This window comes from Methylomagnum ishizawai (genome assembly GCF_900155475.1).
Lineage (GTDB): Bacteria > Pseudomonadota > Gammaproteobacteria > Methylococcales > Methylococcaceae > Methylomagnum > Methylomagnum ishizawai_A.
In genome coordinates, this window is the sequence record NZ_FXAM01000002.1 from 288,358 (window position 1) to 346,028 (window position 57,671).

The 57,671-nt window shown below is 69.3% G+C and carries 6 protein-coding genes (2 of these 6 only partly in view); all 6 read left to right on the forward strand.

The features are described 5' to 3' along the window. Positions 1 to 6,087: the 3' portion of an SDR family NAD(P)-dependent oxidoreductase gene (locus tag B9N93_RS21770; RefSeq protein WP_085216527.1), read on the forward strand. The gene continues 3,282 nt to the left of window position 1, outside the view; the window shows 6,087 of its 9,369 coding nt (coding positions 3,283–9,369); its start codon lies off the left edge, out of view; its stop codon occupies positions 6,085 to 6,087. After that, positions 6,084 to 20,555, forward strand: a complete 14,472-nt coding sequence (locus tag B9N93_RS25030; RefSeq protein WP_125469161.1) for an SDR family NAD(P)-dependent oxidoreductase — start codon at positions 6,084 to 6,086, stop codon at positions 20,553 to 20,555. Before B9N93_RS21770 ends, B9N93_RS25030 begins: the two co-directional genes overlap by 4 nt. After that, complete coding sequence (locus B9N93_RS21835) at positions 20,552 to 24,031, forward strand: MupA/Atu3671 family FMN-dependent luciferase-like monooxygenase (RefSeq protein ID WP_125469162.1); 3,480 nt, start codon at positions 20,552 to 20,554, stop codon at positions 24,029 to 24,031. Before B9N93_RS25030 ends, B9N93_RS21835 begins: the two co-directional genes overlap by 4 nt. Next, complete coding sequence (locus B9N93_RS25035) at positions 24,028 to 39,498, forward strand: SDR family NAD(P)-dependent oxidoreductase (protein WP_125469163.1); 15,471 nt, start codon at positions 24,028 to 24,030, stop codon at positions 39,496 to 39,498. The genes B9N93_RS21835 and B9N93_RS25035 overlap by 4 nt, the downstream gene beginning before the upstream one ends. After that, entirely contained in the window at positions 39,485 to 40,315 is an 831-nt protein-coding gene (locus B9N93_RS21905) for an SDR family oxidoreductase (protein WP_217807382.1), read from the forward strand. Before B9N93_RS25035 ends, B9N93_RS21905 begins: the two co-directional genes overlap by 14 nt. A 118-nt stretch (positions 40,316 to 40,433) precedes the next feature. Further along, positions 40,434 to 57,671 carry the 5' portion of an SDR family NAD(P)-dependent oxidoreductase gene (locus B9N93_RS25040; RefSeq protein WP_125469164.1) on the forward strand. The gene runs 2,475 nt beyond the window's last position, so only the first 17,238 of its 19,713 coding nucleotides appear in the window; its start codon is at positions 40,434 to 40,436; its stop codon lies beyond the right edge, outside the window.

Sequence of the window (57,671 nt, forward strand, 5' to 3'; positions counted from 1 at the left end):
GCCGCCGGACGGCCTTATCCGCGCCGAGCCGGGCTGTCGGGTTTCGGCGCGGGCGGGGCCAATGTCCATGTGGTGTTGGAGGAAGCACCCGCCACGCCGCCCCCCGCGCCGTCCCGTTCTGTCCGCCAGCCGATAGTGCTGTCCGCCGCCGACGCCGAGGCTTGGGAGCGCCTGCGTGGACGCTTGCTCCACGCGCTCGCCACCGATTCCGGGCTTGCCGCCGATGCCGCCGGTCTGGCCGATTTTGCTTATACCCTGGCCGTGGGCCGGGAAGCTTTGGCGGTGCGGGCCGGTTTCGTCGCCCACGACCGTGCTTCTTTGCGGGAGGGCTTGGCGCGGCTCGTGCCCGGCGGACCCGGCCCGGAATTAAGCGCGGGCGCGGCGGAACGCTGGCTCGCGGATTGGCTGCGCGGCGGGCGGATCGACGCTGGATTCTGGGCGGAAGAACGGCGACGGCGGATCACTCTGCCCGGTTATCCCTTCCACGGCCCCAAGCTCTGGTTGGACTTGGGGGCCGAAGCCGCCCCGCCCGCCGTTCCCCGCAGTCCGTGGGTGGCCGAGGGTGCGGCGGACGGCAAGCGCTTGTGGCATTTCCACATCGACGCCGCACTGCCCTTGCTGGATCAACACCGGGTCGAGGGACGGCCCTATTTGCCGGGTGTGGTTTCCGCGACCCTGGCCATGGCCGCCGCCGCTGCCGGTGGTTTGCCGGTTGTGGGCGTGGCCGGGGTGATTTGGAAAAAGCCGGTGGAACCGGGCGATGCTGGCTTGGATTTGGCCCTGGAATTCACGCCCGGCAAAACCGGCTACAAATTCCGGCTCGCGCCCGCCGCGGGCGGCGATACCTGGGTGGAAGGCCGCTTGCTCGGTCCCGAGAGCTTGCCCGCACCGGACGGCGTGGCGGTGCCCGCGTTGGAAGACCTGCCGGGGGGCGAGATTCTCGATCAAGAACAAGTCCGCCGCCGTCTGGTCGCGGCGGGTTTGAGCCATGGACCGGTGTTGCGGGCCATCCACCGCTTACGCCTGGAGGGGACTCGGGTGCTGGCGGAACTGGTGCGTCCGGCGGAAGCCCGGCGCGATCTGGACGGGTGGAATCCCTGCCCGGCCTTGCTGGACAGCGCTTTCCAGGCCGCGTGCATGGCGCTGTTGGCCGATCCCGAGCCGGTCCTGCCGCTGCCCTTGGGCATCGAACGCTTATGGCTGTTGCAACCGCATTGGCCGGAACGGCTCAGGCTGGAAGCCCGCTTGGTGGAGCGTAGCCCAGGCTTCGCCCGGATTGATCTGACCCTCGGCGACGAAAGCGGCAAGCCGGTGTGCCGGATGCAGGGTTTGACCGCCCGCTTGCTGCCCGGCAAGGTCCAGGCCGGCCCCGTGCCCTTGTTCGTGCCGCGTTGGCGCAAGGCGGTCGATGCCGGTCCCGCCGTGTTGCCCGCCGAGGGGTCGGTGGCGGTGATCGCGCCCCCGCCGCAAGGGCCGTTGCTGGCCGGTCTCCGCGCCGTTTTGGCAGGGCGCGAATCCGCCGTGTACACGCTGCCGGAATTCTTGGCGCTGGCCGAGGAGTGCCGCCCCGAAACCTTGATCTATGTCCATCCCACCGAAACCGAACCTTCCCAACCCCCCTACGTCCTGTCCCTGCTGGAACTCTTGGCCGCGCTGAACGCCTCGCCGCGTCCGGCCCGTTTGATCCTGCTGACCACGCAAGTCCACGCCACCCGGCCCGGCGAAGTCAATTTGCCCTGGGCTGCCGCCGCGCTGGGTCTGGCACGCACCGCCGCGCGGGAAAACGCCCGGCTCCAAGTCGCCTGCGTGGATGTGGACGATCCCGCCACCTTGGGCGCGGCCTTGGCGGGCGCGGTCGATCCCTTGGGTTTACCCCTGGCTTGGCGCGGGGGGGAACGTTGGGTCCAGCGGCTCGACGCCCTGCCGGTCCCGCCCGCGTCCGGCGTGGCTCCGGTCGGGGCGGGCGACCATATCTTGGTGGTCGGCGGCGCGGGTGGTCTCGGTTTGGCCCTGGCCGAACGCTGGGGCGGACGCCATGGCGCACGTTTCACCTTGGTGGGACGCCGCCCGGCCAGCGAGGCCATGGCCGGGAAATCCCTGACCCATCCCCCGCTTTATCTCAGCGCGGATGTCACCGATCCCGCCGCCCTGGCTGCGGCCATCGCCGCCGCCGAGGCCCGGCACGGACCTATCATCGGGGCGATCCATGCGGCTTTGATCATGGCCGACCGCGCCATCCGCAATATGGGCCGGGAGGATTTCCTGCCAGCCTTCGAGGTCAAGCGCTTGGGCTTGCATTATCTCTACGAACAACTCAAAGACCGGCCCTTGCGCTGGCTGGCGGTGTTTTCGTCGGTCAATGCCTTCGTCGCCAACGCCGGGCAATCCAATTACGTCGCGGGCTGCGCGGTGAAGGACGCCTTGGGCCTGCGCTTGGCTGGACAGGCCCGGTTCCCGGTGCGGATCGTCAATTGGGGGTATTGGGGCGAAGTGGGCCGGGTTGCGACCGAGGATTACCGCCAGCGCATGGCCCGGATTGGCGTGCATTCGATAGGCGTGGCGGAAGGCTTGGACGCCCTGGAAACCATCCTCGCGGGCGATTTACCCCAGGTGTTGGCGATCCGCGCCGAGCCCGCGGTGTTGGCGCAATTGGGCTATGCCGCCCCGGTGGAACCCGCGCCTAGTGTGGAACCGACCCCCACCCCGGAACCCGCGCCCGGCGATTTGTTCGCCGCCGCTTGCCGGGAAGCCCTGGCCGTGGCCGAAACCGACCGCGCCGCCTTGGCCGGGGCCACGGGCGATTACCGGGAATTGGATCTCTTGTCGGTGCAAGCCCTCGCCGCGTGGTGGCGGGAGCAGGGTTTGCCGACCCGCGCCCCATCCGCGACCTTGGCCCAAGCTTTGGGGCTGGCCCAGGATCACCGCCGCCAATTCGCCGCCCTGCTCGATATGCTGGTCCGGCATGGCTTCCTGGCCCAATACGGCGACGCGGTGGCGGCGGGGGTGCAGTCGGTGCCGCCCGCCGCCGATATCGCCGCCCGCCGCGCCGCTTTTTTGCAACGCGCCCCGCATTTCGCCGCCCATTTCCGGCTGCTCGATGCCTGCCTGGAACGCTACACCAGTACCCTGCGCGGCGAAACCGCGCCCACCGAGGTGCTGTTCCCGGATATGTCCATGTCCCTGGTCGAAGGCATGTACCGCGGCAACCGTATGGTGGACCATTTCAACGCCAAGCTCGCCGCCGCTGCCGCCGCCGCGCAACGATGGCACGGCCTGGGCTCGCCGTTCCGGGTGCTGGAATTCGGTTCCGGGACCGGCGGAACCAGCCAGCGGGTGTTGCCCGCGCTGGGACCGGGGGCGGCGTATGACTACACGGATATTTCGTCTGGTTTCCTGATCCACGGCAGGCGGCAGTTCAAGGCGGCTTATCCGTTCATGGATTTCAAGCTGTTCAACCTGGAAAACCCGCCCGATCCGGCGGATTTCAAGGCGTCCAGCTACGATCTCGCCTTCGGGGCCAATGTCATCCACGCCACCCGCGACCTGTCGCGTTCCTTGGGTCATATCGGCGGCTTGATCCGGCCCGGTGGCTTGCTGATGTTGTACGAGATGGTCGCCAACCATGAATTTGTCACCATCACTTTCGGCTTGTTGCCGGGCTGGTGGTTGGCGGAAGACCCACGCTTGCCGCACGGTCCTTTGCTCGATCCGGCGGCGTGGCGGCGGGTGTTGACCGCGAATGGTTTCGACGAGGTCGGTATTTTCGGCCAGCCCGAAGCCCAGGACGAAAGCCAGGCCACCCACGCCTTGATCGTGGCCCGCCGCGCCGATCCCGACCGGCCCGCCGCCGGGCCGGAAACCCGCGAGCGGCGCGGTTTGTTGCGGGGCCGCTTGCGGCGCGAAACCCGGCCCGCCGCCCCCGCCGCCGACAGTGCCGCGCTGGAATCCCAAGTCCTGGCCTGCGTCGCCGCCACCTTGGAAATCCCCATGGACCGGATCGATCCCCAACGCAGCTTGGCCGATTACGGGGCCGATTCGATCCTGGGGGTGCAATTGGTGCGGGATTTGAACCGCCGCTTCGGGGTGGAATTGAAGCCGACGGCCTTGTTCAGCCATCCTTCGGTGCGGGCCGTGGCCCAGTATTTGGCGGCGCAGCATGGGGTGCGGGCCGATGCCCCGGCTGGGGACGCTGGCCCATCCATCCCCGAGTCCATGCCGGAAGCCCCGCCCGCACCACCCCGCCCGGAAGACGCCGAAGCCATCGCGGTCATCGGCATGGCGGGCCGGTTTCCGGGGGCGGCGAACGTGGACGAATTCGAGCGGCTGTTGTTGGCGGGTGGCTGCGGGGTTGGCCCGGTCCCGCTGGAACGCTGGGACCATGGCTTGATCTATGATCCCAAGCCTTTGCGGCCCGGCCATAGCGTCTGCCCGGAAGGCGGTTTTATCGCCGATGCCTTCGGGTTCGATCCCGTATTCTTCGGGTTGTCGCCCGCCGAGGCCACCGCCATGGACCCGCAGCAACGGCTGTTCCTGATGACCGCGTGGCATGCCCTGGAAGATGCCGGATTGGCCCCCGCCGCGCTGAAGAACAGCGCTTGCGGCGTTTATGCCGGCAATGTGGCGGGGGATTACGGCCAGTTGCTGGAAACCGCCGGACAGGGTCGCGATGCCCATGGTTTCATGGGGTCCGCCGCGTCCATGCTGCCGGCCCGTATCGCCTACCATCTCGACCTGAAAGGCCCGGCCTTGTCCATCGACACGGCGTGTTCGTCCTCGCTGGTCGCCATCGCCGAGGCTTGCGAAGCCCTGCGCGGGGGGCGTTGCGATTTGGCCTTGGCGGGCGGGGTGGCGGCGATGTTCACGCCGGGCTTCTATGTGGTGGCTTCCAATGCCGGGATGCTGTCGCCTACGGGCCGCTGCCATACCCTGGACGCCGCCGCCGATGGTTTCGTCCCTGGCGAGGCGGTGGCGGTGTTGGCGCTCAAGCGCCTGGACCGGGCCCAGGCCGATGGCGACCGCGTGTTGGGGGTTATCCGGGGGTGGGGTGTGAACCAGGACGGGGCGTCCAATGGCATCACCGCGCCCAGCGCCCCGGCCCAAACCGCTTTGATCCAAGGAGTTCACCGGCGCTTCGCCATCGATCCCGCCGCCATCGATTATGTGGAATTGCACGGCACGGGCACCCGGCTGGGCGATCCGGTGGAAATCGAAGGGCTGGCCGGGGCGTTCGGCGCGACGGGTTCGGTGTGCGGCATCGGTTCGGTGAAATCCAATACCGGCCATACCTTGGCGGCGGCGGGCGCGGTGGGCCTCGTCAAGCTGCTGTTGGCCCTGCGTAGCGGCATCCTGCCGCCCACCCTGCATTTCCAGCGGCTCAATCCGGCGATTAGCCTGGAAGGTACGCCTTTCCGTCCCGTCACCGCGCCCACGCCGTGGCCGCGGAGGCCGGATCGGCCCCGGCGGGCGGCGGTGTCGGCCTTCGGTTTCGCCGGAACCAATGCCCATGTGGTGGTGGAAGAAGCCCCGCCCGCGTCGATCCGGGCCGTGCCGCCCGGACCCTGGCCATTCCCGCTGTCCGCCCGCACGCCCGCCGCGCTCCGGCAACGGGCGGTGGAATTGGCGGATTGGCTACGCGCCCATCCCGAGACCGATCCGGCGGCTTTGGCCGCGACCCTGGCGACGGGGCGGATGCACTTCAAGGTACGGGTGGTGTTGGTCGCCGACCGGCTGGATAAGGTGCTGGCTTGGCTGGACGGGGTGGCGGCGGGTACCGGACAGGTCCGGGCCGACCCTGCGGGCGCGTGGCGGGATTGGGTGGAGGATTATCTGGTGGGGGCCGATTTGCCGCCGGATCGGCTCTGGCCGGGCATAAGGCCGGTGCCTGTGTCCCTGCCCGGTTATCCTTTCGAGCGCCGGGTGTACCGCCCTGGCTGGCCGCCCCAAGGTGCCGCTGGTTTGAATCAGGGCGGTGCGCCTGCCATGGTCGATCCCGCCCCGCTCGATCCGTCCGACCCCGCGTCGATCCTGGCCGCCGTCACCGGCCACCTCGACCGCCTCGCCGCCCATGGCACGGAGACCCCCGCATGAATTCCGCGCATTCGCACTCGGACCCTTCCGCCTTGCTCGATCCTTGGTGCCGCGCCCTGTTGGCGCGGGGGGTCCGCGCGGCGGGACTCGATTCCCGCGTCCTCCCGGATGCCGAGACCCTGGCGGCGGCGTTCGGGGCCGTGCCCCGGTTCCGCCGTTGGTTGGAAGCATCTGCGGATTTGCTGCGTGAGCCGGTCGGCACCGATCCCGACGCCCTGCGCGACGACCTGCTCCGGCGGGAACCGGCGCTGGCCGCCCATGTCGCCCTGGCCGAAGCCTGCGCCGCCGCGCTGCCGGAAATCCTGGCGGGGAAGCTGGCGGCGACCGATGTGCTATTTCCGGGCGGGGCACCGAACCGGGTCGAGCCGATTTACCGCGACAATCCCTGGGCCGATTATTTCAACCGCCTGACCGCCGAGGCTTGCCTACAGGCCGTGGCGGCACGGTTGGCGCGGTGGCCCGGCCAGGTACCGCGCATCCTGGAAATCGGCGCGGGCACCGGGGGCACCACCGGCTTCGTCCTGGACCGGCTGGAGCGCCATCGTGGCACCTTCGAATATGTCTACAGCGATATCTCGCCCGGCTTCGTCCAGCAGGGGCGGAAACTGTTCGGCGGGCGCGGCCACCGTATGGAATTCCTGCGGCTGGATATCGAGCAAGCGGCCACGCCGCCCCTGGAACCCGCCCAAATCATCATCGCCACCAACGTCCTCCATGCCACCCGGCGCATCGACCGGACCTTGGCGAATGTTCGGGCCTTGCTCGCCGACGACGGCTTGTTGCTGCTCAATGAACTGACCCGCACCGATGCCTTCGCCGCCTTGACTTTCGGTTTGCTGGATGGCTGGTGGTGTTTCGAGGACGCGGAACAGCGCTTGCCGCATGGGCCGGTGTTGTCGGCGGCGGGGTGGCGGGCGGCTTTGGCCAGGAACGGCTTCGGAACACCGGCGGTGTATGGCTGGAATGGCCGGGAAGACGGCTTCCAATGCTTGTTCGTTACCACCGCTGCGGCTTATACGCGCCGCGCTCAGGAGCCACAAATACGGATCGAAGCCCGGAATCCCATCGCCACGCCCGGCCTGGAAACCGGGACGGACGCGGCGGCGCTGCGGCGGCGGGTACGGGAAGTGCTGGCCCGCCGCTTGGGATTCGCCCCGGACGATATCGGTTGGGAGCATCCTTTCGCCGAATTGGGGGTGGATTCCATCGTGGCTCCGCAGTTCGCCGCCGATCTGGCCGACGCCTTGGGAACCGGGGTGGATGCCATGGATATCTATAACCACGGCACGGTGGCCGCGCTGGCCGGGGCGCTGGCGGAACGCTTGCCACGGTCGTCCACTACGGAAACCAGGGTGGTTTCCGCCGCATCCGGGCCGCCCGGTGACGCCATCGCGGTGATTGGCTTGGCTTGCCGGTTCGCGGGTGCGCCGGATGCCGACGCCTTCTGGGACTTGCTGGCCGAAGGCCGCGATGCCACCGCTCCGGTTGGCACCGCCCGCTGGGCCGACCCCGGCCTGCAACTGACGGCGGGGCTTCTGCCCGAAGCCGAGTGTTTCGACCCGGATTTCTTCCGCCTATCCCATGCCGAAGCCGAGGTGATGGACCCCCAGCAACGGGTATTCCTGGAAGAATGCTGGCACGCCCTGGAAGATGCCGGTTTGGGATCGGCCCAGTTGGAGGGCCGCGCTTGCGGGGTGTTCGTCGGGGTCGCGGCCCAACACCATCCGGCCAACCAAGGCGAGGCCCGTGCCGCCCTGGGCAATTCCAACGCCATCCTCGCGGCCCGCATCGCCTATCACCTGAACCTGAAAGGCCCGGCAGTGCCGGTGGATACTGCGTGTTCCTCGTCCTTGGTCGCCATCCATCTGGCGGCGCAGGCGCTACGCAACGGCGATTGCGAACTGGCCTTGGCGGGCGGGGTCTCGGTGTTGTTGTGCAATTCCGCCCTGCCCCGGTTTTTGGTGGAGGCCGGGATGGTTTCGCCCACCGGGCAATGCCGGGCTTTCGATGCCGGAGCGGATGGTTTCGTGCCCGGCGAGGGCGTGGGCGTGGTGGTGTTGCGGCGACTGGATCAAGCCTTGGCCCATGGCGACCGCATTTTGGGCGTGATCCGGGCCACCGGCATCAACCAGGATGGCCGGACCAGCGGCATCACCGCGCCCAGCGGTCCCGCCCAGACCGCTTTATTGCGGCGGGTCTGGGCGCAGGCCGGCATCGAACCCGCCAGTTTGTCGCTGATCGAGGCCCATGGCACCGGCACGCCTTTGGGCGATCCCATCGAGGCGCAGGCCTTGGCGGCGGCGTTCGGGGCGCGGGCGGGGAATACCCGCCTTGCCCTGGGTTCGGTGAAGCCCAATATCGGCCACACCCTGACGGCGGCAGGGGTTGCCAGCGTCATCAAGGTGTTGTTGGCCCTGCGCGAACGGACCCTGCCGCCCAGCCTGCATTTCCACACGCCCAACCCCCGCTTGAACCTGGAGCAATCGCCGTTCTATGTGCCCCAACAGGCTGAAGCCTGGCGGGCGGCGGAACCCCGGCGGGCGGCGGTCAGCAGTTTCGGTTTTTCCGGCACCAATGCCCACGCCGTGATCGAGGAAGCGCCGCCCACCACTGCGCCCGTCACGATGGCGGGCGATGCGCTATTGCTGTTGTCCGCCGCCGACCAGCCCGCCTTGGTCCGCTTGGCGCGGCGGCTGGCGGCGTGGCTGGCGGCGCATCCCGACACCGCATTGGCCGATCTGTGCCGCAGCTTGAATGCGGGACGGGCTTTCCTGGCCGAACGGGCGGCGTTCCGGGTGGATGCCCTGGCGGTGTTCCGGCGTGGCCTCTTGGCCCTGGCCGAAGGCCGCGCCGATCCGGCCTTGATCCATGTTGGCGGTTTGCTCGGGGAAGCGGGCGCGGTCTGGCGCATCGCTCCCGGCGACGATTTAACCCGCTTGGGGGCGCATTTCGTCGCGGGCGGGCTGGCGGATTGGGAACGCTTGGGTGTTGGTGGGCGGGTGTTGTCCCTGCCGGGCTATCCATTCGCACGGGATCGTTTTCCTTTGCCGGGAGATGCGGCCACGGACGGACATGGTGCCGCCCTGGACGCCCTCGTGCCCGGCGGCGATCCGGCCTTCGCCGATCATGTATGGGATGGCCGGGCGATTGTCCCGGCCACCGCCTTGCTTTGGCTTGCCGCCCAGGCTTTGGGCGGGCGGGCTTGCCTGATCGAGGCGGTGCGCTGGCATCGACCCTTGACGGCGGATGGCCGGGAAGCCCGCTTCGTCCTCCAAGCCGATGGCCGGGTCGTGCTGGAAAGCGCCGAGGGCCGCCATGCCGAAGCCCGCGCCCGTCCGGCCCGGACCGAGGAGAGGCCGCAGTTGGCGCTACCCGCCGCTCTGCCGGAAACCTGGAACCATGCGGCGGTTTACCAGCGGTTCGCGGCGTTGGGGTTTGCCTATGGGCCATTGTTCCGGGTGGTCCAAGGGATCGCCACGACCCCTGGCCGGGCGGGGTCGCGCCTCGCGTGGCCGGATGGTGTGCCAGCCAGCCGCCATCCCGCAATCGGGCTGCTCGATGGGATGATCCAATCGGCTTTGGGATTGCTGGATTCGGGGGAACAGCCTGTCACTGTGGTGCCCATCGGCTTGGGGCGGGCCTGGATCGATCCCGCCGCCCTGGCCGCGCCGCTGCGGGTCGAGGTCCGCGCCGTCGGCGATGCCGCCGCGTCCGGCGAGCGCCATTTGGATGTGGTGGCCTGGAATGCCGCCGGGGAAGTCGCGGCCCGCTTGGAAGGCTTGGCCGTCCGGGTGTCGGAGGCCGGAGACCCTATACAGCCCTTGCTATACCGTCCCGCTTGGCGGCGGGCCGAACTGGCGGCGGGATTCCAGCCCTTGCGGGAGGTCACGGTTTTGCTGTTCGACCACAGCGCCACCACTCCACCGGCGCTGTCCGGCCAGACTTGCATTTTGGTCACGCCCGGCCCGGCTTTCCGCGCCTTGGCTGACCACCGCTACGAACTACCGCCCGGTGATCCCGCCGCCTTGTCGGCATTGGCCCAAGCCTTGGCCGGGCGGGGATTGCATCCCGATGTCTGGCTGAACCTCTGGCCCCGCACCCAGGCCGATGACGATGCCGCAACCCGTTTGGCGCTGGGACCTTTGACCTTGCTGCACGGGCTGCGGTCTTGGCTGCCACGGCGCGATGCCTCCCGTACCTTGCGGGTGGTACAGGTCGGCCCCGCCGCCAAGGACGCCGATCCGGCTCAGGCCGCGACCGCCGGTCTGTTCCATGCGCTGGCCGGGGAAGAACCCCGCTTCATGGGCAACACCTTGGCTTTACCGGAAGGCGTTGATCCTTGGCCCATACTGCTGGCCGAACTGGCGGAGGCTGAAGGTGCCGGGGAAATCCTTCTGGATGCCGAGGGCCACCGCCATGTCCGCGCCTACGTCCCCGTGCCGGAATCCGGCGGCGTGGCAGACCCGCTTGCCCATGCGGTCTGCCTGATTACGGGCGGCTTGGGCGGTTTGGGTTTGGCCTTGGCCGCGCATCTCTGGCGTACCCGGCGGGCGAAACTCGCCTTGCTGGGCCGCACCCCGCCCCAGGAGCGGGCCGCGCAAGTCCTCGCGGCGCTCCGGGCCGAAGGGGCCGATATCCTGGAATTGCGGGCCGATTTGAACGATACCGCCGCCCTAGCCACCGCCTTGGCCGATATCCGCGTCCGCTGGGGCGCAATCCAGGCGGTATTCCATCTGGCGGGTGTGCAGGCCGATGGTTTCCTGCGCGGCCTGCCGGTCGATGTCCCGGAACGGGTGCTGGCCCCGAAAATCGGCGGCACCTTGGCTTTGTTATCGGCCTTGGCGGGAAGTCCGGTACGGCTCTGGGTGGGCTTCGGTTCGCTGGCCGGTGCTTTCGGTGCGCCGGGCCAAGCCCCGTATGCCGCCGCCAACCGGGCCATGGATGCCCTGCTGGAACGCGCCGCCCATGAACACCCGGATTGGCGGGTATTGGCCTTGGACTGGGGCTATTGGGCGCTGGATGGGGGTATGGCGGTGCGGGATCGCGACGCAGCATCGGTCCAAGCCAGCACCGGCCTGACCGGGTTCACCCCGGAGCAGGGCATGGCCTTGCTGGATCGGGTGTTGGCCGCACCCGTATCTGGGCGGTTATTGCTGGCCCAGGGTCGGCGGGCGGTGTTCGAAGCGTTCATGGCGGGGTCCGGCCCGTCGGTCCCGGCCACTCCGCCCGCCGCCGCCCCGGAGGATTTCCTGGCCTATCTCACCGGCATCGTCGCGGAAATCACCCACACCCCGGCCCAGCGGCTCGGCCCGGATCGCGCCTTGGACGAGTTCGGGATCGATTCCATCATGATTACCCGGCTCAATGCCCGCTTGGAACGGGATTTGGGCCGGATTTCCAAGACCTTGTTTTTCGAGCATCCCACGCTCAGGTCGCTGGCCGCTTATTTGGCCCGCCAATATGGGGGAGTCCGGCCCCAGGTCCGGGCCGCGGCCAGCCCGCCGCCGGTCCCGGACGCCGATCCCGCTGCCATCGCCATCGTCGGCATGGCGGGCCGGTTTCCCGAAGCGGGCGATTTGGACGCCTATTGGCGCAATTTGCTGGCGGGCCGGGTGTGTATCCGCGAAATCCCCGCCGGGCGCTGGCCCTTGGCGGGTTTCTACGACCCGGACCCGCAACGCGCCGGGACTAGCTATGCCAAATGGGGCGGTTTCATCGAAGGCGTGGACCGCTTCGACCCCTTGTTCTTCAACATCGCCCCCGACGAAGCCGCCCGCATGGACCCGCAGGAACGCTTGTTCCTGGAAACCGCTTGGCAATGCCTGGAAGACGCCGGTTCGACCCGCGCCGGGTTCGGCCCGGCCGGGGAACGCGAGGTCGGGGTCTATGTCGGCGTGATGTATGGCGATTACCAATTGCTGGCCCATGATGCCGCCGCCGGGCAGGGCACCATCGGCGGGGCCGCGCCGTATTGGTCCATCGCCAACCGGGTGTCCTATGCCTTGGGGCTGGAAGGACCGAGCCTCGCGGTGGATAGCGCGTGTTCTTCCTCGCTGACCGCTTTGCATCTGGCTTGCCAGGCCATCGCGGCGGGCGATTGCCGCGCCGCCTTGGTCGGCGGGGTCAATCTCAGCCTGCATCCCGACAAATATATCGGCCTGAGCCAGGGCCGGTTCGCGTCCAGCGATGGCCGTTGCCGGTCGTTCGGGGCCGGGGGTGATGGCTATGTGCCGGGCGAGGGCGTGGCGGCGGTATTGTTGAAGCCGCTCACCGCCGCCCTGGCTGCGGGCGATGTGATCCACGGCGTGATCCGCGCCACCGCCATCAACCACGGCGGGCGCACCAATGGCTATACCGTGCCCAATCCCGCCGCCCAGGCCGCCGCCATCCGCCGGGCTTTGCGGCGGGCGGGTCTGTCCGGGACCGAACTGGGCTATATCGAGGCCCACGGTACCGGCACCCGTTTGGGCGATCCCATCGAAATCGAAGGCTTGGTCCAAGCCTTGGGCGGGAACGTGCCGCCGGGCGCGATTCCACTGGGTTCGGCCAAGGCCGCTATCGGGCATTTGGAGGCGGCGGCGGGGGTTGCGGGCCTCATCAAGGTCTTGTTGCAGATGCGCCATGGCCGATATGCGCCCTTGCCGCTGGCGGGGCCGGTCAATCCCGATATCGATTTCGCGGCCACGCCCTTGCGTTTGCAAACCACGGCGGCTGCCTGGCCGACCGCCGCCGATGGTCGCCGTTATGCGGGCGTGAGTTCGTTCGGCGCGGGCGGGGCTAATGCCCATGTGATCGTGCAAGACCCGCCGCCCCGCCCGGCCCGCACCGCTGACGGCTTCGCCCGTGTGGTTCCGCTGTCGGCCCGCACCGAAGCCCAGGTCCGGGCCTTGGCCGGGGCGTTGGCCGGACATCTGGCCGGGCGCGAGCCGCCGCCCACCTTGGCCGATCTTTGCCATACCCTGACCATAGGCCGTGAATCCCTGCGTTGCCGTTGCGCCTTCGTGGCCCAGGATAGGGACCACGCCCGGAACCTCCTCGCCGCCATCGCCGAGCGGCGGGAAGGCGGCGGCGTGGTTTGGGGCGAAGCGCCCGACGATAGCGGTGCGGCCCCCGCCCAACCCGGCGGCGGCGACTTGCCCGCCTTGGCGGAATTCTGGTGCCGGGGTGGGGCGGCGCTCTGGCCCCAGGACGGGACGCGGATATCCTTGGCGGCGCGGCCTTTCCTCGGGGGACGCCATTGGCTGCGTGCAACCCCGCCGATCCCGGTCTCCGTACCGCCCGTGCCCGGCGATTGGACCCGCCAGCCGCGCCCGCTCCGGGAGGGGGAACAGGCGGCTTGGCTATTCACCCTGCCGCCCGATTCCACCCTGTTGAGCCAACACATCGTCGGCGGCGAGCGTTTGCTGCCCGGTGCCGCCATCGTGGCGATGGCCTTGGAACTGGAACCGGCGGGGCTGAAGGAATTGACCTGGATGCAATCCATCCGGGCCGGTGCCGCGCCGTTGCGGCTGGATTTCTCGCTAAGGTCCACTGCAGCGGGTACGGCGTTCACGGTGCGGGCGGGCGACGACCCCGCTGTGCTGGCTGCGGGTGTGATGGGGGCCGTGTCCGGCGCGATGGCGGTTTCCGAGCTTCCCGCCGGGGCCGGGGCAGTGGTGGAAGCCGGTGATTTTTATCGCCGCCTCGCCGAACTGGGTTTGGAATACGGCGGGCGGTTCCAGGGGGTGCGGCGGTTATGGCCGGATGCCGTGCTGGCCCGCGCCGAATTGGCAATCCCCGACCACGCCAGCCCTGCACTCGACCCGGCTTGGCTGGATGGTGCGTTCCAAACCCTGGCCGGGCTGTTGCCGGATTTGCGGCGGGCGGTGCGCGGCGAAGGCGTGCCGGTGCCGTATACCCTGGGTTCGGTGGCGGTCTTCGGTGATTGGCGGCAGGTCCGCGAAGTGCGGGCGCGGCGGCTTTCGGCACCGGATGCGCCCGTGCAGCGTTTCGCCCTGGCCTTGGTCGATGCGGCGGGCCGACCCGTGCTGTCGGTCGGGGAACTCACCGCCCGCCGCCGCATCCTCGCCCCGGTCGCAACGCCTCCGACCCTGCTGAAACCTATCTGGGTGGCCCGTCCGGTCCAAGGGCCGCGGCCTGGGCGGGCGCTGGTCCTGGTCGCGCCGGGTGCGGAAAGCTTGGCTGCGGAACTGGCCGGGCGCTTCTTGGATGCCCCGGTGCTGGCCTTCGACGCGGCGCTGCCAACCGGCTTGGCACTGGCGGGCCGGACGCTTTATTACCTGGATACCGCCGAGGGCGCGGTGCCGCCCCCGGAAGGCGACGCCGGGATTTGGGCCGAAGCCGCGGCCTCGCGTAGCCTGCGCTTGCTGGCGGTTTTGCGGCGGCTGGCCGCTGGCCCGGAGGGCCGGTCCATCCAGCGGATGGTGATCGTCACGCGGGGCGTTTACGCGGTCCATGCCGCGCCCGGCCTGGAACGGGCCAGCGATGCCGCCGGTTTGCACGGACTGGCGAAAGCCGCCGCCCGCGAATGGCCGGGTATCCCGGTCGTCGCCGTGGATTTGCCCGCCGAGGGGGATGGCCGCGCCTTGGACCGCTTGGCGGCGGAACCGGGCGATAGCGCCGGGGCCGAAATCGCCTATCGGCAAGGGCGGCGCTATGTCCGCCGCTTGCGGCCGGTGGTGGTGGCCGGGGAGAGCCGCCTCCCCTTGGAACAGGGCGGAACCTGTTTGATCGTCGGCGGCATGGGCGGGGTCGGGCGGACTTTGGCCGAGCATTGGGCGCGGGAATTCGGTGCCCGGATCGTGCTGGTGGGTCGCCGTCCCGCCGCTGCCGATAGCGCCGGATTCACCGCGAAGTTGCGGACCCTGGGCGGCGATGGTCTTTATCTCCAAGCCGATGCCAGCGATCCTGCCGCCTTCGCCGCCGCCGTGGCCCAGGCCGAAGCCGCGTTCGGACCCATCCAAATCGCGGCGCAAAGCGCCTTGGCCTTGCGCGATAAAACCTTGGCGCTGATGGACGAGGCCGATTTCCGCGCCGCCTTCGCGCCACGGGCGGCGGTGGGCGCGGCCTTCCTGGCGGCGTTCGCGGCGCGGCCACCCCGTTGCCTCTTGCTGTTTTCTTCCGCCAACCTGTTCCTGGGCCAGCACGGCCAGGGCAATTATGTCGCCGGGAACGCGGCCTTGGCGGCGCTGGGACAGGCGGCGCGGGCGCGGGGCTGGCCGGTGCATTTGGTGCATTGGGGCTTGTGGGGCGAGGTCGGCGCGGTGGCCGATCCCGCCATACAGGCGCGGTTTTCCGCCGAGGGCGTCCTGCCCATCACCCCGGACCTGGGGGCGGCGCTGCTGCCGATGGCCTTGGCGGCGGGCGCGGATATCGCCGCCGTGCGGGTCGAACCGGCCCGCTTGGCGGCGCTGGAATGGGTGGAGCGCCAAGCCTGGCGGCGGGCCGAACCGACCGGCCCGGCTCCCACCGCCCCGGCGCTGGCGGCGCAGTTGGCGCGGGCCGTTCCGGTCGATGAGTCCATCGCGGCGGCGGGAACAGCCTTCGCCATTTTGGAGCGCTATGGTTTGGCGCGGGTGGCCGGGATGTTCCGTGCCCTGGCCGGTGCCGCCGCCCAGCGCCGCCTGACCCCGGCCCGGCTGTGGCGGGAATTGGGCGTGGTCCCGGACTATACCCGGCTGGTCCTGGCCCTGTTGCGGCGGCTGGCCGAATTGGGCTGGGTGGAGGAACGCGACGGGCTGTGGCGGCTGGCCGGGGCGGAAACACCGGATTTGGACCGATACCGCGCCGAACTGGACGGCTGGACCCAGGACCGCCCTTGGCTCGCCGCCAACCGCGATTTATTGGAAAGCTGTCTCGACGCCTATCCCGCCGTGCTGCGCGGGGAGCGGGCCGGGTCGGCGGTGTTGTTCCCGGATGGCGATACCCGGCGGGTGGCGGTGGCCTACCAGGGCAACCCTATTTCCGACCGGGCCAACGCTTTGTTGGTCGCGGCGGTCGTGGCCGAGGTCGAAGCCCGTTTGAAGGCCACGCCGGGGCCGGTCCATCTGCTCGAAGTGGGCGCGGGCACCGGCGGTAGCACCCTGCCCGTGCTGGCCGGGCTGCGGTCCTGGCGGGAGCGCGTCCGCTACCACGCCACCGATATTTCCCCGTATCTGGCCCAGCGCTTGCGCGGACGTTGCGCCGAGGAAGGTTGGGAAATCGAGGCTGCGGCTTTGGATATCACCCGTGCCCCAGGACCGGAGGACACGGCCCGTTACGATTTGATCATCGCCGCCAATGTGGTCCACGCCACCCCGGATATTGCCGCGACCCTAAGCCATTTGCGGACCCGGCTGGCGGCGGGCGGACGCTTGTTGCTCAATGAACTGACCGCCCGCCGCGACCTGGGCACCTTGATTTTCGGCCTGACCCCGCAATGGTGGATGGCGGACGACCCCGAACTCCGGCTGCCCGATAGCCCGGCGCTGGCCCCGGAGGCGTGGCGGGGCGTGCTGGCCGAAACCGGCTGGATCGAACCGCTATCCATAGGCGTGGAAGGCGAAGCTGAAACCAGCGGCCAAAGCCTGGTCACGGCCCTGGCCGACGCATGGAACCCGGTCGGCCCGGATTCCGAAGCCGCAAGCCCGTCCGTCCCAGCCCCCGCCGTCCCAGCCGCAACCCCGGCCCCGCCCAGGCTGGCGGAAGGAACCGCGCGGGACGGGCTGGAGCCGATGCTGGATTATCTCAAGCGGCTGTTCACGGCGGTGCTGGGGGTGGACCCGTCCGAGATGCGGCCCGGCGATACCTTCGAGCGCTACGGCGTCGAATCGCTCTCGGCCCTGGAAATCCGCAACCGCATCGCCGCCGATTATCCGGCGGTGTCCAGTACCCTGCTGTTTGAACACAACACCCTGCGCCGCCTCGCCGAGCATTTGCTGACCCTGGGCGTTCCGGCCCAGCCGCACCGCACCCCGCCGCCCCAAGACCTGCCACCCGCCCCGGCTCCTTCGGTAGCCGAGGATGCGGAATCCCAGCCCGCGCCACCGGTCCGGGCCGAACCCATCGCGGTGATCGGTTTCGCCGGGCGTTTCCCCGGCGCGGACACCCCGGAAGCACTGTGGACGTTGCTACGCGAAGGCGGCAGCGCCTTGGGGCCGGTGCCCGCCGACCGCTGGGACGCCGAGCGCTATCTGGACCGGGGCGCAGGCAAAGTGCCCGCGCCCGGCCATTGCCGTTCGCGCTGGGGCGGTTTCCTCGAAGGCATCGACCGCTTCGACCCGCTGTTCTTCGGCATCCCGCCCCTGGAAGCCGAAACCATGGACCCGCAGGAACGCCTGTTCATCGAAACCTGTTGGAACGCCCTGGAAGACGCTGGCACCACCCCGGCCCGCCTCGCCGATCAAGCCCGCGCCACGGGTGCGCCGGGTTCGGTGGGGGTGTTCTGCGGCGTGATGAACACCGCCTATCAATGGCTGGCCGCCGAGGCTTGGCGGGCCGGGGAAGACCGCGCCGCCAGCAGCCATTTCTGGTCGATCCCCAACCGGGTGTCGTATTTGTTCGATTTCGATGGCCCCAGCTTGGCCGTCGATACCGCTTGTTCGTCCTCGTTGACCGCCTTGCACTTGGCCTGCGAGAGCCTCAGGCGCGGCGAATGCGGCGCGGCCTTGGTCGGGGGTGTCAACCTGATCGCCCACCCCAGGCAGTTGGTGAACCTGGGACAAGCCGGGATGATCGCCGCCGGGGCCGAATGCCGGGCTTTCGGGGCCGGGGCCGATGGCTTCGTCGATGGCGAGGGCGTGGGCGTGCTGGTGTTGAAACCCTGGTCGCGGGCGCTGGCCGATGGCGACCGCATCGACGGCTTGATCGTCGGCAGCGCCCTCAACGCCGGGGGCAAGACCGGCGGCTTCACCGTGCCCAATCCCAGGGCGCAAACCGCGGTGATCCGCGCCGCCCTGGATCAAGCCGGGATCGGTGCCGATGGCCTCTGCTTGATCGAAACCCATGGCACCGGCACCGAATTGGGCGACCCCATCGAAGTGGCGGGCCTGTTGGCGGCGCTGAAAGACCCGGCCCCGGCCCAGCGCCTGCCCTTGGGCACCCTGAAGGCGAATATCGGCCATTTGGAAGCGGCGGCGGGCATCGCCAGCCTCATCAAGGTGTTGCTGCAATTACGCCACGCCACCATCGCGCCGGCCCGTCATGCCGCCACCCCCAATCCCTTGATTCCCTGGCCGGACGCGCCGTTCCGCCTGCCCGCCGACGCCGAACCCTGGCCGCAACCCCCGCATCGTCCGCGCCGGGCGGCGGTGTCCGGTTTCGGCGCGGGCGGGGCCAATGCCCATGTCATCGTCGAGGCAGCCCCCGCCACGCCGCGGCGGGCGGTACCGGCTTCCCCGGAACACTTGCCGCTGACGGCCAAGACGCCCCGGCTCCTGGCGGAACTGGCAGGCCGGATGGCCGAGGCGGTCGCCGGATTGGCCCCGCGCCACGCCGGTGGCGATACCCGTACCTTATTGGCCGATATCGGCAGGACGTTGCGCGAAGGCCGGGTCGGGCAGGCCCATACCCTGTGGTTCGCCGCCCATGATGTCGATGAATTCGTCGCCGCCTTGCGGGCGGTGGCGCGGGGCGGAATCCCCCCGGAACCGGCGCGCCCCCCGGTCGAGCCGCCGTGTGATCCCCGCGCCCGGCCCGTGTCCCTGCCCACCTCGCCGTTCGACCGGCAACGTTATTGGCTCGATGTGGAACCCGCGCCGCCCGGTGGCGTGCCCGGTGTCCGGCCCGCAGTGGCGGATGCCGGGCACGCCACGCCACCGGCTACCGCCACCCAGCTTCTAGGCTTGGAATGGATGCCCGATCCTGTGCCGACCGCAGGGGCGTCTCCATCCCGCACCATCCTGTTGATTGGCGGTGGCGCGGCGTTGGCGGCGGATTTGGCCGGTTTGGGCCATGCGGTCGAACGGCTGTCGGCGGCGGGCACCGAATGGCAAACCACTCTGGCGCACGCGGGCGAACCCTGCTGGGTCGTCGTCGATGGCCGTGGCGGCGACGCAGCCGGGCCGATGCTGCGGGCGGCGCTGGATATCGCCCGCCGCGTCGTCGGCACAGCGGGACCGGGCCGCCTTTTGCACATCGCATCCTTGGGTGCGGACGGTCAGCCGCTGCCAGCGTCCATCGCGATAGCCGCTTTGTTCCGCTCGCTGGTTCTGGAAAATCCGGCCTGTAGCGCCGCCGCCGTGGCGATGGCACAGCCCACCGCCGCCGCCATCGCCGCCGAATTGGCGGCTTTGGACCGGCCCGGCAGTTATGGCGTCCGCTATCTGGGGGCGGAACGCCAGCAGTTGGCTATCGCGCCGCCCGCCGCCGGGTCGGCCCGTCCGTTGCCGGGCTTCCGCGAGGGCGGGAGTTATGTGCTGGTGGGCGGTTTGGGCGAAGTGGGTCGGCCTTTGGCCCAGGTCTTGGTGCGTCGCTACCGGGCGCGGGTGGCGATTCTGGGCCGTACCGCGCCGGATGCCCAGGTTCAGGCGCGGTGGGCCGAGTTGGGGAGTTCGGGTTCCATCCGCTATGTGCGTTGCGATATCAACGACCGCGCCGACTTGGCTGCGGCCCTGGCCCAGGTCGCGGAGTTTCAGGGCGGCATCGATGGCGTGTTGCATCTCGCCCGCAAGGTCGCGCCCGCGCCCTTGCACGCGCTGCGACTGGAAGACGCCGCCGCCACCCTGGCCCCCAAGGTCGAAGGCAGCTTGAATTTGCTCGGTGCGCTGGCGGCTTACCGCCCGGATTGGCTGATCCTGTTCTCGTCCCTGGCCGCTTGGGCCGGGCAGGCGGGCGGGGCCGATTACGCGGCGGCTTGTGCGTTCCAGGACGGTTTGGCCCTCGCCGCCGGGCCAATGCCGACGCCGGTACTGGCGGTGGCTTGGCCGCAATGGGAACACGACCTTTATCTCGACGCGGCCAAACGGCAGCAATGGTCGGCCCTCGACCTCGCCACGCTGGACATCGAGGCCGGGCTGGACGCGCTGGAAAACCTGTTGCGGCAAGGGCCGGGTGCCTATGGCGTCCTCCACGGCGCGGATTCGGCGCTCGCCCGTTTGGCGGAGCGCTTGCCGGGCTACCGGGCCGCGCCGTCCTGGGCCGGGCAATTGGCCGGGTGGGACGCCGCGACCTTGCGGGCCTACCGCGATTACCTGCGGGCCGAAGGGCTCGCGCCGCCTACCCTGGACAGTCCACAAGACCCGCCCGCTTCCGCCGCGGACACCTTCGCCGCCGAGGTGCTGGCGGTGTGCGCCGAGTATTTGAAAATCGCGCCGGACCTGTTGGCCCAGGCTTCGTTCGCCGAACTGGGCCTGGATTCGATCCGCGCCCTGCATTTGGCCGAGCGCTTGCAACGCTGCCTGCAACGCCCCGTGGAACCTGTCATGCTGTTCCAACATCCCACCATCGCCCGCCTTTCCGAGGCTTTGGCCACCGCAGGAGCCCACCCGTGAATCCATCTGTGGAAACCGCCGATGTCCTGACCCGCGAAATCCTCGAACTCCTGGCCGCGACCGCGCCGGAATCCGGGCGCTTGTCCCCCGCCGAATTCGCGGCCCGGCATCAGGCCCGCCCCCAGCCGCGCAAGACCCTGGATTTCAGCATCATGTTCTTTTCCGCCGCCGCCGACGCGGTGCCCGCCGCCGGGTTGTATGATCTGCTGCGGCGGGCGGCGGTCAGCGCCGACCGGCTGGGGTTTGCCGCGATTTGGTTGCCGGAGCGGCATTTCCACCGTTTCGGCGGCGCTTATCCCGCGCCGGCGGTGTTGGCGGCGGTGTTGGCCGACCTGACCCGGCGGGTGCGTTTGCGGGCGGGCAGTATCACCTTGCCTTTGGATTCGCCGATCCGGGTCGCCGAGGCTTGGGCCATGGTCGATCAGCTTAGCGGGGGGCGGGTCGATCTCGGTTTCGGCAACGGTTGGAGTCCCAATGATTTCGTATTGGCCCCGGAGTGCTTCGCCGAACGCAAAGGCATCCTGCGCGAGCGTATCGAGCAGGTGCGCGGGCTGTGGCGCGGCGAGGCTTTGTCGTTCATCAATGGCGAGGGCGGGCGGGTTCCGGTGCGGACCTGGCCCCGGCCCGTGCAGGCGGAACCGCCGATCTGGATCGCCGCCACCGGCAACCCGGAAACTTTCGCCTGGGCCGGTGCCCAGGGGTTCAATATCCTGACCATGTTGCTCGGCGGCACGCTACAGGACACCGCCGGGCGGGTCCGGGTGTACCGAGAAGCCCGCCGCGCCGCCGGTTTGGACCCCGCAGGGGGCCGGGTGGCTTTGATGCTGCATACCCTGGTCCACCCCGACCGGGCGCGGGTGATGGCGGCGGTCCAGGAGCCGTTTACCCGCTATGTGCGCGACGCCCTCGACGCCCAGCGCCATGCCAGCCCGGAAGGCCGGGCCTTGGACGAGACCCAACGCGAACAGATGGTGCGCTATGCCACCGAGCGCTATACCCGTACCGCCGCCTTGTTCGGCCCGCCCGAAGATTGCCAAGCGCTGTTGCGGGAGATTGCCGGGGCCGATATCGACGAAATCGCTTGCTTGATCGATTTCGGCCCGGAAACGGATTTGGTCCTCGAAGCCTTGCCGCATCTGGCCGGACTGCGCGACCAGTGGAACGGCGTCCCGGCCTGCCATCCCGCGCCGGAACCCGCCGCCATCGCCACGCCGAACCATTCGCCCATCGCGATCATCGGCATGAGCGGCAGCTTTCCGGGTGCCCCGGATTTGGCGGCTTTGGCCGAGGCGCTGGCCGCTAATACCTCGGCCCTGCGTCCGCCGCCGCCAGGCCGTTATGGCGCGGAAACCCCGGCCTTGGCCTTGGGTGGTTTCATCGACGAGGTGGAATGGTTCGATCCCACGCCGTTCCGCTTGTCCCCGGCGGAAGCCGCCGTCATGGACCCACATCAGCGCTTGCTGCTGAGCGCGGCGCGGCGTTGTTTCGCCGATGCGGGGCTGTCCCCCGCAGCGGTGGCGGGCACGGCGACCGGGGTATTCCTGGCCTTGTATTCCGACAGCCATAGCGCCCGCCAGCCCACCCCGCCCAACGGCCAGCCCGATCCCTTGGCCGCGACCGGGCGCATCCATGCCTTGGCCGCCAACCGGATTTCCCATGTTTTCGATTTGGCCGGTCCCAGCGAGGTCGTCGCCACCGCGTGTTCTTCGGGACTGGTGGCGGTGCACCGTGCCGTGCAGGCTGTGCGGGCCGGGGAATGCGCCATGGCCTTGGTCGCGGCGGCCAGCCTCCTGCTTAGCGATGGCGAATCCCGCGCCCTGGGCGGCTTGGGTATCTTGTCGCCGGAGGGCCGTTGCCGTCCGTTCGACCGGGCGGCGAATGGACAAGCGCGGGGCGAAGGCGTCTGTGCCTTGCTCTTGAAACCATTGGACGCGGCCTTGGCGGCGGGCGATCCCATCCACGCGGTGATCCGGGGCAGCGCGACCAATCACAGCGGTGCGGCCAGCGGTTCCTTGCTCCTGCCCAACGCCAACCGCCAAGCCGATTGCATGGCGCAAGCCCTGGCCGATGCCGATGTGCCGCTGGCCGGTTTGGGCTATATCGAGGCCCATGGCGCGGGCGGGGCGGGCGATTTGGCGGAATTGGCGGCTTTCGCCGAAGTTTGGCGGCGACAGGGCGCGGTGCCCCACGAACCGGGAATCGCGCTGGCTTCCGGCAAGGCGGCGATGGGTTCCTTGGACGCGGCGGGGGGCTTGGCGGGTTTGGCGCGGGCGGTGTTGGCCGTGCGCGAGGGGATGTTGCCGGGTTTGGCGGCGGGGGGCGATTTGGGCGCGGACTCTCCTTTGGCCGGTACGCCCTTCTATTTGAACCGCCAGCCCCGGCCCTGGACCGGCCCGGAAACCCGCCGCGCCGGGGTCCATGCCTACGGACTGGGCGGGGTCAATGCCCATGTCATCGTCGAAGCCCCGCCCCGGCCCCGCCCGGCGGCATCGCCTCCGCCTCCCGAGCAACCCCTGCATTTCCCGCTGCCCCCGGAAACATGCGGTTCGGTCCCGGTTCCAGCCCCGGCTTCGGTGGTCGGCGATTTCTACGATTACGTCACCCGCGACGACCATGGCCGGTTCGAGGAAACCTATCTCACCCTCGCGCCTTTCCCGGAGCCGGTGCCGGGGTTCTCTTGGACCCGGACCATGCAGAACCCCGCCGCCCACCCGGACCATGCCCGCTTGTTGCTGGACAAGCAGCGCGAAATGCGGGCGGTGGCCTTCGCCCCGGTGGATTTCGCCCAGGCGCGGCGGATGCTGGATATCGGCTGCGGTTTGGGCACCGATTTGATCGTCCTCGCCGAAACCCATCCCCAACTCGAAGGCGTGGGCTATACCTTGTCTCCCGCCCAAGCCGGGGCGGCGGGACAGCGCATCGCGGCGTGGGGCTTGGAACGGCGCTTGACGGTGCGGCAGGGCGATTCGGCCCGCGATGCTTTTCCGGGCCGGTTCGACTTGATCTTCGGGTTCGAGGTGGCCCACCACATCCGCGACAAGGACGGGTTGTTCGCCAATATCGCCGGGGCGCTGGCTCCCGATGGCGTCCTGGTCCTGGCCGATACCGTGGCGGGCACGGTGGCCCCGGTGGACCTCGCGGCGGTGGGGAGCTACACCTTGCCGCGCGGCGACTACGCCCGTTTGTTCGCCCGCCATGGTCTGGAAATCGTCGATTGCGTGGACCTTTCGCAGGAAATCGCGAATTTCCTGGTCGATCCGCAATTGGAGGCGATGCTCGCCGCCGAGGCCGACACCGCCCGTCAACTGGGCCGCGATCACGGATTCCCGTTGGCCGAGGCGGTGCAGCGGTCTTGGGATGCTTTCGGCGCGGCCCTGCGCGAGGGGCTGATGCTTTATGTTTTGATCCATGCCCGCCCGGCCCTGCCGGGTGGCCCAACGCTGGCCGCGAATTTGCGAATGATGGAGGCTGCATGATCCCTTACGCCGAACGCCTGCGGACCTTGTCCGTGGCGACTCCCACCCCCACGCCCCCGGCGGACGGTGCCGCCGCCGTGTTGGAAACCGTGCTGGATGGGGTGGCCGGGGTATTGGCGCTGCCGCGGCAACGTTTGGACCCCGACCGCGGTTTCGCCGAACTCGGGGTGAATTCGCTGTTGGCGGTGCGCTTGCTGGACCGGATCAACCGCGCCTTCGATCTGCGCTTGGGGGTGGAGGCGCTGTTCAGCTATGGCGATGCGCGGCGTTTGGCGGGCCATGTCGCCGCGCTGGTGGAGGGACGGGCTGCGCCAATAGTCGCCGTGGCCCGGCCCGCCGCAACGGTTCAGCCCACTGGCGCTATCCCGGCGGCCATCGCGGTGATCGGCTACGCCGGGAAATTCGCCGGGGCCGACGACGCGGACGCCTTGTGGCGGGCGCTGCGGGAAGGCCGTCCGCTGGTGTCGGCGATGCCCGGCTATCGCCGCCGCGACCCGGCAGTGCCCGCGCCCCGCGCCGGATTCATGGCCGGGGCCGAGCGTTTCGACGCGGCGTTTTTCGGGTTGTCGCCCCGCGAGGCGGCGGCGATGGACCCGGTACAGCGCCAATTCCTGGAACAAGCCTGGTGCGCCCTGGAACACGCGGGCCTGACCCGCGCCGCCCTGGCGGGCCGTACTGTGGGCGTCTACGCGGGCGCGGCGGGCAGCGGCTACGACCGCACCGTTCCCGCGACCGGCAAGGCCGTCGATGTCTATGTGATGACCGGCAATCTGCCGTCGATGACCGCCGCCCGGCTGGCCTATTTCCTCGATCTCGACGGCCCGGCGGTCACTTTGGATACCGCGTGTTCCTCGTCGCTGATGGCGGTGCATCTGGCTTGCCGGGCCTTGCTCGCCGGGGAAATCGATCTCGCCATCGCGGGCGGGGCCAGCCTGTTCGTCGATGAACGGCCCTTCGCCGCCATGGCGCGGGCCGGGATGACTTCGCCGACGGGGGCGTGCCGCTCGTTCGATGAGGGCGCGGACGGTATCGCCGTGGCCGAGGCGGCGGCTTGCGTGGTCCTGAAACCCCTGGACCGCGCCTTGGCCGAAGGCGACCGCATCGAGGCTGTGATCCGCGCCACCGGGGCTAACCAGGACGGGCGTAGCAATGGCATCACCGCGCCCAACGCCCGCGCCCAGGCCAAATTGTTGCGGGCGGTCCTGGCCCAGGCCGGGCTGGACCCCGACAGCATCGATTTGATCGAGACCCATGGCACCGGCACCCGGCTCGGCGACCCCATCGAGGCGGCGGCTTTGCGCGAGGTTTACGCCACCGCCAGCCGTGGCCCGGAGCGGCCTTTGCGGGTGGCGGCGTTGAAGGCTTGCACCGGCCATGCCTCGGAAGCCGCCGGGATTGCCGGTCTGATCGCCACGCTCCTGGCCTTGCGCCAGCGGCGTTTCCCGCCCATCGCCGGGTTCGGCCAGCTCAACGCCCATATCGACCGGGCGGGGGCCGAAGGCTTGGCGTTTTCCGGGCGGGAGGCGGCTTGGCCGGAATCCGTGGGACGGCCCCGCCGGGCAGCGGTGAGTTCGTTCGGCCTTTCGGGGACCAATGTTCATGTGATTATCGAGGATGCGCCCGCCCGGCCCGGACCTGCGGCACCTGCCGGAACGCTGCCCCCGGCTTGGCTCTGTGTACTGTCGGCGGCCAGTCCCGACGCCCTCGCCCGCCGCCGCGCCGCGCTGGCCGCGTGGCTGGCCGACCAAACCGACAGCGTATTGCCCGATCTGGCCCATACCCTGCTGTTGCACCGCGAGCCGATGTCCTGCCGTTGGGGGACGCTAGCGGCCACGGTTGCCGACCTGCGGCGGCAACTCTCGGAAGAAGTGTCCGCCGACCCCGATCCCGGTTTATCGGCGTGGCTGGCAGGGGCCGACCCGCAAGCCGATTGGTTGCCCTTGGGCCGTCGGATGCCGCTGGCCCTGCCGACTTATCCTTTCCAGGGACCGCGCCTTTGGGGTGGGATGACCTTGCCGGAAGCCGATTCCGTGGCATCAACCCATCCCTTGCTTGGGGAATCTCAGCCGGAAGGCGGTTTCCTGCGGACTTTCCAGCCCGACGAAGCCTGGGTGGCAGATCACCGGGTGGGCGGGCAGGCGTTGCTCCATGCCGCCGTATTGTTGGAAATGGGGCAGGCCGCGTTGGACCGGCTCGCGCCGGGCCAGGCGCTTGGCACCTTGGCCTGGCTGAAACCCCTGGCGGTGGACGCCGCCACGCCGGTACGGGTCGCCCTGGCCGACAGCCAGTTGAGCATTTCCACCCAGGAGGGTGTGCATGTCACGGCCCGCGCCGTGTCCGAATCGGCTCCGTCCCCCGAGCCGCTGGACCCCGACCGGCTTTGGGCGGAACTCCCCGCCCATACCGATACCGGCCCGGCGGAAGCCACGTCCGGCGTGTTCCTCGGCCCGGCGTTTCCGGGGCCGGATCGCATCCGGGCCGATACCCGGCGGGCCTTGGCTTTCCTGGAACATGCGCCCGGCCAGGGTTTGGCCTTGCCTCCGGCCCTGCTGGACGCGGCGATCCGCACGGCGGCGGCGGTGGTGGCCGGGGCCGAACCGCAAGGCCCGCGTTTGCGTTTCCCGGCGCGTTTGGAGGGTTTATGGCGTTGGGCCGAGCTACCCGCCCAAGGTTTCTGGCTCCAAGCTTGCCGACGGCACGCGGGACCGGCCCGCAGCGTGGAATCCGTGGATGTGCGGGTATTCGACCGGAACGGCCAGCCTGTACTGGGCCTGTCCGGCTTGACCTTGGCCGCCGCGCCCGAACCCGTAGCGACGCCCGTGTCGCCCGCTCGGGCTTGGCGGGTGCTATGGCAGGAAATGCCGGTCCCGGTCCATGGTCGGCGCGATGCCGAAGCCGATCTGATCTTAGCCGGGCCGGGCGATAGTCTCGCGGAGCGCCTGGAAGCCGCGTTCCCGGCGGCGCGACGACTGGGATTCGGCGACTTGGAGCGCGGTTTGGGCACCGCCCTGGACGGTCTGCCCCGGCGGGCTAGGATTTGGTTCCTGGGCACGATGGCCGACGGCGGTTCCACCCTGGACCTGTTGCGGCTCTTGAAAGCCTTGGCTGCCCATGGGCTGGCCGGGGAAGGTTTGGTCCTGCGTGTCGTGACCCGTGGCGCTATGGCGGTGCGGCCCGATGAACGCGACGTTCATGCCCTGGGGGCTGCGTTGTTGGGCTTGGGGAAGGCGGCGGCGCGGGAGTTCCCGGCGTGGCGGGTGCGTTTGATCGACCTCGACCCGGCGCTTCCCTTGGAAACCGTGCCGGTCGAGCGCCTCGTCGCTGAACCCGGCGATGCTCTGGGCGAGCCGGTGGCATGGCGGGAGGCTTCGCGCTGGGTGCCGCGCCTCGCCGCCCTGGCCGGTCCCGCTGATAGCGCCCCGATTCCGCTGTCACCGGGGGATCACGTCATCCTTGTGGGCGGCGCGGGACGCTTGGGCCGGGAAATCGCCCGCCATCTGGCCCGCCAACAGGGGGCGCGGCTGAGCCTCGTGGGCCGCTCCGGCCTGGACGCGGAACGTGCGGCCTTGTTGGACGAATTGGCCCGGCTGGGAGGACAGGCCCGCTATTACGCCGCCGATATCACCGACCGGGCGGCTTTGGCCTCTGCCTTGGATGCGGCCTTGGCCGGGTTCGGCCCCGCCGCGCTTTTGGTCCAGGCGGCGGTCGATCCGGCGTTCGCCCGCATCGAACGCGCCGCCTTGCCGGAATTCGCCGCCGCCCTGGCCCCGAAAATGGCCGGGCTTATCCACCTGGGCGCAGCCTTCAGGGCGCGGCCCATCGCCGCCTTGGCGGTGTTCTCCTCGATAGGTGCATTCAGCGGTTTCCCGGCCAACGATGGACAGGCGAGCTATTGCGCGGCCTGCGGTTTCGAGGCCAGCCATGCCCTGGGGCTGGCGCGGCTTACGGCCAAGCCGGTGCGGGTGGTGCATTGGGGGTTATGGGATAGCGGCGATTACCCGCCCGAAGCCCTGGAACGGATGCGGGCTTCCGGTTTGTACGCGATGCCCTTGGCGGATTTGGGCGGCGCATTCGATAGCCTGCTGCGGACGCCCTACGCCCAAGTGGTCCATGCCCAACTGGATCAGGGCGCATGGCTGGATTTGGGGGCCGCGCCGACCTTATCGGTCGCGCCTTTGGCCGAAGCGGCACGGGGAGCGCTCTCGGCGGCGGAAGATTCCGTCACGCAGTCCGCCGATTTGGCCGCGGCGGCGGCGTGGCTGTCCCAGTGTATCGACGCGGGCTTGGCCGGGGTCTGGGCGGCGCGGGGGTTGCGGACGGGGGAAAGCTTGTCCCATGACGAGGCCATCGCCCGGCTGGCGGTCCTGCCCCGCCATCGCGGTTTGGCCGGGGCCATTTTGAATATGGCGGCGCGGCGCGGATTCGCCATGACCGAAGAAGCGGGCCGGTGGCGCTTTGTCCAGCGGGAAATATCCGCCATTTCCGCCGCCGGGCCGGGCCTGCCCGGAATGCAGGCGGCTTTGCGCTTGCTGGAACGCGCCCTGGACTCCCTGCCTCAAGTCCTCGCGGGTGAATTGCCCGGTACCGATGTATTGTTCCCCGAAGGCGGCATGGATTGGGTGGAACCGATCTACCGCGATCAACCGATCCTGGCCGGTTGCGGACGGCGCTTGGCGGCGGCGGTGGTCGCGGCGGTGGCACGGGGCGGCGGGCGCATCCTGGAAATCGGCGCGGGTACCGGCTCGACCACTGGCCCGGTCCTCGACGCCCTGCGCGAAGCCGGTCTCGAACACCGTTGCCAGTATCTCTACACCGATATTTCCAGGGCGTTCACCCGGCATGGCCAGGGCCGGTTCGGTACGCGGCTGGCCGGGGCCAAGGTGTTGGATATTTCCCGCCCACCCCGCGACCAGGGCATCGATTGCGGCGCTTGGGATATCGTCATCGCTTCCAATGTGCTGCACGCCACGCCGGATATCCGGGCCACCCTGTCCCATGTCGCCGAGTTATTGGCGGCGGGCGGCATCGCCCTGATTAACGAAATGGTCGAAACCGATGATTTCGCGACCCTGACTTTCGGCCTTCTGGAAGGTTGGTGGGAAACCCAAGACCCCGAATGCCGCTTGGCCGATGGTCCGATCCTGGGCATCGAGGGTTGGCGCGATGCCTTGCGTTGCGTGGGTTTGCGGGGGCGTTGGGCCTACGACCATCGTGGTCGGCCCGAACGGAGCGAAGGTGGGCAGGCGCTGGTGTTGGCCTACAAGCCCGTCGGCGTGGAAACAGTCCCCCGCCCGGCCACCGTTCCGCCCCAGCCCGTGGCCGGGATTGGAACCGGAACCCTCTCCGACACGGCCCCCGCCGACCGGAGCGGCCTGGAAACCGCCCTGCGCGGCTTGATCGCCGCCATCCTCGATATGCCGCCCGGCCAGTTGGAACGGGACCGGCCTTTCATGGAAATCGGCGTGGATTCCCTGATTGCCCCGCAAATCGCCGAGGAGGTCCAGGCCCAACTGGGTTGCCCGCTGCGGGTGACGGATATCTATAAACACGGGCATCTCGCGGCCTTGGCCGGGCATCTGTTGGCGACCTATGCCGGGCAATTGCGTGTGCCGGACAGTGGGACCGGGTCTCCGTCCGTTCCGAATCCGTCCGCCACTACGCCCGATACGGTCGCGCCACATTCCGGGGTGGCCGCCGACCCCGTGCCACAGGCACGGCAAGCCAACCCTGCGGAGGCCATCGCCATCGTCGGCCTATCGGTTCGTTTCGCCGGGGCGCGGGATTTGGAGGCGCTGTGGGATTTGCTCGACGCGGGCCGTCATGCGCTCACCCCGGTGGACCGCTTCGACTTGACGCCTTGGTTCGATCCGGCGGGCGGGTCGGGCAAAACCTATGCCCGTTGGGGCGGATTCCTGCCGGACCACGACCGTTTCGACCCCTATTTCTTCAACATCACCCCGGTGGAAGCCGAAGTCATGGACCCCCAGCAGCGGGTTTTGATGGAGGAAACCTGGAAAGCCCTGGAACACGCCGGGATCGACCCCGATAGTTTGTCGGGCGCACGCTGTGGCTTGTTCGTCGGGGCTTCGGCCAACAACTATCAAGCGGAGGGTTCGCCGGGATTGCGGACCCTGGGCGGGTCGATGGCGATCCTGTCGGCCCGCATGGCCTACGTCCTCAACCTGCGCGGCCCGACCTTTCCCATCGATACCGGCTGCTCCTCGTCGCTGGTGGCATTGCACCAAGCCTGTCAAAGCCTCAAGGCCGGGGAATGCGATATGGCCTTGGCGGGCGGGGTGTCGGTGAACCTGATCGGGCCGGATATCTTCCTTTATCTGAGCGATGCGGGCATGGCCGCGCATGGCGATGCTTGCCGGGCTTTCGACGACGGGGCCGATGGTTTCGTCCCCGGCGAAGGGGTGGGCGTGGTGGTGCTGAAACGGCTCGCCGACGCCCTGGCCGATGGCGACCGCATCGAAGCCGTGATCGCCGGTTCGGGCGTCAACCAGGACGGGCGCACGGCGGGACTCACCGCGCCCTCGGCGGAGGCGCAGACCGCCTTGGCCCTGGATATCTACGCCCGCCATGGGCTGGACCCGTCCGATTTCGGCATGGTCGAGGCCCATGGCACCGGCACCCGCTTGGGCGACCCCATCGAGGTCCAAGCCCTGACCGAAGCGTTCCGGCGTTATACCGACCGGCGGGGGGGCTGTGCGCTGGGTTCGGCCAAGACCAATATCGGCCATACCATGGCGGCGGCGGGCATGGCCGGGTTGGCGAAAGCGGTGTTGGCGCTGCGCCATGGCCGGATTCCCGCCTCGTTGAATTTCACCGTGCCCAACCGGCATATCGATTTCGCCGCCAGCCCGTTTTTCGTGCCCACCCATAGCGTGCCCTGGCCGGAAGGCCGGGCGCGGTTGGCCGCCGTGTCGTCTTTCGGATTTTCCGGCACCAATGCCCATATCGTGCTGGCGGCAGGCCCGGAGCGCGTCCCGGACCCGCCCGCCGTGCCCGCGCCCTGGTTGTTCGTGGTGTCGGCCCGCGATGCCGCCGCGCTCCGGCAGCGCTTGCGCGATCTGGCCGCTTGGCTGGAAGGTCCGGGAGGCTCGGCGGATTTGGCGCGGGTGGCGGAAACCCTGGCGCGGGGCCGCGCCCATGGCCGTTACCGCTGGGCCTGTGTGGCGACGGAACGCCCGGAACTCCGCGCCGCCTTGCTCAAAGCGGTGGATGGACCCGCGCCCGCGCCGGTGCCTGTCGGCCATATTCCGACCGTGGTGGATGCCCCGCCCGGCCCGGACCTGCTACGGCGTTTGGCCTTGGCCTACACGGCGGGCGACTTGCCCGACTGGACGGCGCTGTTCGGTCCACGCCGTCTGCCCTTGGTCCTGCCCGCCTATCCCTTCATCCGTGAACGCTTCTGGACTTCGCCCGCGCCCATTCCCGCCGGAACCTCGGACTACGCCGTCACCCCCGCGCATCCCTTGCTGGTCGCGCACCGGGTCGGTGGCGTTTGCCTGCTGCCCGGCACCTTGAGCCTGGAACTCTTGCGCGGCCCGGCCCCGGCCTTGGCCGATATCGTGTGGCTCAAACCCCTGAAAGCCGAAGACACGCCGACCCGGCTCCAAGCCGTGGGCGGGGAAAATGTCGAATTGCTGACCACCGATGGTGTGGCCCTGGCACGGGGCCGCAGGCTGGCGGTGGATAAGCCGCCGGGCGCTGTGCCGGATTTCGCGGGGGGCGTGCGTTTGGAAGGCGCGGAACTCTATGCCCGGTTCGCCCGCGCCGGTTTCGAGTATGGCGCGGCGCTGCGGGTGGTCGATTGGGTCGAAATCGGCGCGGGCGCGGCGCGTTCGCGCTTGGTCGCGCCCGCCATTCTGGTCGGCGAGCCTTTGCTGATGGCCGCGGCCTTGCTCGACGGTGCGTTGCAAACCGCCGCCGCCATCGGCCACGCCGAGGGTGCCCGCGTCCACGACGGGCAATGGGTGCCTTCCCATCTGGACGCGCTCCGGGTTTGGCGGCGTCCCGCCGGGGTTTGCTTCGCCACCGCCCGCTTGGAACCCACCACCGACCCGGACAGCTTGGTGTTCAGCGTGTTTATCGAGGATGGCGACGGCCAAGCCTTGGCCGCTTTCGAGGGCATGGCCGCCCGACGCTTGGCGACCATGCCCACCGCTATGCCGCAACTCCATGCGCCGGTTTGGCGGGCGGTGGCGCTGGAACCGGCCCAGTCCGCGCCCGCCAGCGTGGTCATAGTCGGCGGTGATAGCCGCTGGGAAACCGCCCTGCGGCCATGCCATCCCGCCACGCACTGGCGGGCTATCGATCTCCCGGACGGCGACCCCGAATCGCTGGCGCAACTTTGGGCGGATTTGCCCGGCCCGGTGTGGATCGTCCACGCGCTGCCCGGTCGGCCAGAATTGCAAGAACCTCCCCTGACCCTCGCCAATGGATTGGCCGCGCTCGATCCATTGCCGGATGTGCGCGTGGCTTTGCATTTGGCGCGGAGCCTGTTGTGGGCGGGACGGGCCGACGGGGCGCGGCTCTTGAGCGTGGCCGTGGGCGGCGCGGGTCATCCCGCTCGGCTGGCGGCGGCGGCGATAGCGGGGCTTTACCGTACCCTGCGGCTGGAAGCGCCGGACCTGGATGCCCGTGTTGCCCTGCTCGAACCGGGACTCGATCCCGCCGCCGTTTTGGCGCGGGAAAGCGCGGCACCGCCCGCCCATGATCCTTGGGTGCGCTATGGGGCTGATGGGCTCCGGCAGGCCATGGATTGGGAAGCCGTGGCCGCACCGCCGACGCCCGCCCGCCTACCGGGCGGCACCGTCGTCATCAGCGGCGGCTTGGGCGGCATCGGCTTGGCCCTGGCCCAAGGCTTGGCGACCCAAGGCGCGGTGAATCTCGCGCTGTTGTCGCGCTCGGCTCCCGGTGCGGAAGCCCAGGCCGTGTTCCGGGCGATAGAAAACGCGGGCGGCACCGTGTTGAGCCTCGCGGTGGATGTGGCCGACCCCAAGGCTTTGGCGGCGGCGCTCGCTACCGTCCGGGCCAACCTGGGACCGATCACCGCTGTCTATCATCTGGCCGGGGTGCTGCGCGACGGTTTCCTGCGCCACAAATCCGCCGCCGAATTGGCCGAGGTCTTCGCGGCTAAGGTGCGCGGGGCGATATTGCTCGACCGCCTGACCCGGCAAGACCCGGTGGCAGCTTTCGTCTTGTTCGGTTCCACGGCGGCGGTGTTCGGTTCCATCGGGCAGGCCGATTATGGCGCGGCCAATGCGTTCCTGGCGGCGTTCGCGGAAGACCGGCAAGCGCGGGTCGGCCAAACCCTGTGCGTGGCTTGGCCGCTCTGGGCCGGGGGCGGAATGCGCCCGACACCCGAGGCGGTCGCTTTCCTGGAAAGCATCGGCATGGTGCCGCTGGCCGACGCCGATGGTTTCGAGTTGTTGGAACAGAGCCTGTCCACCGGATTACCCGCGACTGTGGCGCTCCGGGGCCGACCGGGCTTGTTCGGACGGCTGCGTCCGGCGCTGTCCGCGCCGGTCCAGGTCGGCGGCCCCGCCACCCTGGCACCGGGCGCGGCCTTCCATTACCTGTGCGAACTGTTGGCGGCAATCACCAAATTGCCACGGGAACGCATCGAACCCGATATTCCATTTGAGTCCTTGGGCATCGACTCCATCGCCATCATGAAGCTGAACCGGCAACTGGAAACCGACCTGGGGCCGGTCGCCAAGACCTTGTTTTTCGAGTACCGCACGCCCGGTGCCCTGGCCGCGCACCTGGGCCGGGCCAAAGCCCGCGAATTGGCGCAACACCTGTCCCCGGATGCGGTGGCTCCCGTCGCGCTGCCGCCCATGCCGGAACCGCCCGCGCCACGGGCCGAACACGGCGGCGCACCCCACCGGGCAACCGTGGAAACCGACGCCATCGCTATCGTTGGTATCGCCGGGATTTATCCCATGGCCGACGACCTGGACGGCTTCTGGACCAATCTCCGCGACGGGCGCGACTGCATCCGCGAAATCCCCCCGGAACGCTGGCCCTTGGCGGGCTTCTACGACCCCGACCGCGACCGTCCCGCAACCAGCCATTGCAAATGGGGCGGTTTCATCGCGGGGGCCGACCAGTTCGACGCCCGCTTCTTCGGTATCTCGCCCTTGGAAGCCGAAACCCTGGACCCGCAGGCCCGGAAATTCCTGGAAGTGTGCTGGAACGCCCTGGAAGACGCCGGACTCGATCCCGAGCGCATGTTCGATGGCCTGCCGGAACCCGAGCGCAGCCGCCGCGCCTGTGGGGTGTTCGTCGGGGTGATGTATGGAGATTACCAGTTGTTCGGCCCGGAGCAGGCGCAGCGGGGCAACCTGATCGGGCCGAATGCCGATTATTGGAATATCGCCAACCGGGTGTCGGCCTTCCTCGACCTACACGGGCCGAGCCTGGCGGTGGATACCGCTTGTTCCTCGTCGTTGTCGGCGCTGCATCTGGCTTGTCAGGCGATCCGCGCCGGGGAGTGCGTCATGGCCCTGGCGGGCGGGGTCAATCTCTGTCTGCATCCGCGCCGCCATTGGATATTGAGCAAGGCCGGGATGGCCGCTTCCGATGGCCGTTGCCATAGCTTCGGCGCGGACGGCGATGGTTATGTGCCGGGCGAGGGCATCGGGGCCGTGGTCCTGAAATCCCTGGCCCAGGCCCGCCGCGATGGCGACCGTATCCAGGGCGTCATCCTGGGCAGCGCCCTCAACCACGGGGGCCGGACCAGCGGCTATACCGTGCCCAATCCGGTGGCGCAGGGCGAGGCCATCGCCGCCGCGCTGGGCAAGGCGGGGATCGATCCCCGGAGCGTGTCCTATATCGAAGCCCACGGCACCGGGACGCCTTTGGGCGATCCCATCGAAATCCGGGGTCTGGCCCGCGCCTTCGCCGGGGCGATGCCGGATGATTGCGCGGTGGGTTCGGTCAAGGCCAACATCGGCCATCTGGAATCGGCGGCGGGCATCGCCGGCTTGACCAAAGTGCTGTTACAGATGCGCGAGGCCACCCTGGTGCCCACCCTCCATGCCGACCCGCCCAATCCGGGGCTGGATTTCGACGGCACTTCGTTCAGGATCGTGACCCGCGCCGAACCCTGGCGCGGTCCCTTGCCGTTGCGGGCGGGGCTGAGTTCGTTCGGGGCGGGCGGGGCCAATGCCCATGTAATCCTGGAAGCCGCGCCGGTCCAAGCCGCCGATTCCGTGCCCGCAGTCCCCGCCGTGGCGACGGTTTTGCTGTTGTCCGCCCGTGATGGCGAAAGCCTCGGACGCCGTGCCCGGCAGTTGGGCGAACATCTACGCTCGGTCCAGGGTCGCCGCCAAAGCCTCCGGGACATCGCCCATACCCTGGCCGTGGGCCGCAAAGCCTTCGCCCACCGTTTGGCCGTGGCCGGTGCCGGACATGAGGCACTCGCCGCCGCCTTGCTGGCCTATGCCGAACGCGGCGGGCCGGTGGCGGGCCTGTGGGTCGGCGAAGCCCAACGCAATGCACCGCCCGCCGTGGGCGACGATCCCGCCGCCTTGGCTGCGGCCTGGGTGGCGGGCGCTCCCGCGCCGGACCTGCCGGGACAACGGGTGGCCTTGCCCGGTTATCCCTTCGCCCCGCGCCGCCTGTGGGTGAAGCTGGCTGATGCCGCGCCGACGGTTACCACCCCGTCCGCCGCCCTGGAAACCCGCCATCATTTCGCGCCCACCCAAGCGCCTTTGGCCGATCACCGGATTGGCGGGCGTTTGCTATTGCCTGGCGCGTCCTCGCTGCGTTTGGCCCTGGAAACCGCCGGGCCATGTTTGCGCGATATCGTATGGCCCACGGCGGGCCTGCCCACTGAGCAAGGTTTGGACATCCGGGTCCGCCGCGCAGAGGAAACCCTGACGGTGCTGGACAGCGGAGACGCCCGCTTGCTGGAAGCCCGGATCGCCATCCCCGACACGATACCGCCCGTTCCAGACGCCGAAACCCTGGCCCAGCGTTGCCCGGAACGCCTGGACGGTCCGGCCATCTATGCCGCCTTGGCCTCGGCGGGGGCCGAATATGGCCCTAGCCTGCGTGTCCTAGCCACGGTTTGGCGGGGCGATGGGCTGTGCCGGGCGCGGCTAGTGGAGCGACCCACGGTCGATGGCGTGCTAGATGCGGCGTTCCAGCTTTGTTTCGCCCTGGTTCCTGCAAGCTTGGCGGGTGTGGCCTTGTTGCCCGCTGGCTTGGGCTATTGCATGGTGCTGGCGGATTTGGCGGGTGCCCGTACCCTGGTGGCGAACCGCCGGAGCGCCGATGCGCACGGCATGGTCTTGGATATCCATTTGCTGGACGGCGAGGGCTTGCCGGTGGCCTGGCTCGGGGAATTTAGCGCCCGGCGGGTGGCGGCGTCCGAACCGGTCCCGCCGCGCGCGGATGAACCCCCGCTGCGGGTGCTGCGCCCGGAATGGACCGCCATGGACCCGCCCGAAGGTGGGATACCGCGCCGGGCCTGGGTCGTCGCGGAATCAACCGGCGACCCGTTGGCTTCGGCTCTGGCCCAGGCTTGGAACGCCCCGCTCGGGATTTGGCCCGATCTGCCGACCGAGCCGCCGGACGCGGTGGCTATCGTGCTGGGCGGCGTGTCGGCGGATTTGGCCGATGCCGCGATGCGCACGGAACGCTTATTGGCCGACTTGCTCCCGTCGCTACGTGCATTCGGTGCCGCTGCCCAAGCCCCGGCTCTGCTGGCCCTCACCCGCGCAGCGCAGGAACCGGGCCGGGATGCGCCGGGAGCCGCCGTGGTGGCTTTCCTGCGGGCCGTCGCCCGCGAACGGCGCGACTGGACCGTCATCGCCCTGGACCTGCCCGCCCAGTTGTGGGAGGACACCGCCCATGGCCTGCCCTTGCCCGCTGAAGTCATCCATGCCTTGCCCCGCCAGCCGGAACCGGAAGCCGCGCCGCCGGAACGGGCGTGGCGCGATGGCCTGTTGCTGCGGCGGGTGTTGACCCCGGTGGCCTTGCCGCCCGCCGCGCCGCCTTGGCGCGATGGCGAGGTGCTGGTGATCGCGGGCGCGGGCGGATTGGGCGGCTTGCTGGCCCGTCATGCCGCGACCCAAGCCCGGATCGCCGTGGCTTTCCTGGGCCGCGCCGCCACACCCAACCGGCCCACCGCCGCCGCGCTGGACGCGCTCCACGCCCAAGGCCGTCCGGCCTTGTATTTCCAGGCCGATTTGTCCGACGCGGGGGCGGTGGCGGCGGCGGCGCGGGGCATCCGGGATCAACTCGGAACCATCGCCTGGGTGGCACATACTGCCTTGGTCATGGGTGATGCCCCCTTGGCTGATCTGGACCCGGACCAGCTGCGCCGGGTGCTGGCCCCGAAAAGCCGGGGTCTGGCCCATCTCGCGGCGGCGTTCCGGCCTGGACGGGGCTGGTTGTTGTTTTCGTCCAGCAACGCCTTGACCGCCAATCCCGGCCAAGCGGCCTATGCGGCGGCCAGTGCCTTCGTCGATGCGGCGGCGCTGGGCCTGCCCGGCCCGGTGTATACCCTCGACTGGGGGTTCTGGGGCGAGACCGGCGCGGTGGCCGACGCCACCCACCAAACCCAATTGGCCCGGCTCGGCGTTCTGCCCATCCGCGACCAGGAAGGTTTGGACGCCTTGGAACGGGTCGTCGGGGCAGGACTCGAACGCGCCGTCGTGCTGCGGGTGGCCGAACGCCTGCTGGAACCCATGGGCGTGGTCGTGGACCGAGCCGTTCATTGGCGGGGTGGCGGGGCGCAACGGGACTTGGCCGGACCCGCCACGACCGCCGCCGCCCAGGTCCAAACCACGGCCACGCCCTTCGCCGATCCCGACACCGAAGTCTTGAACCGCTATGCGGCGCGGCGGCTGTGGCTGGCCTTGGCCCGGTCGGGCGTGCCTTTGGCAGCGGGCCAAGCCTTGCGCGGTGCGGATTTGGCGCTGGCCCTCGCCGCCCGGCCCGATTACTTGCCGCTGCTGGACGCCTTGGCCGAATTGCTGCAACGGGCGGGTTTGGCCGATGCCGGAGGCCGTTCCACCGGTACCGTCCTCACCGCCGCAGCCCTGGCCCAAGAACGCCAGCGTCTGGAAACCGAAACCCCGGCCACGGTACCCACCCTCGCGCTGTTGGAAAGCTGTATGGAGGGCTTGGGCGATGTGGTGGCGGGTCGGCGCGATGCCGCCGCCGTGCTGTTCCAAGGCGGCGATGCCACGGCGGTGGCGGCGGTCTATCAAGGCAATCCGGTGGTCGATCATTTCCAACGCTTGGCGGCGGCGGCGGTGGCGGCGGCGGCGCGGGCTATGCCCACGCGGTCGGCGCAACAGCCCGTGCGTATCCTCGAAGTCGGCGCGGGCACCGGCGGCACCACCGGCTTCGTCCTCGACGCGCTGGCCGGATTGGACGGCTGGCATTACCGCATCACCGACCTGGGGGTGGGTCTCGCCACCGCTACCGCCGCCCGGCTCGACCCGGACCGCCGTTGGCTCGATAGCGGACGCTTGGATGTGACCCAGCCGTTCGCGGCGCAGGGCGTGGCACCGGGCAGCGTCGATGTGCTGGTCGCAGCCAATGTGTTGCACGCCACCCCCGATTTGTTCGAGGTGCTGGCGAACATCAAGGAAGCCTTGGCACCGGGTGGCCTTTTGATCTTGAACGAAGCCACCAGCCGCCAGGATATCAATACCCTGACCTTCGGTTTGACGCCGGGATGGTGGGCTTTCCGCGACCCGCGCCGCCGCTGTCCACATGGGCCGTTGCTGGACCCGGCCCGTTGGGCGCGGGTCTTGGCCGAGGCCGGATTCACGGTGGCGGGGTGTTTCGGGTTGCCGCTGGCCCAGGGCGGGGAACATCCCTTGCAGAGCGTCATCGTCGCTGCCGCCGATGGCTACGCGCCGGACCCGGCCCGCCGCGCCCGGCCCATACCGGCCCCACCGAAAACCGCGCCGGTGACGGCGGTTCCGGCTTCCGGCCCGTCCGATCTTGAACAATCCCTGCGCCAACTCATCGCCGAAACCCTGCGGCTGGAACTGGACGAACTCGGCCTCGACGACAGTTTCGCCGACCACGGGGCCGATTCGATCCTGAGCGTGGAATTGGTGCGCCGCATCAATGCCGCCCACGGCGTCGATCTGAAAAGTACGGCCTTGTTCAACTATGCCACCGTGCGGGAACTCGCCGCCTATATGGCCCGCGAACATGGTGTGGGCGCGGCCCCGTCCAGTGCCGCGCCCCCGGACGGCCAAGGCAAACGCCAAGCCCAGCGCTTGATGGAAGTCATCAACCGCCGCCGCGAAGCCGCCCCGGTCAACCGGGAGGCCGAGTTCTGGCAACGCCAGACCGATGGGGCACCGCCCGCCGTGCCCGAACCCGCCCCGCCCGCCGATCTCGACGAGGTGCTGCGCCGCCTCGAACGCGGGGAAATCAGCGTTTCACAAGCCATGGAGCTGCATTATGTCGATGAATGAGCGGGAACAGCCCGTATCCGCCACTTTCGCGCCCGGCCTGTTCGCCGGGCGGACGGTCCTGATTACCGGCGGGGCCGGCACCATCAACCGCGGCATCGGGCGGGGTTTCGCCCAACTCGGGGCCAAGGTGGCGCTGTTGGGCCGCACCGCCGCCACGTTGGACGCCGCAGCGCGGGAACTGCGGACCCATGGCGGACGGGTGCTGCCCCTGGTGGCCGATGTCGAGAAGATCGACACCCTGGAAGCGGCCTGTCGGCAATGCGAAGCGGAACTCGGTCCCATCGATGTGTTGATCCTCGGGGCCGCCGCCAATTTCCCGGCCCCCGCCGAGCAAATGACGGCGGCGGGGTTCGGCAAGGTCATCGATGTGGATTTGAAAGGCTCGTTCAACGCCGCCCGCGCCGCGTTTCAGCAACTGAAGCGGACGCGGGGTTCGGTCATCTTCGTGTCGGCCACCAATTCGCTGATGCCGTTCGCCTTCCAATGCCATGTCGGCGCGGCCAAGGCCGGGATGGACAGCCTGATGCGCGGCCTGGCCCTGGAATGGGGACCGCATGGCATCCGCTGTAATAGTGTCCTGCCCGGCCCCATCGAGGACACCGAGGGCTTGGGCCGCTTGCTGACCCGCGAGGACGTGGAAACCCTGCGCGATTATGTGCCGATAGGCCGGTTCGGTACGGTGGAAGATGTGGCGGCGGTGGCGGTGTTCCTGGCCTCGCCCGCTGCGTCCTTGCTGACCGGGGTGTCCCTGGTCGCCGATGGCGGCCAAGCGTTCTCGGGCTCGGCCATGGTGGCCGAGGTGATGGCGAACGCCTGAAGCCGGGCGGTTCGACCGAGCGCCATAGTTCTCGGATTCCGCTGCGCTCCATCCGGGCTACGCATGGGCAACCGTACCTCCCTTCCAAAAAATTCCCCTAAACGAGGCTTTTGCCACGATGACCCAAGCGCTCCCATACACCGAATCCACCGCCGCCCGCCTCCGCGAGGCGGTTTTCACCCTGGTGTCCGAAGGCCGACTCGGGGCCGCTGAAGCCAAGCAACTCCTGGTCCGGGCCGAACCGCCCGCGACCACGGCCACCGCGCCCATCGCGGTGATCGGCATGGCGGGCCGCTTCGGTGCCTGCGACGACCTGGACGCTTATTGGGCGATGATCGCCGCCGGGGAGGATTGCATCCGCCCGATTCCGGCGCGGCGCTGGCCGGACGGGGGACGGGAGGCGGTCGGGGGTTTCCTGGAGCGGCCCGAATTATTCGATCCGCTGTTCTTCAAGATCGCGCCCAGCGAGGCGGGCTTGATGGACCCGCAACAACGCTTGTTCCTGGAAACCGCTTGGTTCGCCTTGGAGGATGCCGCCCTCGGCGAGCGCGATTTGGCGGGGAGTGCCTGCGGGGTGTTCGTGGGGGCGGGCGCGGGCGATTATGGGCGGCGCTTGGAAGCGGCGGGCGTGGGCGATGCGCCCCTGGCCTTGATGGGCAATGTGGCTTCGATCCTGGCGGCGCGGATCGCTTATCTCCTGGACCTGAAAGGTCCGGCCCTGGCGGTGGATACGGCGTGTTCTTCCTCGCTGGTGGCGGTGCATTTGGCCTGCGAGGCGCTGCGCCGCGACGAGTGCGATACGGCCATCGCGGGCGGGGTTTGCGTCATCAATTCCGGGCGCTTCATCGGGGCGATGTCCCAGGCCGGGATGATTTCCCGCAGCGGGCGTTGCCATGCTTTCGATCACCGCGCCGACGGCTTCGTCTGCGGCGAGGGCGCGGGCGCGGTGGTCCTCAAGCGCTTGGACCGGGCCTTGGCCGATGGCGACTCTATCCACGGCGTCATCGTCGGCGATGGCATGAACCAGGATGGCCGCACCAATGGCATCACCGCGCCCAGCGCCCCGGCCCAGGAAGCCCTGGAACGCACGGTGCAGCGGCGCTTCGGCATCGATCCCGCCGCCATCGGTTATATCGAAACCCATGGTACCGGCACGCCCTTGGGCGACCCCATCGAGGTCGAAGCCTTGGCCCGCGCTTTCGAGGCCCGGCCCCGGCATCTGCCGCGTATTCCCTTGGGCGCGGTCAAGGCCAATATCGGCCACAATCTGACGGCGGCGGGTATCGCGGGCCTGCTCAAGGTGCTGCTGATGTTGCGGGCCGGGCGGATTCCGCCCAGCGCCGGTTTCCAGGCCCCCAATCCGCGGTTGGGCTTGGCGGAGACCCCGTTCCGTATCGCCACCCAGGCCGAACCCTGGACCCCCGGCCCCGATGGACGCCTCCACGCCACGGTGAGTTCTTTCGGGTTTTCGGGGACGAATGCCCATGTGGTGGTGGCGGCGGCCCCGGAATCCGCCGGGCGTCCGCCGGTGCGGGGGACTTTCCCGGTGTTGCTCTCGGCCCGCGATGCGGAAGCCCTGGCGCAGCGGGCGGGCGATTTGGCCGGATGTTTGCGGCGCGATTCCGGCTTGCGGCTGGACGATCTGGCCTGGACCTTGGCGGTGGGCAAAATCCATCAGGCGCAGCGGGCGGCTTTCCTGGCCGGGGACCGGGAACAGGCTTTGGCGGCCTTGGACCGGATCGCCTCGGGCGTAAATCCCGCCGCCGATGGATTGCCGCCGCAGGTCCAGGCTTGGCTGGCGGGTGGCAATCCCGACCTCCGCGCCGAGTTCGCCGACCCCAAACCGCGCCGGGTCGCGTTGCCTCCGACCCGCTTGCAGCGGGTGGCTTGCGAACCGCCGGGCGGCGGGGTGGCCCCGGCGGTATCCGGGAGTCCGTCATCTGACGCCCTGGCACGGGTCCAACGGGATACGGAAGCATTCCGCGCCCATCCCGATGCCAGCCTGCTCGACGAGGGTGAATCCTTCGCCCTGGTCGAAGCCTGGGGCCGCCAAGCCGCGTGCGCCGCCCTGGCCGGGGCGGGCTTGTTCTCCGGTTCGCGCCGGGTGTTGACCCGCGCCGCTCTGGGCCGGGATTTCGGGGTGATCGCCGAGCGCCGGGGCTTGTTCGATGCCGTGTTGCGGATCGCGGAGCGCGAAGGCTGGCTGGTCATCGAAGGCGACTTGCTGCGCCTGTCCACGCCCGCGCCATTCCCCGATGCCGCCGGATTGGCCCAAGGCCAGGCCGATTTACGCCGCCAATATCCTGCGGTCGCGCCGTTCCTGGACCTGCTGCAACGCAGCACCGCCGCCTTGCCGGATGTGTTGCGGGGCCGGGTGGAAGGCACGGCGGTACTGTTCCCGGAAGGTCGGCTCGACTTGGTCGGGGCGATTTATCAGGGCAACCGGCTGGCGGATTATTTCAACGAATTGATGGCCCGCGCGGTCGCGGCCCTGGTCCGCCAATACCTGGACGACATGCCCGGCCCCGTGCGTCTCCTGGAAATCGGCGCGGGCACCGGCGGGGCCACCACCGCGATTCTTGACGCGCTCCGGCCCTACGCCGCCCAGGTCCATTACACCTATACCGATGTGTCGCTGGGTTTCCTCAAACATGGCCGGGAGGCGTTCGGCGCGGCGGTGGACCCGGCGCTGTTCGATGCTACCCGATCCGGCGAAGCACAAGGCTTCGCCACCGGGGAATTCCATATCCTGCTGGCGGCGAACGTGTTGCACGCGGTTCCCGACCTAGGCGAAACCCTGGGCTATCTCTGGCGTTTGTTGGCCCCGGCGGGGGTGTTGGCCTTGAACGAAGTCACCGCCGTGCAGGATTTCGCCACCCTGACCTTCGGCCTGACCGAAGGCTGGTGGGCATTCCGTGATGGGCCGCACCGTTTGCCCGGTGCGCCCTTGGCCGATCCGGCCCGCTGGCGGACTTTGCTGGCCGGGGCGGGTTTCCCGGAGATGCTGGCCTTGGGCTTGCCGGAACAGGAACCTTTGCTGCAAGCCATCCTGTTGGCCCGCCGCGACCAAGGTACGGCCACGCCTTGCCCGGTCGGAACCCGCGTTACCCTGCCCGTCCCGCGCCCGGAAGCTGTCGCCGCCTCGGTGGCGTCCCCGCCGCCCTTGGAAGCGGCGGTACGCGAGGAAGCCGCCCAAACCCTGGGCATGAATGCCGCCGCCATCGATCCCGTGGGCCGGTTCATGGATTACGGGGTGGATTCGATCCTGGGACTGGACCTCATCAACCGTTTGAACCGCCGCTATGGCCTGAGTCTCAGCCCGACCGTGGTATTCGAGCAACCCACGGTGCGCGATTTGGCGCGGCATTTGGCCCAGGATCATGGCGTGGTGGTCGCGCCCGTCCAGGCACCGGAACCGCAACCGGAGGCCGCAGCCGCCAGTCCGGCGCGACCGGCTTTCGAGCCGCCGAAGCCAAGACCGGCACAGGACCGGCCCACCGGCCCCGTCCAGGACGAACCCATCGCCGTGATCGGCATGGCCGGGCGTTTCGCCGATAGCGGGCATCTGGAGGAATTCCACGCCATGCTGGCCGAAGGCCGCAGCGGCATCGTCCCGGCACGGGAGCGCCTGGGCATCGATCCCGACCAGCCGCCCGAACATCTCAAGACCGCCGCGCCCTATCTGCGCTGGGGTGGCTTGTTGCGGCATATCGACCGTTTCGACCCGATGTTCTTCCGCATGTCGGGCCGGGAAGCCGAATTGACCGACCCGCAGCACCGGATTTTCCTCACCGAGGTCTGGCGGGCCTTGGAAGACGCCGGTTATGCCGGGGCGGGCCTGGAAGGCGCGGATTGCGGGATTTTCGTCGGTTGCCATGGCGGCGATTACACCCATCTGATGGCGGAAAAGGGCGTGGTGCCGGACGCCTTCGCCTTCACCGGCAACGCGGCCTCGATCCTCGCGGCCCGCATCGCCTATCTGCTCGACCTCAAGGGACCGGCGGTGGCGGTGGATACCGCGTGTTCGTCCTCGCTGGTGGCGGTGCATCTGGCTTGCCAAGCCCTGCGGGCCGGGGAATGCGACCTGGCCCTCGCGGGCGGGGTGTTCATCAATACCACGGTGGGTTTCAACACCGCCGCCGCCAGCGCCGGGATGCTCTCGCCCAGGGGGCGTTGCGCGGCCTTCGATGCCGAGGCCGATGGCTTCGTGCCGGGCGAGGGGGCCGGGGCGGTGTTGCTGAAACCGCTGTCCAGGGCGCTGGCCGATGGCGATAGCATCATCGCCATCATCGCCGGTTCGGCCACCAACCAGGATGGCAAAACCAATGGCATCACCGCGCCCAATGCCGCCTCCCAAGCCGCGCTGATCCAAAAAGCCCAGCGCCGGGCCGGTATCCAGCCCGGCGAAGTCCAGTACGTGGAAACCCATGGCACCGGCACCCGCTTGGGCGACCCCATCGAAATCGAGGGGCTGGCCCGTGGTTTCGCGGGGAGCGGGCTGGCGGCGGGTGCTTGCCTGCTCGGCTCGGTGAAAAGCAATGTCGGCCATGCCGCCCACGCGGCGGGCATCGCCGGGTTGGTCAAGCTGTTGCTGTCGTTCCGCCATGATGAGCTTTATCCCTCCCTGCATTTCCAGACGCCGAATCCGGCGCTGAACCTGGAACGCACGCCATTCGCTGTCAATACCCGGCTCCGCCCTTGGCCGCGTCCGCAGGAGGGGCGGCGGGTGGCGGGTATCAGTTCTTTCGGGTTCTCCGGGACCAATTGCCATATCGTGCTGGCCGACCCGCCCCGATCCGCGCCGGTTCGGGACACCGCGCCGCCCGGTGCTTTGGTCGCGCTCTCGGCGCGTTCGCCCAGGGCGCTGGCCGAACTCCGCCATAGGCTCGCCCACTGGCTGGACCGCCACGCCCCGGCCCGCTTGGTCGATATCGCCTATACCTTGGGCCAGGGCCGGGCGCATTGGGAATATCGCTGGGCGGCTTGCGTTGCCGATAACGCCGGTTTACGTGCCGCGTTGGATCAGGAGAGTCCCAGCCCCGCGCCGGACCTGCCGGAACCCTGGGCGACCCAGTGGCAAGCGGCGGCCCAGGTTTATCTCGACGGCGGCTGGCCGGATTTCGCGGCTTTGCATCCGGGGGGACGCCGGATTCCCTTGCCGACCTATCCCTTCGAGGAACGCTCTTGTTGGTTGAACCCGCCGGACACGGCCCCCGTCATCTCTGCGCCGCCCGCGCCCGCGACGCCCGAATTACCCAGCCTGCTCGCGCCAGTTTGGGATATCCGCCCGGCCCCGCTGCCGGAGAGCCTGCCGTCCCGGTTGGGGCTGGCGGGCGATCCGGGGCGTACCGGGCCGTTCGCTGCGGCTTTGCGCGGTTTGGGGGTCGATGCGGTGGTTTTGGCCGATCCCGGTGCCACACCGCCCGACGGCCTCGCAGCGTTATGCCTGTTCGCGCCGACGGGGGCGGATAGCGCCGCCACCTTGGGACCGTTGTTCGCGGCGTTGCGGGCACGGCTGGCCCAGCCGACGCCAGCATTGCCCCTCCTCTATATCCACGATGGCTCGCCCTTGGCGGCGGCGGGCACCGCGGCGGCCCCTTCGCTGCGCTTCATTTCGGGGAATATCCACTTGCGCGGCTTGGCTTTGCCCACTGGCCTCCCCGCCTTGGACGCGGCCCGCCACCTGTTGGCGGAACTCGCCGCCACCGACCTGGAAGCCGCTATCGATCTCGACGGCCAACGCCGGGTCCGCCGCCTGCGCCGGATCGAACTCCCGCCGGTGGCCGCGCCGGAATCCGGCGGGGTTTGGCTGGTGACAGGCGGTTTGGGCGGATTGGGTCCGGCGGTGGCCCGGCATCTGGGCCTGGGCCGGGGTGCCCGCATCGGCTTGTTGGGGCGTTCGGCGCTGGACGGCGAACGTGCGGCCCGGCTCGCGGCCCTGCGGGCGGAGGGGGTCCAAGTCCATTATGTGGCGGCGGACGTGGCCGATGCCGCCGCCTTGGGCCGCGCCATCGCCGAGATCGATGGGGTGCTGGGTCCGGTCAGCGCGGTGATCCATGCGGCGGGCGTGCCCAGCGAACGCGGCCTCGCCGAGAGCCGCTGGGAGGATATGGCCCGGACCTTCTCCGGCAAGCTGGAAGGTGCCTTGGCCTTGGACCGGGCCTTGGCGCAGCGGCCTTTGCGGGCCTTCGTGCTGTTTTCTTCACTGGCCGCCGAACTGGGTGATTTCGGCCAGTGCGATTATGCCGTGGCCAATGCCTTCCTGGGCCGGTTCGCGGCATGGCGCAATGCCGAAGTGGCGGCGGGCCGCCGACTAGGCCGGACCGTGGCCCTGGCTTGGCCGCTCTGGGAAGGCGGCCATACCGCCTTGGGCGGAGTGGGTGGTGAATTGATGAGCAAGGCACTGGGCGTCCGTCCCCTGGCCCGCGCCGCCGGGATGGCGGTCCTCGACCTTGCGCTGGCGGCGGATGGGCCTTCGGAAATCGTGGTGATGACCGGCAACGAACGTGAAATCGCCCGCCTGACCGGCGCGGCCCCCACCCCCGGTGCGGACACGGTGGAATGTTCCACCGCCATACCGCCGACACCCCGGCCCGGCCCGGAACCCCAATCGGACACTGCGGCGGGAACCGCCGACCTGGCCCCGCTCCGGGCCGAACTGGCGGCGCTGATAGGCCGTTTGCTCAAGCTCGATCCCGCCGAACTGCGGCCTGCCGCCGGTTTCGGGGATTTCGGTTTCGATTCCATCGCGCTTAAGGAATTCGCCGACCTGCTGGCGAAACACTACGGCATCGAGTTTTCGCCCGCCGTGTTCTTCGCCCATGGCAGTATCGAGACCCTGGCGGTGTATTTGCGCGATACCTATCCCGGCATCCTGCGGCCCCAATCCGCCCCCATGGAACCGGCCCCGGCCACCCCGCCGCCACCGCCGATGCAATCCACCGCCCCGATCCCCGAACCGGCCCGGCCCCGCGCCGCCGATTCCACGGCCATCGCCATCATCGGCATGGCCGGGCGCTTCCCTGGAGCCGCGGAACTGGATGATTTCTGGCGGCTGATCGAGACGGGCACGCTTGCGGTGGGGCCGATGCCCGCAGCGCGGCGGCGGCTCCTGGGCCTGGACGATGCGGCGCAAGCCATGGGCGGTTTCATCGGGGACATCGAATATTTCGATCCCGCGTTCTTCCGCATGTCGCGGCGGGAAGCGGTCCATATGGACCCGCAGCACCGCTTGGCTCTCGCCGCCACCTGGGAAGCTTTGGAAAACGCCGGGATCGTACCCGCGAGTTTGGCGGGGCGGTCGGTTGGTATCTTCCTGGGCCAGCAGATCAGCGGCTATGCCGCCCTGCTCCGCGACGCCGCCCCGGAAGCCATGGCCCAAGCGGCGCTAGGCAATGTCAATGCCCTGATGCCGAACCGGATTTCCTATCACCTGGATTGGCATGGACCCAGCGAATCGGTGGATACCGCCTGTTCCTCGGCCTTGGTTGCCGTACACCGCGCCGTGCGGGCCTTGCGCGGCGGGGAATGCGAATTGGCGGTGGCCGGGGGCACCAGTTTACTGCTCGATCTCAAGGATTTGGACTCCACCCAGAGCCTCGGGGTACTGTCGCCGGACGGGCGTTGCCATACCTTCGACGCCCGCGCCAACGGCTATGTGAAAGGCGAAGGCGTGGGCTTGGTGGTCCTCAAACCCCTGGACCGGGCCTTGGCCGATGGCGATCCCATCCATGCCGTGATCCGGGGTTCGGCGGTCAACCACGGCGGGCGGGCACAATCCCTGACCGCGCCCAACCCCAAGGCCCAGCGCGATTTGATCCGCGCCGCCCTGGCCGATGCCGCCGCCGCGCCCGCCACGGTCGGTTATATCGAAGCCCATGGCACCGGCACCGAATTAGGCGATCCGGTCGAAATCGAGGCTTTGAAGGAAGTGTTCGCCGAGGTGGCGGCGGATAGCGTCGCCCTGGGCGCGGTCAAGGCCAATATCGGCCATCTGGAACCGGCCTCGGGTATTGCGGGTTTGTTCAAGGTGGTGCTGGCCCTGGGTCGGGGCGTCTTGCCGCCGGTGGCCGGTCTGGACACGGTGAATCCTTATATCGATTTGGAGGGTGCCGCCCTCTACCTGCCGCGCACTGCCGTGCCTTGGCCGGTTCCGGTCGAAGGCGGGTTGCGGCGGGCCGGGGTCAGCGCGTTCGGGTTCGGCGGGGCCAATGCCCATGTGGTTTTGGAAGAAGCGCCCGCCAGCCCTGCGGCATCCGAAGTGGACGGTCCCGCCCTGCTGTTGCTCTCGGCCCCGGAAACCGCCCTGCTCGCACTCTATGCGCGGAGTCTGGCCGCAGTTTTGGAAAGGGAAAATGCGCCGGCCCTGTGCGACGTGGCCCATACCTTAATGTGTGGCCGCAGCGCCCAGCCTGCCCGCGCCGCCCTATCGGCATCGGACCGGGCGGACGCGATACAGGCGCTCCGTGCCCTGGCCGAACATATCGAGACCGGCGCGGCCCCGCCCGCCACCGTCCAACTGGGCGAAACCGGCGGGCAAGGCGCTCCGGTTTCCTTGGGCGAAGCGCCGGAAGACCAGGAGTTCTTCGCCCGCTTGGCCGCATCCGGCAATTTAGGACGGCTGGCCCGGTTCTGGGTAGCCGGGGTGGATATCGATTGGCCCGCCTTGGCCGCCCACCTGCCCGCCGGACGCCGGGTCCATTTGCCGGGGATGCCGTTGCGGCGGCAACGCTGCTGGTTGGATGCGCCCGTTCGCGTCCGCCCGTTGGAACCCGCCAGCCATTGGGATCAACCCGTCCCCATGCCCCCGGCGGAACCCGTGGTCCACCGCGAAATTCCCGTGGCCCAGGCCGCGCCGCCCAAGCCGGAACCGTCCGCGCCGGTGCCGACCTTGCAAGCCGTCCAATCCGCACCCGTCCCGGCGGTGGATATGGCCCTGGTCGCTGGCCGCATCCGCGCCATGATCGCCGCCGCGCTGTACGTGTCCGCCGATGATCTGGACGATCAAGCCCGGTTCATGGATTTGGGGCTGGATTCGATCCTGGCGGTGGAAGTCACCCGTGCCCTCAATGACGCTTTCGGCCTCCAAATCGCGGCGACCCGGCTGTATGACTATCCCACCGTGGCCGATTTAGCCGCTTATGTCTCGGACAGCCTGGGACCGGTGGGCGGAAGCGTCGCCAACCCCGGCGTGGCGGCACCGATCCAAGCCGCGCCCATGGTATCCGCGCCACTCCCACCGCCCGCTCCGAAGCTCGACCCCGGCCCTATCCTCGCCACGGTGCGGCGGATACTCGCCGCCGCCTTGTACATCGCCCCGGAAGACCTGGACGACCAAGCTGGTTTCGCCGATCTGGGCTTGGATTCGATCTTGGCGGTGGAAGTGGCGGATAAGCTCAACGCCGAACTGGGCACCGATTTACAGGCAACCCGGCTCTACGACCATCCCACGGTCGCGGCTTTGGCGGCTTATCTCGCCGGGCGCGGTCGCCCGCACACGTCCGCCGCCGTCGCGGTGGATGATGCGGTTTTGGCTTTCTTGCGTGGGGAAGTGGCGGCGGCGGCGGGCCTCGAACCCGGCGGAATCGACCCCGGGACACCGCTGGACCGCCTGTCCATCGGGCCGGAATCCGCCGCCCGCATCCTGGACGCCATCGCCCGGCGTTTCGGCTGCCGCCTGGATGTCGCCGAGGTCGGCACCTGCCGCGATTTGGCGGCGGTCGCGGCCTTGGTGCGGAACCGGGGTGGCGTGGCGGTCGCGGACACCACGCCGGTTCCCGTGGCGAGCACGCCCGGCCCGCTATCGCCAGCCCCGGTCGCCGCCCTTCATGAACCGCCGCTGCTGGCAAGCTTGCGGGCGGAACTGGCCGCTTTGCTCTTGGTTCCCGAGGACAGTATCGAAACCGGCGTGCCCCTGGCCGATCTGGGCTTGGATTTGATCGCCGCCGAGGAATTGGCCGAGCGTTTCCGTCCGCTGTTGGGCCGGGCTTTGACCGCCCGTGGCTTGCTGGCGGCACCGGGTTTGGCCGCTTTGGCGGCGGATGCGGCACCGGAACCCGTCGCACCACCGCCGCCGATAACGCCCATCGCCGCCGCGCCCCGCTCCGAGCCTATTTCCAGGGTCGGCGTGGAACCGGCCCCGGTCGAGGTCGCCGTGGTCGGCATCGCCTGCCGCTATCCCCAAGCCCCCGACAAGGACGCCTTCTGGCGCTTGCTGCGCGAAGGCCGGAGCGGTATCACCAGGGTGCCGCCGGAACGCTGGAACCCGGAAGACCACTGCTCCGGCCTGTCCCGTCCCGAACAGCGCGAGGCGGTGCGCTGGGGTGGGTTCGTTGCCGAGGTGGACCGCTTCGATCCTTTGTTCTTCAACCTGTCGCCCCGCGAAGCCGAATTGATGGACCCGCAGCAACGCCTGTTCCTGGAGGAGGCTTGGCACGCCTTCGAGGATGCCGGGCTGTCCGACCGGGATTTGAAAGGGGCGCGTTGCGGCATCTTCATCGGCGCGGGCCAGGGCGATTACAGCCGCCACCTGCCCATGGACGACCCGGCCCAGGTCACGGGGCAATTACTGCTGGGGAATACCGCCAGCATCCTAACGGCGCGCATCGCTTACCTGTTGGATTTGCGGGGACCGGCCATCGCCCTGGATACCGCCTGCTCCTCGGCCTTGGTCGCCACCGAACTGGGGTTCCGCGCCATCCGCGAGGGCCAGTGCGATTTGGCCTTGGTCGGCGGCGTGAACCTGATGACCACTCCGCAAATGCATGTGATGACCGCTGCTTCCGGGATGTTGGCCCCCGACGGCCAATGCCGGACCTTCGACGACGCCGCGACGGGCTTCGTGCCGGGCGAGGGCGTCGGCTTGTTGGTCCTGCGGCGGCTCGATCAAGCCTTGGCGGCAGGCGACCGTGTTTATGCGGTGATCCGCGCCGCCGGCACCAACCAAGATGGCAAGACCAGCGGTATCACCGCCCCTAGTTCCACCTCCCAGGAAGCCCTGGAATCGGAGGTTTGGCGGCGGTTCGGTATCGATCCTGCCGATCTGGGCTATATCGAGGCCCATGGCACCGGCACCCGCTTGGGCGATCCCATCGAAATCGACGCCCTGACCCGCGCTTTCGCCGCCCATACCCGGCGGCGGCAGGACTGTCCGATTGGTTCGGTCAAGACCAATATCGGCCATACCCTGGCCTCGGCGGGCGCGGCGGGCCTCATCAAAACCGCGTTGGCGCTCCATCATGGGCTGATTCCGCCTTCGCTGAATTTCGCCACGCCCAACCGCCATATCGATTTCGCGCAAACGCCGTTCTTCGTGCCCACCCAAGCCTTGCCTTGGCGGGAACGGCGCTTGGCCGCGGTCAGTTCGTTCGGATTCAGCGGTACCAATGCCCATATCGTGCTGGCCGCCGCCCCGCCCGCCGCGCCCCCCACCCGCGCCGCCCTCCGGCCCTTGTTGTTCGCGCTGACCGCACGGGACCATGCGGGGTTGGTCCGGCAGGCCGGACGCTTGGCGGAATTCCTCCATACCGAAGGCCGGGGCTGGGCTCCCTTGGATGTGGCCCATACCCTGGCGTTGCGCCGTAGCCATCTGGAACAGCGCTTGGCGATCAACGCCCAGGACGTCCTGGATTTGGCTGAAGCGCTAACGGCTTGGCTGGCGGGCCGTCCCGATCCCCGCGTGTTCGAGGGCAAACGCCGCCGCGATCCGGTTGCGCCGCCGCCCGGTTTGGCGGCGCGGGCCATACACGCAACGGAAGCCCTGGCCGATTTGGCCCGGCTGTGGTGCGAGGGCAGCGATATCGATTGGACGACATTGGTCGGTGCTGGCCGCTTGGTGGATTTGCCGGGAACGGTGTTCGCGGGGATGCGCTGCTGGGTCGGGGCCGATCCTGGCCCCGCGCCCACGCTAGTCCGGGCCGAACCGCCCGCGTCGCCCACCGTATCGCACGCCGTGGGGGACGCCACGTTGAGCCTGGACGCCACCCAGCCGGTGATGGCGAACCACCGGGTCCAGGGTCGGGCCATCCTGCCCGGTATGGCGAGCTTGACTTGGTTCCACGCCGAGGCCAGCCGCTTGGGTTATCACGGTCCCCTGACCGGGCTGGTTTGGCGGACGCCGGTGGCCGCACCCGCGGAACTACATCTTGTGGCCGAAATCACGGCGGAAGGCTTGAATCTGGAACTCCGGGACGGTGGGCAACAGGTCGCCGTCCGCGCCTTGGCCCGGCGGGTCGGCAAGCCCCAACCCTTGCCGGTCGATGTGGCCTTGCTACGGGCGGAATGCCGTACCCCGGTGGAACCCGCCGCGATCTATCGCCGTTTGGAAGCCGGGGGCGTGGTGCATGGCCCCGGTTTCCGCTTGTTGGAAAGTGTCCAGGTCGGTGCCGGGCAGGTACTTGCCCGCCTCCGGCCCGCCAATCCCGCCGCCGCCGCGCCCCTCGTGACGGAAGTTTCCCCCGCCCTGCTGGATTCGGCCTTGCAAGCCCTCGGGGCCTTGGAGCAAGCCGGTTCCGAGGGACCGGCCTTGTTGCCTGCGGGCTTGCGCCGTTGTGCGGTGTATGCGCCCTTGGCCGGGCCGGTCTTGGCCTGGCTGACCGTGGACCCCACCGCCAGCGGCGTGGGTCGCTTGGTGGCCGATGTGCGCCTGTTGGACGAGCAAGGCGAAGTCCTGGCCGAGCTATTGGGCTTCGAAGCCAGGGCACCCCAGCCCCTGCCGCCGCCGGGGACTGGCCTGGATGAACCCTCCGTGCCACCCGCCCCGGTTGTGCCGGAGTCCAGCGGGGCCAACTTGTTGGTGTTGCGCCCACAGTGGCAGACAGCGGCCCCACCCGAAGGCGCGGCCTTGCACGATCCGTTAATTCTGCATAGCGGCCCGGAAGCGGAATGGGCCTTGCGGCTGGCCGAAACCCAAGGCGGCGACGCCCTGCGCATCGATGCCCTTGGCCCCGACGCCCTGGCGGAACGCATCGCGGCCTTGCCGTCCAGCCGCCCCTTGATCTTCGCCGCTTGGCGGCAGCCCGACGCCCCATTCTTGACCCCGGCCACCCTGGCCGAGGCGGAACGGCGCGGGGTACATAAGCTGCGCGGGGTGTTCCAAGGCTTGGCCCACCGCGCCGAACCGGGCCGTTTACTGCTGGCGACCCGTGGCGTCCAGGCCGTGGGGCCGGACGACCGCATCGATCCAGCGTTCGCGGCCTTGACCGGCTTCGCCCGCGCCGCCGCCCGCGAGTTGCCGGGCTTGGTGTTGGATTGCGTGGACCTCGCGCCCGGCCAGCCCGCCGCCGCCGCAGAGCGCCTGGAACACGCCTGGCTGTTGCGTGAACCGGGCGCGGGGGTGTGGGCCTATCGCCAAGGCTTGCGGCTGCGCCAGCGCATGGCCCGCCTATTGCCCGACTTGGCCCCGCCGTCCGCGCCGGTCTTGGCGCAGGGCACGGTCTGCGTGCTGTTGGGCGGGGCGGGTGGCTTGGGCCGGGCCACTTCGCTGTGGCTGGCCGGACAATGCGGGGCGCGTATCGCCTGGATCGGACGCCGCCCCCAGGATGCCGCGCTCGCGGCCGCCCTGGCCGAAGTGGCGCGGGCGGGTGGGGAAGCGCTCTATCTACAAGCCGACAGCGCCGACCCCGACGCACTGCGGCGGGCGGTGGCGGCGGTGCGTGGGCGGTGGGGCCATATCGGTTTGGCTTGGCATGGAGCCATCGTGCTGCGCGACCGTTCGGTGCGCGAACTCGGTGCGGCGGACCTCGACGCCGCCCTCGCCCCCAAATCCCACGGTCTGTTGAACCTGATCGAAGCCCTGGCGGACGATCCCCCGGAACGGCTGTGCCTGTGTTCCTCGGCCAATGCGTTCACGGTCAATCCGGGGCAAGCCAATTACGCCGCCGCTTGCACCTTCGTCGATGCCTTGGCCCTGGCGCAAATCCGCGAGCGCGGCTGGCGGGTGCAGGTGCTGAACTGGGGGATTTGGGGCGAAACCGGCATCGTTGCCGAGGAGCGCTATCTGCAACGCGCCCGGCAAGCGGGCGTCGAGCCCTTGGCGACCGCCGAAGCCTTGGAGATTTTCGGGTGGTCGTTGCGGAGCGCCGTGCCGCAAGCCCTCCCGATGAAAATGACGGCCCAGGCGCTGGCTGATATCGAGGCCGATTTGGCCGAAACCGTCCGCTTCGGCGGCGCGGCGGCGGCATTGGATGTGGATGCCGCCCGCGTGGCCTTGCGCGGGGCTTTCGAGGACAGTGCCACCGCCGACCTCGGCCCCCAAGCTGCGGCGATGACGGCGCTGATCCAACATGGCCGGGAGCGCTTGTTCCGGGTCTATGCCCGCCTGGGCCTGGACCGGCAGCCCCCGGCGCGGTGGGATACGTGGGCGGCGGCTTTGGGCATCGTGCCTAGCCGGTGGGGTTTGTTCCGCGCCCATCTGGATATTTTGGCCCGCTGTGGTTGGGTACGGCTCGGCCCGGATGAGTGGGTCGAAACCACCGGACGCTTGCCCAGCGACCCGCCGCAGGGCGAACCACCCACAGGTGCCGCGGCCCGGCTGTTGGAGGCCGCGCTGGCAGGCACCCTCGACGTGCTGACCGGACGCCGCCCGGCGACCGAGGTTTTATTCCCCGGCGGGCGCAACGATTTGGTCGAAGCGGTCTACCGCGACGATCCCGCCGCCGAGGTGTTCAATCTGGCCTTGGGCCGGACCCTTGCCGCCTTGAGCGGGGGCCGTCCGCTGCGGGTCGTCGAGATCGGCGCGGGAACGGGCGGGGCCACCGGCGCGGTGCTGGCGGCGCTGGACCGTTACGCGCCCGGTTCCAGCTATGTCTATACCGATGTGTCCCCGCATTTCGTGGCGGCGGGCGCGGCACGGCACGGCCAGCGCCCCCAGACCGAATTCCGGGTGCTGGACATCGGACGCCATCCCGCCGCGCAAGGCTTCGTGCCGGGGAGTTTCGATGTGTTCATCGCCGCCAATGTGCTGCACGCCCTGCCGGAGCTTGCGGACACCCTGGGCCATGCCAAGGCTTTGCTCAAACCGGGGGGCGCGGGCTTGTTGTTGGAAGCGACGGCGCGTAGCGATTTCGCCACCTTCGTCTTCGGCCTGACCGATGGCTGGTGGGCTTGCGCCGATCCCGAATGCCGCATCCCGCATAGTCCGTTGTTGTCGGTGGACGGTTGGCGTTGGGCGGCGGCGGGCCGGGGTTTCCGTTTGGAAGGCGTGGGCCAATTGGCGGGCAGCGATGGACAAAGCGTCCTGCTGATGACTTCCGACGGCTGGATCCCGGAGCCTTCCGCCGCCAGCCGTCCCGCGTTGTCCGCCGCACCATCAGTTCGGACCCCGGCGACCGATTCCGCCGCCTCGACCCTGGACACCGTCCGGCGCTTGGTCTGCCAAATCCTGCGGATGGACCCACAGGACATGGACCCGGACGAGCCTTTGGAACGCTATGGCGTGGATTCCTTGGTGGTCAACGATATCCATGCCCGCTTGGAAACCGAATTGGGGAAATTTTCCCGCAATCTGGTATTCGAGGCCGTGACCCTGCGGGCCTTGGCGGAACGCTTGGATGCCGGCGTGATCGCCCGCCGTCCGGCCCCCGAGGAAGCCGCGCCGCCACCCGCAGAATCCGCAGTGCCGCCCCGGCCCGATACCGGCGGCGGCCCGGCGGGGGCCATCGCCATCGTCGGCATCGCCGGACGCTTCCCCGGTGCCGGAACTATCGAGACCTTCTGGGACAACCTGGAATGGGGCCACAGCGCCATCGGTCCCTTGCCCGATTCGCGCCGCGCCCTGTGGCCGTCGGAACAGGTTTATCCGGGTGGCTATCTGGACGATGTGGCGGGTTTCGACGCCCTGTTCTTCAACATCTCGCCCCACGAAGCCGCCGCCATGGACCCGCAGGAACGCTTGTTCCTGGAAACCGCTTGGGCCAGCTTGGAACACGCCGGGCGTTTACCCAGCGCCTGGGAAGGCCGGGTCGGCGTGTTCGTCGGGGTGATGGGTCGGGATTACCTGCGGCTTTGTGCCGAAAACCAGGGCTTGGGCGATGCCCCGGCGTGGTCGGTGGCGAACCGGGTATCCCATGCCTTGAACCTCACCGGCCCTAGCCTCGCCACCGACACCGCCTGTTCCAGCGCCTTGACCGCCTTGCATCTGGCCTGCGAAAGCCTGCGCCGGGGCGAATGCGAAGCCGCCTTGGCGGGCGCGGTGCATTTGATTTTGCATCCGGCGTCGCGGGAAGGTTTACGTGCCCTGGGCATGTTGTCGGACAGCGGCCAGCCCCGGCCCTTCTCGGAAGACGCCGATGGTTTGGTGGGTGGCGAAGGCGTGTGCTGTATGGTGCTGCGGCGTCTGGAGGACGCCCTTGCCAGCGGCGACCGCATCTTGGGGACGATCCGGGCCACGGGGCTGGCCGCTAATGGCCGGACCCGCAACTACATGGCCCCCAGCGCCGAAAGCCAGGCCGAAGGTCTGCGCCGCTTCGTCGCGCATCCGGGGTGGGCCGCGCCGGACTATGTCGAATGCCAAGCCATGGGTTCGCCGACCGGCGATGCCATCGAGGTGGCGGGTTTGGCGCTGGCTTTGCCCGCCACGGCGCGTCCCGTGCGTCTGGGTAGCGTCGAAGGTGCCATCGGCCATCTGGAAGCGGCCTCCGGCGCGGCCCAGATCGCCAAGGTGTTGGGCATGTTCCAACGCGGACACAGCCTGCCGACCTTGGGCGTGGGGGGCTTGCACCCCGAAGTGGCGGCGGCGGTCCAGGATCGTTTCGAGATCGTCCGCGCCCAGGGAACCGCGCCGCGCCGGGCCATGGTGCAATCCTTCGGGGCTGGGGGCGGCAGCGCCTTCGCCCTGCTGGAAGCGCCGCCGCCCGCGCCCGCGCCGGTCGCGGCCACCGGCTTGGAGGCCGTGCCGCTGTCGGCCCGCACCCCTGCCGTCCTGCGCCAAATGGCCCGTAACCTGCTGGATCACCTCCGGCGCGACCCCGCCGCCGACCTCTCCGCTATCGCCCGGACCTTGCAAACGGGCCGGGCGGCGTTTTCCCACCGCTTGGCGCTGTGGGCGGCGGATGTCCATGGGCTGACGGCGGCACTGACCGACTTCCTGGCCGGACGCGCCGGGGCTTGGCAGGCCGGTGAAAAGCGGGGCGCGGGCGGCGGCAATGGCAAGGGGCCGGATTCGTCCGACCCCGAGGCGCTGGCCGGCTATTGGAGCCAGGGCCACGCCGTGGATTGGGACGTGCTGTGGCGGGGACGTTCCATCCCGGTACCAGCCATCCTGCCTAGTTATCCCTTCGCCCACCGGCATTGCTGGGTCGAGCTGCGGACACAGGCTCCCCGGTGGGCCGTGGCGGAAACGCGGCCCGCGCTACAGTTC

Coding starts and splice junctions, on each gene's coding strand:
- B9N93_RS25035 (WP_125469163.1), top strand. CDS start 24,028: ATGATCCCTTACGCCGAACGCCTGCGGACCTTGTCCGTGGCGACTCCC.
- B9N93_RS25030 (WP_125469161.1), top strand. CDS start 6,084: ATGAATTCCGCGCATTCGCACTCGGACCCTTCCGCCTTGCTCGATCCT.
- B9N93_RS21905 (WP_217807382.1), top strand. CDS start 39,485: ATGTCGATGAATGAGCGGGAACAGCCCGTATCCGCCACTTTCGCGCCC.